The sequence below is a fragment of the Nocardioides salsibiostraticola genome, from assembly GCF_054783655.1.
The window spans coordinates 286,601-344,271 of record NZ_BAAGQD010000027.1 but is presented as its reverse complement, the minus strand read 5'-3'; the positions used below and the strand labels follow the sequence as shown (position 1 = coordinate 344,271).

Below are 57,671 nucleotides of genomic sequence, written 5' to 3'. Positions count from 1 at the left end.
CCCAACGCCTCTTGCAAGGCGGCCTGTCTCTCGGCGACCTCGTCCTGTCCCCCCTGGACGACGGCCAACGCGTTGGCACAGTTCGAGTCGACCTGCGTCGACGGACCGACACCGGAGTCCTCGTCGGGAGAATCGTCGTCCTCGGGGGCATCTCCGTCCTCGGGCGCATCTCCCTCCTCGACGGGACCGTCGTCCACCACACAGGCCGCCGCCTGGGCCTCGAGGGCGGCCTTCGCGGTCGCGATCGACTCGGAGGCCGCTGACTGTGCCGAGGTGACCGAGTCCTGCTGCTCGGCCAACGTCTCTAGTGCTTGGTCCAGCTCGGTCGAGCCTTCCGACTCGCCACCCGAGCCAGCGTTCGTGGTGTCCGGTGCGACCGACGTGGCGGGCGCGGCGCTCGATGCTGCCGCTGTCACCGTCGACGCCGCTGTCACCGTCGACGCCGTCGCCAAGGTCGAGATCGCCGAGGCGACCGTCGACGTCTGAGCGATCTGGTCGGTCTCCAGTTGGGCTCTGGCCCGGGCGAGGCCGGCCCGGGCGCGGGTGACGGCCGCGTCGAGGTCCTCGGGGTCGAGGCGACCGACTACCTGACCGGCCTTCACCTGATCTCCCACGTTGACCGCGACACCCTTGATGGTTCCGCTGACGCCAAAGGACAGGTCGCGACGTGTCGAGGACACGACGGTTCCGGTCAGGGTCAAGGTCTGCTCCACGTCGGCGACGACCACGGCTGCGGTGCGGTAGTTGCCAGCGGTACTACCCGTCGCCCAGGACACACCGCCGGCGATCAGGACGGCCCCAGCGATGACCGCCACGGTGCCCGGCCGGCCCCTCATTCGGTTGCCTGCGGGCGCCGTCCGCCGAAACCGGCGACGCACGCGCCGTCGACCGGATCACTGATGGCGATGGTCTCCGCGGTGATGGAGCCCGTGTCGTCGGCGTCCCCTCCGCTGGTTACGCAACGGCCGACCGTGATGTCGGAGGCTTTGGCGTCGGCGGTGGCGGTGAAGGTCGCGTCCGAGGAGACGCTCACCACGATGTCCGTGGTGCTCCCGTCCTCCGGGTCCTGCCCGGCGACGGTGAAGCCGGTCTCGGAGACCGACACCACCTCACCGAGGACACCGGTTCCCCGACCCTCTCCGCGGCCGCCCGCGGGTGCGCCCTCGGTTGTGCCGTCAGGAAGGTCGGTCGGGCGCGGGCGTGCGGTGTCGGTCCGTTCGCCGTCGACACCGTTCGCGCCGTTCCCACCCCCGCGCGCGCATCCCTCGTCCCCCATCTCGGTGATGCGTACGTCGCCGGCGGCGATCTCCTCCCCCTCACTGTCGTCGTCACTGGTCACCGCGACACACACGCCCACGGCCACGCCGGCCAGATCGGTGTCCACCTGCTGGGTGAACGTCGTCACGTTGGTCCAGGTGACGGCGACCTGACCTGCGTCGTTCTGCACCTGGGCGGTCGACCCGTCGATCTGGACGACTTCACCCGATCCTTCGGGTACGCCGCCACCGCGGCCGCCGGCCGCTGCCACCTGTGCCGGGGCAGCGGCAGTATCGGCTGCGGTGTCGGTGGCGGTCTCGCTGCTACCGCAACCCGCGAGAACGAGCCCTAGTGCGAGGACGGTGAGGACCAGTGGCTTCTTCATGCTTCTCCTGTGGTTCTGGAGCTCGATGCTCCGGGTCGGGGGGGTCACTCGCTGCGCAGTGCGTCGATCGGGGTGAGCCGGGCCGCCCGGTCGGCCGGGTAGACACCGAAGCCGATGCCGAGAGCCAGTGCCGTGAGCAGGGCGCCGAGGGCAGCGGGCACCGATAGCGAGACGGGTTGATCGATCAGGGGCGGCAGGACCTGCCAACCGATGATGCCCAGAACGACACCGGCCACCCCGCCGGCCAGCCCGAGGATCGAGGCCTCCACGAGGAACTGGCGGCGGATCATCCGTGGGGTGGCGCCGAGTGCTTTCCGCAGCCCGATCTCTCGAATCCGTTCGGTCACGGAGACCAGCATGATGTTCATGACCCCGATCCCACCGACCAGCAAGGAGATTGCCGCGACGCCCCCGAGCAGGACGGTCATGGTGCGGTTGGTCGAGTTGGCCGTGTCGAGCAGTGCCTCCTGACTGGTGATGGTGAAGTCGGCGTCGAGGCTCGTGACGTCGTGCAGGTTACTGAGAAGTGCCGTGATCTCCGCGTGGGCGGCGCCGAGCGTCTCCTGGTCTCTGCCTTCGACGTAGATCGAGGACACCGACGTACCGGTGCTCCCGGTCACGGCCGAGGCCGTCGCCAGAGGAGTGACCGCGGTGTCGTCGAGGGAGGCGTCCGCTGAGGACCCTCCCGAGGATTCCAGCACGCCGATGACGGTCAGCGCCGCACCGTTGACCGTGACGATCTGACCGACCGGGGACCGCAGACTGAGCTCATCGACCGTGTCGGCGCCGAGCACTACCACCCGGGCGCCCGAGGCCACCTCGTCGGCGGTGAAGAACCGCCCGGACGACAGGGTGCGGGAGCGTACGTCGAGCCAGGCCACCGAGGTACCGACCAAGGTGGTGGTCCAGTTGTTGCCGTCGCTGACCAGCGCTGTCGACGAGGTGGTCGTCGGTGCGACCGCCGAGACGTCCGGGACCACTTCCGGGTCGGCGATCGCCTGGGCGTCGGCGAGCGTCAGGGTGGACGCCGAGCCGAATCCGCCGCGTACGCCGGCCTCGGACGTCGCACTTCCCGGCGACACGACGAGCAGGTTGCTACCCAGCGAGTCGATCTGTTCGCGCACCTCGTCCTGCGCACCCTGGCCCAGGCCGACGGTCAGGATGACCGAGGAAACCCCGATCACGATGCCGAGCATCGTCAGCATCGAACGCATCCGATGAGCGAGCACCGCTTCGAGACCGGTGCGAACGGTTTCGCCCCAGGTCATCGCACTCTCGGCGACGGCGGCCTTCACGCCACTCCTCCAGCTGTCATGACATGCCCGTCCCGCACCTCGATGGTGCGCCCTGCCCGGGCTGCCACATCGTGCTCGTGGGTGATGAGCACGATGGTGCGACCACGTGCGGCCAATCCGTCGAAGAGACCGAGGATGTCGGCGGTCGACTGCGAGTCGAGGTTGCCGGTCGGTTCGTCGGCGAGCAGCAGAGCCGGGTCCGTCACCAACGCTCGGGCGACCGCGACCCGCTGTTGCTGACCACCGGACAGCTCACCGGGTTTGTGATCGGCCCGCTCCCCGAGACCCACCTGGGTCAGGGCGGCATGGGCTCGGGCCCGACGCTCGGCCGGAGGAACGCCGGCGTAGATCAGGGGGAGTTCGACATTGCGCCAGGCGGACATGCTGCGGAGCAGGTTGAACTGTTGGAAGACGAAACCGATCCGCCGGTTCCGCACTTCGGCCAACTGCGCCTCGCTCATCGTCGAGACGTCTTCCCCGGCGAGCCGATAGGTGCCCGAGGTCGGCACGTCGAGGCATCCGAGGATGTGCATGAGCGTCGACTTTCCCGACCCCGACGGGCCGATGACGGCGACGTACTCCCCCTCATCGATCCGGGCGTCGATACCACGCAACGCCTCGACCTGGACGGCCCCCGTGTCATAGACCTTGCGTACGCCGGAAAGCTCGAGGATGGCGCTCACGGGTTTCCCCCGAGGTCCCCTTGACCGCCACCGGCTCCCCGACCCTGCCGGTCAATGCCGGGGGCCTGGTTCTCCGTCCCACCGTCGACTCCCGTGCGGCCGACCACCGCGGCGACCTCCATCTGGTCGCCCTCGACCAGACCGGCCGTGATCTCGGTGGCGGCGCCGAAGGTCTGGCCCACCTCCACCGTGGTGCGCTCGGTCGTCGAACCGTCGATCTTGTCGACGTACGTCGTGCCGTCCTCGCTGCTCACCGCCGATGTCGGCACGGTGAGAACGTCCGGGATCTGCTTGACGATGATCGACAGATCAGCCGATGTGCCGGCGTAGAGGCCGTCTTGTGTTCCGGTCACCGTCACGGTGACCGGGAAGGTCGCGGCTCCCGAGTCGTCGGCCTCCGCGACGCGGCCCACCTCCGCGACGGTGCCGTAGACGTCTTCTGCGGCCCCGCTGGGCGTGATGGTGACCTGCAGGCCCTCGCTGACCTGATCGATGTCGTCGGCCGCGACGTCGGCAGTGACCACGAAGGTCTTGGGAGTGATGACCGTGACGGCTGCCGTGGACACGGTGGTCGCCGTGGCACCCCCTGACCCGGCGTTCGTGGAGGTCGCCCCGCTGCCGGCCTGATCCCCGACCTCCACCGTGACAGCGGCAACGGTTCCACGGAAGGTGGCGGTCAGCGTGGCCGCGTCGAGGCTCTGTGCGGCCCCCACGACGGTCGCCTCGGCGCTGGCGACCGCCGCGTCGTGGGAGGCGCGTTGCACGCTGGACTCTTCGCCGTCTTCGTCCGCCGTGGTCTCGGCGGCCTCCAACTGGGCACGCGCCGACGCCAGTTCCGCGTCGAGCGCAGCGGTGTCGAGCTGGGCCAGCGTGTCACCGACCTTGACCGTGTCCCCCGGCTCAACGCTCACGTTCGTCACGCGCCCGGTCACGGAGAAGTCCAGGTCCGCCTGTTTGCTCGGCTCGATCGTTCCGGTCGCGGTGACCGTGGTCTGGTAGGTGCCGATCGTGGCTTCCGCGATGGTCGCCTCCACGGTCTCGGCGGCGGGTCGCGTGAGCATCCAGGCGCCTGCGCCGCCCACAGCAATGAGGGCGGCGACGGCAATCAGAACCAGCCGACGAGATGGACGGAGGGACAGTCGCGAAGCCAGATGCCTGGCACGTTGGGGGATCGACACACCGGAACCATGTCGGCGCGACCTGTGCCAGTCATCGGCTGGACATGTGCCTGACCTGTGAATCTCCTACAGGGCCTGGTCTGCGACCCGTGACTCCAGGATGCGGAAGCCCTTGTCGGACCCGATCCGTGTGGTCGGGTAGCCCTGCTCGGTGAGCCAACGCTGAAGCGAGTCGCCGCCGAGGTTCTTGCCCACCACCATGACCGCCCGACCCTGTGGGGTGAGCCGCGCGAACCAGGTCAGCAGCAGCTCGTGCAGAGCAGGCTTCCCGATCCGGATCGGCGGGTTGGCCCAGATCTCGTCGTACGTCGCCTCGATCGGCACCTGCTCGGGGGTGACCGCCTTGAAGCGACCCACCAGACCGAGGGCCTTGGCGTTCTCGTTGGCGAGGAGCACGGCCCGCTCGTTGACCTCGACCCCCGTCACCACAGCATCCCCGGCGGCAGCGATGGCCAGCCCGATGGCGCCGTACCCGCAGCCCAGGTCCAGGATCCGGCCCGCGGTGGGTGGCTCGGTCTCCCGGAACAGCGCGCTCGTGCCGACGTCCACCCGGCCCTTGGCGAAGACCCCGGACCCGGTCACCAAGGTGAGCTCACGCCCCCAGATCGTGGTCCGGATCGGCATCCGTTTGAAGGGGACCGAGGGGTCGGCGGAGAAGTAGTGCTCGGCGTCGTCAGTCTCTTGCTTCACATCGTCTTGGTTCACGTCGTCCTGGTTCACATCGACCTCCGGGCGCGAGTCTGCTCTGCACGGGACAGGAGTTCCGCATCGGGTGGGTAGGCCACCTCTTCCAAGGTCAGCCCCTGCGCGCGCGCCGTCCGCACCGCCGGGTTGCGATCACCCGCGGCGAGGACCTCCATCACCCAGTCGGCGTCACGGTGCCCCTCACCGACCGCCATCAGGCAGCCGACCAGCGACCGGACCATGCTGTGACAGAAGGCGTCCGCCCGCACCGAGGCCACCGCGACCCCGGACTCGTCGCGCGCCCAGGTCAGGTCGAGCAGGGTCCGGATCGTGGTGGCGCCCTCGCGGCGTTTGCAGAAGGCCGCGAAGTCGTGGCGACCCAGGAGTTCCTCGGCGGCGGCGTTCATCGCGTCGAGGTCCAACCGGTGCCCCCAGGTCAGTACGTGCCGTCGTGTCAACGGATCCACCACCTGAGTGGAGTCCGCGATCCGGTAGGCGTAGCGCCGCCACAGGGCGCTGAAGCGGGCGTCGAAACCCGGGGCAGCCTCGACCGCATCTCGCACCCGGATGTCGCGCGGCAGCACCCCGTTGAGGCGGCGTACGAGATTGGGCACCACACCATCGACGTCGACGTGCACCACCTGTCCGCGGGCGTGGACCCCCGCGTCGGTCCGGCCGGCGCACACGACCTCCACCCGCGTGGCCGGTACGACGCGCAGCACCATGGCCAAGGCGGCCGTGACCTCCTCCTGCACCGTCCGCAAACCGGGCTGAGTTGCCCAGCCGTGGAAGTCGGTGCCGTCGTAGGCAAGATCGATCCGCAGGCGCACCCGCGGATTCTGTCACCGCCCCGTCGGAGGCCTCTCGTGGGGCTCAGAGTGCGCTAGAGCGCACGCTGAGGGACACGCGACTAGCGACGCACCTTCGGCGAGCGTCGTGAGCGTGCCTCGACGGGAATCCGGCTCGCTTTGCGGGCGGTCACGCGAACCTGGATCCGGCGCCCGAGCATCCCGCTGGTCACGCGCATGGTCCGTCCCTGCTCACGCTTGATGACCCGCGACCCCAACCGCCACTCGTAGTCGCGCGAGACCCGGCGTGCGTCGTACAGGTCGCGGACCGCGCGCAACCGGTTCCCGACCCGGACCGATCCCCGGATCACCGGGCGGTTCCGCACCCGCAACGGACGCGGGACCACATCGACCCGCGCGTTCACTCCGGTGACGCGCTGACCGGCCCGCAGCCGAATGAGGGTGGCGTCCTGTTCCCGGTAGGCGTTGCGCCAGAACTGCGTACGGCTGCTGCTCGTGGTCCGGTGGACGAACCGGATCCGGTAGAGCCCCGCAGGCAGCCCGACCAGGCTGTAGCTTTCGTCGTAGCCGCCGGCCCGGCTCACCCAGCGTCGCCGCCACCCGTTGCCCTCACGACGCTCTGCGGAGACCTCAACGATGTCGTTGATCTCGCGTCCGAAGACCTCTCCGGAGACCCACGCCGCCTTCGGCACAGCGATGTCGATGCCCTCGACCACCTTGCTGTACCCGACCGTGATCTCGGTGGCGTCCTCCTGGTAGAGCTCGTTGGGCCAGTACATCCCCACGTGGTGGGCCTCCAACAGGTTCGAGGCTCCTTGGACGAGGTAGCGGCCCGGTTCGAGGCCGTCGATGATGTAGTTGCCGTCCACGTCGGAGTGTCCTGAGCCCGCCGCGCCGAAACCCAGTCGGCCGACGCGGTAGGCCGCCACGTCCTTGGACAAGGGTCGGCCGTCCCGGTCGGTGAGCCGACCGACGATGGCGGACTTGGCGGTCAGCCGAGCGTCGATTCCCCCCGCCGTGGATCGCCTCGCCACCACGACCTTCTGCGCCCCCTGCTTCGTCGCCGCTCCCCGCCACCACTGTTCGTAGTGGTTGCGCTCGGTGAAGTGGAGGACGTACTCACCCGGTTGGACGCGTAGTTCGTAGGTCCCGTCCTCCCGAGTGCTCTCCGACTGCTGAAGGAGGCCGAGACTGACGTTGACTCCCGCCACCGGGCCTCCGCCGCGGGACGTGGTGACCCGACCCGTGATGACGCTCAGCGGATCGAGGGTCATGTCGATCCCGTCGGTGGTCACCCCCGACCGCACCTCGACGTCGTCGCCCTGCTGCGGGGTGTCCTGGTCCGGGAAGATCTCCGAGGCGTAGTCGGACTCGCTCACCCCCACCCGGTAGGTGCCCGGGGCCAGACCCCTGATGACGTAGCCGCCTGCGTCGTCGGTCTCCGCACCGTTGACCGAGACGAAGTGTCCGTCCTTCGTTCGCGCGTACGCCCCGACCCTGGCGGACCGTTCGCCGGGACTGTCGTGGGCGTCGATCGTGCCGGAGATGGATCCGCTCACGGGAAGGGACACGTCGATGTCCGAGGTCCCGCCCTCGACCACGTCGATCCGGGTCGCGTCGCCCTCGACGGCGCTCGCGTCCCACCACATCGTGGCGTAGATCCCGTCCGGGTCCTGGACCCTGAGGGCGAAGTCTCCGAAGGTGTCGGTCTGAAGGTTGTAGAAGCCGGCCGAGTCGGTGGTCGTGCGGTTCCCGCCGCCGTAGATGCAGTCGGTCGGGCACCACCTGACGTCCATCCCGCTCAGGGGGGCTCCTGTTCGGTCGGTGACCCGGCCGGAGACAGTAGGCGTCGGCGCCAACGCCGCATCGGCGCGAAACACCGACCGGCTCTGACTCAGCACCACGGGACGAACCGCGTCGTTGCTGTAGGCGTTGTCGTAGAACTCCCGCCTCCACCGGGGGTCATCGCTGTCGAAGCCAACGAGGTAGCGCTTGCCGAAGTCGAGTCCGGTCACGTCGTAGACGCCCTGCGCATCGGTCCGGGCCCGGGTGCCGTAGTAGTCCTGGGTGGTGACGGGATCCATCCAGGTGACCGTGACCGCGACATTGGAGAGGGGGACCCCGGCGGGGTCGACCACCTGCCCGATGATCCGTCCCTCGCCCGCTGAGGCGGGGGCCCCGGCGGCACCCGCGAGAGCAGGAACCAGAAGCCCGCTCATCAGGGCGAGGACCAAGACCCAGGACCGCACATGGCGGCGCCCCGAACCACGTTGCTTCGTCATCGATCTCCCCCGCGCGCCGACTGAACCAGCGAGATCGTGTCACGGATCGGAGGAAATCGATCGCCCAATCGGACAATCGTTGTCGTTCTTGGAGCCGTTCAGTCCAGATCGGCCCGGGTCGGCGGGTCCGCACCGGGACGACCGACCGTGATGGCCGCGGCCCGCACAGCCCACCCCAGGACGTCCGACCAGACCGAGGGTCCAGCGGATGCGAGAGCCTGCCGGCGCTCGGCCCCCAACAGGTCGTGGGCCGCCAGGGCGTCGAGGGTGGCGGCCGAGAAGGTGTCGCCCGCCCCGATGGTGTCGACCGCGTCGACCTTCGCCGCGGCCACCTCGCCGCTGTGCTCGACCGTCCGGTACGACGCCCCCTCGGACCCTCTGGTCACGACCACCGCGGACGCGCCCAACGACAGGATTCGATCCACGGCCCCGTCGGTGCCGAGGTCGGGCCACAGGGTCTCGAAGTCCTCGTCCGAGGCCTTGACGAGGTCGCAGAGGGCGGCCATCTGCTCGACCCGCTGCACGATCTCCGGGCCCGCACCGGTCACGGCGGCTCGGGCGTTGATGTCGTAACTCACCGTGGCCGAATCGCGCAGGTTCTCCACGAGGGCGCGTGCGTCGGAGCAGCCCGGTTCCAGGACCGCGGCCAACGAGGTGACGTGCACCGACAGGGGTGCCGGCGCTCCCGGGGTCATCGGGTTCAGCGCCCATTCGACGTCGAAGGTGTACGTCGCAGCATGGTCGGCCCCGATCTCGGCCAGCGCCGAAGAGGTCCGAGGGATCGCCGCCGGGTCGGTGGCCAGCTCGACACCGTCCGCGCCGAGGTGGCGGGCGAGCAGGTCGCCGTACTCGTCGGGGGCGAAGCTGGTGGCGATCTGCACCGGCCGGCCCAGCCGTGCCAGCGCAATGGCCGTGTTCGCTCCGCTGCCGCCGGGGAAGTCCACTTCGGCCTCATCGCTGCGTCGTACCCGATCGATGAGGGACTCCCCGATCACGAGGATGAGCTTCTCCATGTCCTCACCTCATCACATCCGGGCACCTCCGTAGGCTGGGGCGATGGACATGCATCCGCTCGACCAGTTCGCGGAGGTGCCGCCGTTCGAACAGATCCGCGCCCAGCTGGCCCGCCGCGCAGCAGAGGGGGAGTTGGAAGCGGGTCAGAAGTTGCCGACCGTGCGTGCCCTGGCCACGGAACTGGGTGTGGCCGTCAACACGGTGGCCCGCGCCTATAAGGAACTGGAGGCCGACGGGGTCGTGGTGACGGAGGGTCGTCGCGGCACCTTCATCGCGTCCCACAGTGACACCTCGGCCGAGGTAGCCGCGTCCGCGGCGGCCTTCGCGGCGTCCGCGAGGCACGCCGGTCTGACCCGACACGACGCGACCCGGCTACTGGACGAAGCCTGGGATCAGTCGACCCGGACGTAGGTGACGATCGCCGCCTGGCTGGTCTCGTCATCGCCGGAGCGACGAAGGACGGCCACGGCGCCCGGCCCGCTGAAGAGGCCCAGCCCGATGCTCGCGACATCGCCACCCGCCCCCACTCCGTCCTGCACACCTTGGAAGGTGAACTGGGTGACTCCGGACCGCGCCCGGGCGTATCCGAAGGCCAACGCGGGTTGGTCCGCGTCGCCGAGCAGGAGCCGCGCCCGCTTCGCACCTCGCGGTGCTTCGACGATCTCGTCGCGCTGATAGGTGTGCCCGCGGTACTCCACCAGATCGGGTGCCGCCTGCTGGAACACCCCGGAGTCCGAGGGGTTCGGCACCGTGTAGAGCGCTACGCCGATCTGTACGTCGTCGCCCTCGATGACCGGTCCACTCGGGCCGTCGGTCAGGTAGATCCGCGTCGCCCAGTTCACCCCTGTCCCGGTCTGCGTCGACCGACTCGGCGTGACATCGACCGGGGTGGGACCGTCACAGTCCTGCCGGCTGGTGAGGACCGACTGCGGACTCTCGATGTGCAGCACGGTGCCCCGAGGTGCTCCCGCACAGAAGTACGCGGTGGCCGTGAGTTCCGAGTTCGTCATCGCCTGGACCTCCAGGTCACTGACCCCTGGTGCCCCGACCTCGGCGGCCAGGAGTCGCTGGCCCGCCACCTCGTCGCGGAAGGTGACTCCGCCGTCGCTCAGCCCGGGAGGTCGCGCGTCGAGATCCACCGTGTAGATGGCCACACCGACCTCGGATCCGTCGTCCGACCGCACGTCGATGGTCCCGGACTCTCCCGGACCGACCAGGATGAAGTCGGAGAAATCGCTGCTGCGATAAGTGGCCGCTTCCTCGCCACCGAGTAGGTCATCGGTCACCGCGACGGTGTCGTCGTCCCCCTCCGTCGCCCAGGACAGTAGACGCGGCGCGTTCGAGGCCGCGAGATCGACGGAGATGGAGTCGCCGTCCCCCTCAAGACCTCGGTCGAACGTGTAGGTGTATCCGAGGGAGGAGAGTTCCTCCGGCGGAGTCAGCCCCACGATCGAGGCCACCTCAGGGGTGGGTGACGGAGACTGGTTCGGAAGCAGGGCGACTCCGGCACCGACGGCCAGGATGGCGGCCGCGGAACCCGCGACGGTGACACGCCGACGACGGCGTACGACGCGAACGCGCTCGCGGATCTCCCCCGACCTGGTCGCGACCGCGTGGTCCGACACATCGGCGGCCTGGTCGTTGAGGGCCTGGCGTAGTTCGTTGATTCCGGTCATCACTTCTCCTCACCCTCGCTGGAGGCCAATGCGGGATCGATCCGCAACTTGCTCAGGGCCTTGCTCGTCTGGCTCTTGACGGTGCCGACCGAGCAGTCGAGCATCTCGGCGGTCTGGGCCTCGGTCAGATCCTCGAAGTAGCGCAACACGATGACGGCTCGCTGGCGTCTCGGCAGCGTGTCCATCGCTCGCCACAGGTCCTGGCCGATCGACGCCGTTTCGCTGTGGTCGCTGGCCGGCGCCCGCTCGGGCAGCTCGTCGGTGGCCACCTCACCGTTCCACTTGCGTCGCCACCAGGAGGCGTAGGTGTTGACCAACACCTTGCGCAGGTACGGCTCCGGACGTCCCTCGATCCGGTCCCAGGCGAACCACGCCTTGGTCAACGCCGTCTGGAGGAGGTCCTCGGCCAGGGCGTGATCGTGGGTCAGTAGGTAGGCGGTCCGGAGCAGGGAGGTGGACCTCGCCGTGACGAACTCATCGAAGTCCGACTCGCGTCCCCGCACCGGTCCACCCTTTCCGAGATCGATCTGTTCGCCGAGATGCGAACGCGTGGTGATCATGTCCTGAATGACCAGTTGAACCCGGTGGATGGTTGCCCGCCGCCCCGAACTCTTTCGCCGAGTCGGCGCTTGTTGTTCAAAACGCGCCGGGTCGAGCCCTTTCCTGCGTCAAGTTGCGCCGACTCGGCGAAAACGAAAACCCGCCCCACCTTGGACGGCGGGACGGGCTTGCGAGAGGTGCTTGTGTGGAGCGGGAGAACGATCAGGCGGTCAGACCTTCTCCTCCGAGTCGGACGCGGCCTCGTCGGCGGCGGCCTCGGGGTCGACAGCGACCTCGGACTCTTCGGCGTTCTCGGCCGACTCGGGCGCTTCGGCGTCCATGTCGGCGGCGGGCTCGGCCTCGGTGACCGAGTCACCCTCGACGGCGGGGGTCTCCTCCTCGCCAGTCACCTCGGGTGCGTCCACAGTTTCCTCCGGAGTGCTCTGAGCCGCAGCAGCCGGAGCCGCCTTGGTGCGGGGTGCGCTCGGCGAGTACGCCTCGGTCACGAGCTCGATGACGGCCATGGGGGCGTTGTCGCCCTTGCGGGGTCCGAGCTTGGTGATCCGGGTGTAGCCGCCGGGACGCTCCGCGAAGGTCGGCGCGATCTCGGTGACGAGCTCGTGCACGATCGTGGTGTCGCGGATGAGCTTGCGGATCTCGCGGTACTGGTGAACCGTGTTCTCACCCTTGTGCGCCTTGACGCCCTTGGTGATGAGCTTCTCGGCGTAGGGGCGCAGCATGCGTGCCTTGGCCTCGGTGGTCGTGATCCGACCGTGTTCGAACAGGGCGGTGGCCAGGTTCGCGAGGATCAGTCGCTGGTGTGCTGCGCTACCGCCGAGGCGGTAGCCCTTCTTGGGCTTGGGCATTGCTCTTCTCGTTTCTTCGAAGCCGTGTGAGGTACTCCGAATAGTGGTGGTGGTGAACCGGTCGGCCGGCCGGGATCAGGTGATCCCGGCTGGCTCGATCAGCGGTGGATCAGTACTGCTCGTCCTCGACGAAGGCGTCGTCATCGTCGTCGCCGTACGCCGCGAGGGCGGCGGCCGCGTCGAAGCCGGGCGCGCTGTCCTTGAGGGACAGACCCATCTCGACCAGCTTGGCCTTCACCTCGTCGATCGACTTGGCGCCGAAGTTGCGGATGTCCAGCAGGTCCTGCTCGGAGCGGCCGATGAGTTCACCCACGGTGTGGATGCCCTCGCGCTTGAGGCAGTTGTAGGACCGCACGGTCAGCTGCAGGTCCTCGACCGGGAGGGCGAGGTCAGCGGCGAGCTGCTCGTCGACCGGCGAGGGACCGATGTCGATGCCCTCGGCCTCGACGTTCAGCTCACGGGCCAGACCGAACAGCTCGACCAAGGTCTTTCCGGCCGACGCGATGGCGTCGCGGGGCAGGATGGACGGCTTGGTCTCGACGTCGATGACGAGCTTGTCGAAGTCGGTGCGCTGCTCGACACGAGTGGCCTCGACCTTGTAGGTCACCTTCAGCACGGGGCTGTAGATGGAGTCGACCGGGATGCGGCCGATCTCGTTGTCGGCGCCCTTGTTCTGGACCGCCGAGACGTAGCCGCGGCCACGCTCCACGACGAGCTCCATCTCGAGCTTGCCCTTCTCGGACAGGGTCGCGAGCTTCAGTTCGGGGTTGTGGACCTCGACGCCGGCAGGGGGCGCGATGTCGGCACCGGTGACGTCACCGGCACCGGACTTGCGCAGGTACATCGTGACGGGCTCATCGTGCTCGGAGGAGACGACCAGACCCTTGAGGTTGAGGATCAGCTCGGTCACGTCCTCCTTGACGCCCTCGATGGTGGAGAACTCGTGAAGAACCGAGTCGACCTTGATGCTCGTGACCGAGGCACCGGGGATAGAAGACAGGAGGGTACGGCGAAGGGAGTTGCCGAGCGTGTAGCCGAATCCGGGCTCCAACGGCTCGATGACGAACCGCGAACGGAACTCGTCGACGGTCTCCTCCGACAGGGTGGGGCGCTGTGCAATGAGCACTGGTGTTCTTCCTTCCCGGGCCGACCGCTATTTGAGGGCCCAGACTGCTGAGTGAGTGATGAAGGCGGCGGGGAGAGCGACCAGAGGTCGCTTCCCCCGCCGAAAAGCTGTTCTGTTGTGAAGCCTGGTTCTGCTCCGAGTCGCCCAACCCGCCACGCGTGTGAGGGTCTGGGGGCGAAGCCCCCAGCGGGGTAGTCGGGGCAGAGCCCCGACCGTCTACTTCTTGGAGTAGAACTCGACGATCAACTGTTCCTGGACCGGTAGGTCGATCTGCGCCCGCACGGGAACCTGGTGGATCAGGATCCGCATCCGCGAGGGCAGCGATTCCATCCAGGCGGGGACGATCCGCTCGCCGTGGGTCTCGCGAGCCACGATGAAGGGGGTCATCTCCAGGGACTTCTCACGCACGTCGATGACGTCGTAGGCAGAGACCTGGAAGGAGGGGATGTTGACCTTCTTGCCGTTGACCTTGAAGTGGCCGTGGACGACGAGCTGGCGGGCGTGGCGACGCGTACGGGCGAACCCGGCGCGGTAGACCACGTTGTCGAGGCGGCACTCGAGGAGCTGGATCAGGTTTTCACCCGTCTTGCCCTGACGACGCGAGGCCTCGGTGTAGTAGTTGTGGAACTGCTTCTCCAGCACGCCGTAGGTCAGGCGAGCCTTCTGCTTCTCCTGCAACTGGGAGCGGTACTCGCTCTCCTTGATGCGGGCCCGGCCGTGCTGGCCGGGGGGGTAGGGGCGACGCTCGAATGCGGCGTCTCCTCCGACGAGGTCAACACCGAGACGGCGCGACTTCTTGGTCATGGGACCGGTGTAACGGGCCATTTCTGATCAGTCTCCTTTTCTGTCTCGGTGTCAGACGCGCCGGCGCTTGGGCGGGCGGCATCCGTTGTGCGGGGTGGGGGTCACGTCTTGGATGGTGCCGACCTCGAGGCCGATGGCACCCAAGGAACGGATGGCGGTCTCGCGACCGGAACCGGGACCCTTGACGAAGACGTCGATCTTCTTCATGCCGTGCTCCATGGCGCGACGGCCAGCGGCCTCGGCAGCCATCTGAGCGGCGTACGGCGTGGACTTGCGCGAACCCTTGAAGCCGACGGTTCCGGCGGAGGCCCAGGCAATGACCGCACCGGTGGGGTCGGTCAGCGTGACGATGGTGTTGTTGAACGTGCTCTTGATGTGAGCCTCGCCCTGAACAATGTTCTTCTTCTCTTTACGGCGGACCTTCTTGGCGCCCGCGCGAGCCTTGGGAGGCATGCAGTATCTCCTGAACTAACTGGTCTGATGAGGTGAGAGGTGAAGATCGAGTCGTGAGATCCCCGCAGGGATCACTTGACCTTCTTCTTGCCGGCGACCGTGCGCTTGGGACCCTTGCGGGTGCGAGCGTTGGTCTTGGTGCGCTGACCGCGGACCGGAAGGCCCTGACGGTGGCGGCGACCCTGGTAGCTGCCGATCTCGATCTTGCGACGGATGTCGGCCTGGACCTCGCGGCGGAGGTCACCCTCCACCTTGATCTCCTGCTTCTCGATCTCGTCGCGGAGCCTGACCAGCTCGTCGTCTCCCAGGTCCTGGGTCCGCATGTTCGGATCCACACCGGTGCTCGCGAGGAGCTCCTGGGAGCGGGTACGGCCAATGCCGTAGATGTAGGTGAGTGCGATCTCAACGCGCTTGTCGCGCGGAAGGTCGACTCCCATGAGGCGTGCCATGTCGTGCCTTTCTGGGGGGCCTTACGGCCCCGGGAAGCTGCATCTGTTTCGTTCGTGTCGCGCCCGGGTCAGACGATGGTGCGTGTCCTGGCCCGGCTCCGGCAGATGCTCCGGAGGTGGTTCGGTCCGCAGATGCGGACCTAAGCGATCACGTTGAGGTGAATCCCGAGATGAGTCTCGAGATCAGTATTCAGTTAGCCCTGGCGCTGTTTGTGGCGCGGGTTGGAGCAGATCACCATGACGCGACCGTGGCGACGAATCACCTGGCACTTGTCACAGATCTTCTTGACGCTGGGGGCGACCTTCATGTCAGCCCTTTCTTGTTCGGAGTTCGGCTGGCTCCCCTAGAACAACGGGGGTGCTACTTGTAGCGGTAGACGATGCGACCTCGCGTGAGGTCGTACGGCGAGAGCTCCACGACGACCCGGTCCTCAGGGAGGATCCGAATGTAGTGCTGACGCATCTTGCCGCTGATGTGCGCAAGAACCTTGTGACCGTTGCTCAACTCGACGCGGAACATCGCGTTGGGTAGGGCCTCGGCGACGGTGCCCTCGATCTCGATCACGCCTTCTTTCTTCGGCATGCTCCTCCACCATCTTATTCGTTGCGTACGTATGTATCCCTCATCTACCGTCGACCCGCGAACCTCGAGCAGTTCCCCACTCGTGGACCTCGTGCAGCCGCAGGTGACACCTCAATCCCCCGGGCGCACTGCAGATCTACTCCGATTGGAGTGATCCCCAGCGATCCGGGCAGCCGCGAGGCGCCGCCAACAGACCCACGTTGGGCCGACACGCCAGCATAGAGCCAGGACGCCTGAATACCCAATTCACCCGGGGAACACGGCGGTCGGCTCGGCCACCGTCAGTCGCAGACCCACTCCAGGGTGTCCTCACGGGCCGGCGAGCGGGTCGGATCGGTGCCCAGGTAGGCCCCGCCGACCGGGTGGATCATCACCTCGTCGATGTCGTGGGTCACAGCGAAGTCGCTGATCCGCCGGCGGGCCTCGTCGGGGGTGTCGATGATCCAACGTTGAGTCATCGCCTCAACGAGGTCGCGGTGCGAGGCGGGCAGCGTCTCGAGGGACTTCTCAGCCTCTTCGACCGCCGGCTGCGCGGTCAGCGGTGCACCGGTACGCAGCGAGACCATCTGCAGCATCTGCGGAAGGGCCAACCGGGCCGCCTCCTCGCGGGTCTCGGCCACTGACACGTTGAGGGTCAAGAAGGTCCGCGGCGCACTCGGGGCACCGTCCTGACCCGAGGGGCGGAAGGACGAGCGGTAGAGCGCCAACGCCTCGGCGGTCCCCTGCCCGGAGAAGTGGTGAGCGAACACGTAGGGCAACCCCTTCTCCCCCGCCAGTCGTGCGGAGTAGTCGGAGGAGCCCAACAGCCAGACCGTCGGCGCAGACCGTGCGTCGGGGGTGGCCTTCAGGGTGTGGGTGCGTCCCTGCACCGAGACGCCTACCCCGTCGGGCGACATCATGGCCACCACGTTGTCGACGTACTCCGGGAAGTGGTTGACCGCGTCCTCGCTCACCCCGCCTCCACCGTGGCGAAGGGCCCAACTCGTCACCGGGTCGGTGCCCGGCGCCCGCCCGATGCCGAGGTCGATGCGATCGGGATAGGCCGCTTCCAGAAGGGCGAACTGCTCGGCCACGACCAGGGGCGCGTGATTGGGCAGCATCACCCCGCCGGAGCCGACCCTGATCCGCGAGGTCGCCGCAGCCAGGATGCCGATCAGAACCGGCGGGTTGGTCGCCGCGACCGCTGGCATGTTGTGGTGCTCGGCGACCCAGTACCGCTCGTAGCCCAGGCCGTCGGCCTGCTGGGCAAGGGAGCGAGCTGCGTTGACCGCGTCGGCGCTGCTCTGGTCGGCGCGAACGGGTGCGAGGTCGAGGACGGAGAGGGTGGGGTTGGCAGTCATCAGGGGTCTAACGGGCCCGACGCCGAAGGCATTCCCGCAAGCGCGCCGGCGCTGAGTTCGCGTGGACGGAACCAGGTTTCGAGGCTCCTCGCCTAGCGGCTCGTCACACCTCAACCATCGTCAGCGGGCTCGACCGCGCCGCAGACTGCGCAGGCTCACCGCGGCCCGGATTCGTTGCCGGCGGTTGACCGAGCGCGACATCTCCCGGCGTTCGGAGTCGACCTCCGACCAGTAGGCCGTGGCCACGACGTCGGCTGGCTCCACCGGCCCGAAAACGTGCCCGTCGGCCACCCGGGCCAGTTCGGGGCCGCGCCCCGCGGAGACCAGTTCCGCTTGTTCGCGTCGGGTCTGCCCCGCTCCGACCGGTACGGCGCGGCCCAGGTCCCGGGCGTGGTCGACCAGGTCGTTCCACCCGCCCACGACCCGGGCCGAGACCTTGGCGGCCCGGCGACGGCGTCGACGGCGCGCGACCTTGAGACCCACGATGCTGCCGATGATCAGTCCGGCCAGGAGCAGCGGGCCCCCGACGGCGATCGCCAGGTAGCGCACCCACGCCGGAAACAACGGCCCAGATGCGTCCTGCTCGCCGTCACCCTTGCGGGCCTGGAGTTCGGTGTCGTTCTGTTCGGCCAGCGTCGAGGGGGGCGGGATCGGGGCCGGCGGCGGGACCGTCGTCCCGCTCTGCTCCTGTTGGGTGACCGGCGGCTGTTCAGCGGGCTTCTCATCCCCCATGAACTCCTCGGTGGGCAGCGTCCGCCACGAACCGTCGGCGACCTGCAACTCGACCCAGGCCTTGATGTCCTGGCCCTGCACCACCCCGTCGGCGGGCACCTCGGCGCCCATGACGACCCGGGCGGGAACGCCGAGGCTGTTGGCCATCAGCGCCATGATCGCGGCGTACTGCTCGTCGTTGCCGGCCATGATCGGGGCGTTGGCGAACTCCTCGCCGAGCCGTCGCACGTTGTGCCCGGCACGGTAGGCCCGCTCGGCCTCGATCACGCCGTCGGAGTAGCGGCCCTGGGTGCGAAGGTAGTTCGCGACCGCGAACACCCGGGCCATCGGTTCGTTCTCGCCGCCGCTCCATTCCCGGCGTTGGGTCTCGAGGAAGGACGCCGCGAAGGCGGCGTCGGTGGTCAGCCCCGAGGGGGCGTCGGTGGCCTTCACCTCGTCGGGGGTCACCACCGTCTCGAAGCGGTAGACGTCGCCGGGCCGGACCCCACTGGGAACGACTGCGGTCTCCGTGGCCAGGTTGTAGCGGAAGCTCTCGCCCTTCGCCTCGGGGTCGCCCTGCTCGAAGTCCATGGATTGAAGGGCCCCGATGGTGGGCAGCCAGACGTCGTCGTACCCCTCCCCGACGGTCACTTCGATCTGTGCGGATTCACCGTCGACGGGGTTGTCGATCACCGAGGAGACCCGTTGGAAGGAGTCGGTGCTGCTGCCGGGGATGGTGTCGTTCGCGGCCCCCCACACGATCCCGTCGTAGTAGTCGAGCGCGGCGATCCGGATCCGGGAACCGGCCGGGGCGCCCTGGACCGTCATCAGGATGCTGTCGTAGCGGTTCACCGTGGGGTCCGGGTTGGGGGTCTCCACGTAGCGGCGGAACGACGCCAGCGGCGAGGGGTACTGCCCCACGTCGAAGGGAGGCGTCACGTAGGTCCGTAGCACCACCCGTTGGTCGTCGGGACCGGTGAGCCACGAGGTGATGGGTAGCGCCACGACCCCGGCGATCAGCACCAGTGCGGTGGCCATCAGAACGCGACTGCGCGCGCCGACACCTCCGGTGACCGGAGCGGTATGACGCCGGGTGCGCACCACCAGCCACCCCAGGGCCAGGATGGCGAAGACAACTCCCTGCAGCCACAGGGACTGGGGGCGACGGACCCCGAGCAGGATCACCAGAACCAACACGGACGCCGGGCCGATCAGCGGTAGTCCCGCCGCGACGGGGCGATCCCAGCGGGCCAGACCGGCCCCCAGGAGACCGGCCGCGAGGCCGAGGGCCCAGGGCAGGACGAGTAGCGGCCCGGCGCCGTCGACCGGGGGCAGCGTGGTGAGCAGGTCCTTCCACCCGAACAGCACCTGGTCGCTCAACGCTCCCAGCGTCCCGGGCCCGGGAAGGAAGGCCGAGGGCCCGGAGTCACGCAGACACAGGGGTCCACCGAGGAGCAGGAAGGCCGCGAGACCCAGGACCACGGCGGCTACACCCGGCCAGCCCAGCACCCTGGTCAGGTGGACGATGGCGATCCCCACCACGACTCCGACGGCACCCACGATGACGACCTGTATCCCGGTGAAGGTCGTGGTCAGACCGGCCAACGCGACGATCACCAGAGCGCTCAGGAATGCGGCGTCGACGGCCTGGCTCCGGGTCAACCGCCAGGTCCGTCGCGCCCGACGGGTCGTGCTGCGCGCACCACTCGTCCGGGTGCTCATGTGGTGCTCCAGTGCAACAGCCCGGGAAGGTCGTTCCGACTGGGCAGGCGCAGGACCGTGACTCCTCCGGCCTCGGTGACCCCTGCGGTCGCGGCGGGATCGATGATCACGGCGATGCGGCGTACCTCGGGAGAGAACACCGCACCCGCCCGGAGGACGTCCTCGAAGGAGCAGTCGGCACCGGTGACCAGGAACAGCAGACTGGTGTCGGCGGCGGTCCGCGCAGCACGTTGGGCCGCCCGGACCAGACCCTCGTCCCCGGGCGTCGCGCGACACACGGCGTCCAACGCGAGGTTTCCGTCGCTGCCGGTCGAGGCGTGGGACCCGCACAGGAAGGACGCCTCGAAGTCGTCGAGCACCGCTCGAACGATGATCGAGGCGGTCACCGACATGGCGGTCTCGAAAGTCTCCGGCCCCTGCTCGACGTCTTCACCGGCGGTCCTGGTCCAGCTGGCCGGCCGGTCGTCGACCACGATCGTGGCGTGGCTGCGACGCGTGTCGAGGTACTGGCGCACCAACAACTGGTTACTCCCGGCCCCCATCACCTTCGCCGAGGAACGCCAGTGGACGTGGCGCAGATCGTCGCCCGGGGCGTACTCGCGCAGCGCGTGGAAGGCCAGGTCCGAGGAGGAGATGGCGTCGGTGCTGACCCCCTCGAGGTCGCGCAGGAGGCCCGCACCCAGAGCGTCCAGCGGCACCATGGCGGGGCGCACCAGCACCTCGTGGACCTGTGTCCACAGCGAGTCGCGTGAGAACAGCCCGAGCGGATCGCCCCGTCGGGTGGTGGCCGGCCCGACCGCGATCACCCCGCGACGATCCGTGCGGATCGTGAAGGCCTCCTGATGCGTCGCCCCAGCAGCCAGAGCGGGTACGCCGTAGCGGTGCGCCGCCGACCCGACCGGGAGTTCCAGGGTGGTCGGCAACATCCGCGACGTCGAGTCGTTGGTGACCTCGACCGCGGCCGAGACCGTGCCGCCCGCCGCGATCCGGGACGGCTCCAGCAGCAGGGCGACCCGCACCCGGGTGCGGCCGAAGAGGAAGGGTAGGGCGAAAAGGCACACCAGCACGCAGGCCACCCCCACGACGGTCAACTCGCGCCAACCGAACCACGCCGCGACACCGAGCGTGACGACACCGATCCCCAGCACCGTCCAGCCGAGCGGGCGCACCACCCGGGCACCCTCGAAGAGCCTGTCCATGTCGTCGCTCAGGCCACCCGGTCGGTGGGCGGCGCGACCGACTCGAGGAGACGGGCGATCACCGACTCGACGGTGACGCCACTGAACTGGGCCTCGGCGTCGAGCAGCAGCCGGTGACACAACACGGGGGTGGCGAGCTGCTTGACGTCGTCGGGGATCACGTGGTCGCGTCCGTCGGCGGCTGCCCAGGTCTTGGCGACCCGGACGAAAGCCAGGCAGCCCCGGGCGGAGAGTCCCAGCTTCACGTGGGGCTGGCGTCGCGATTCCTCGGCCAACTCGGCGATGTAGCCGATGACCGCGGGGTCGACGTACACCTCGTCGGCGAGGTCGCTCATCTGGGCGATGGTGGCGGAGGTGATCACCGGGGTGACCAGAGCCGCGCGGTCGCGCACCTTGGCGTTGACCAGCAGTTCGATCGTGGCCGCCTTGTCGGGATAGCCGACCGAGGTCTTCATCAGGAACCGGTCCAGTTGCGCCTCGGGCAACCGGTAGGTGCCGGCCTGTTCGATCGGGTTCTGCGTCGCGATCACCATGAACGGTTCGCCGACCTCCCGGGCCACCCCATCGACGGTGACCCGTCCCTCCTCCATGACCTCGAGCAGGGCCGACTGCGTCTTCGGCGAGGCTCGGTTGATCTCGTCGGCAAGCACGATCGTGTGGAAGATCGGACCCTGGTGGAAGTCGAAGGTGCCCTTGTGCTGGTCATAGACGGTCACCCCGGTCACGTCGGAGGGCAGCAGGTCCGGGGTGAACTGGATCCGGGCATGACTGCCCTGGACGGTGTTCGCCAGGGCGCGGGCCAACATCGTCTTGCCGGTCCCGGGGAAGTCCTCGAGCAGCAGGTGGCCCTCAGCGAGCAGGCAGGTCAGGGTCAGCCGGACCACGTGTCGCTTGCCCAGCACGGCCTTCTCCATGTTGTCGGCCAACTGGTCGAAGGTCTCCTTGAACCAGGCGGCTTGTTCGGTCGAGAGAGTCACGATGGGGTTCCTTGGTGGGGGTGGGTGGCGGATTGGTTCGGGTTGCTGGGGCTGGTCGGGTTGTCCGGGCTGTGCGGGTGGAGGTCAGGGCTTCTTCCCGGTGGATGTGCTCTTCTCACGCACGAAGGGACCCCGCTTCGGATTCGGATCACGCAAGGTCACCCGGATGGTCTGCTTGTGCTCGTAGCCGATCTTCATCGATCCGACGTTGAACGTGTTGATATCGACGCCCTGGAGGGTCCGCGTGTTGGACGTGACCTCACATTTGCCAGGACCCGAAGGACAGGTGGTCCGACGAAGGTCGACCACCGCGGGGTCTCCGTTGTTGTCGATCTTGATCGACCAGTCCACCCTCGGCCCGTTCTTGATGATCCTGACCGCGAGGATCGAGTTCTTCAGACCACCGTAGGTCTGCAGCGGCTTCGCGACCGAGGAGGAGCAGTTGCCCACTTCGTTGCAAACCTCGAGGGTGATGTCGTAGTCCGTGTCGTTGCTCGGCACAGCGAACTTCTTCTCGAAGGTGCCCTGCTTGGTGAAACGGTTCACCTCCACTCCGTCGGCCAGCACCCGTCCGATCGTCTTGGCCCCTCGCGAGGGTGGCACGGTGAAGTTCACCACCCCTCGGTTGTTCCTGCCGGTGGGCCCGACCGACCAGGCGCCCCAGCCCCCGGGTTGTCCCACCGCCCGCCACGCCCGGGTGGCGCCGACGGCGGAGCGGCCCTTGCCGTTGGCGTTCCCGACCCGGACCTTGTACTGGTAGGTGGAGCCGTCGTAGGTCATGCCGGAGTTGTCGCAGGTCGTCTTGGTGATGTTGCTGCACGCCCCGAGCGGTTTCCCGTCCCGCAGCACCGTGTAGCGCAGGGGGGTGGGCCCGTTGGGGTTGACCGAGGGCCAGCGCAGCGTGATCGCGCCCCGGTTCCCGGCCGTCTTCTTGTCGTCGATGAACGGCGCCACGGGGGTGCCGGGCGTACCGATCGACTGGAGCGGCGCCGAGGAACGCACCGGCCCCTCGAGGTCGCTGGCGTTGATCGCCCGCACCGAGATCGGGTAGGCGCGGTTGTTGTTCAGGCCCGTGATCAGGGCCTTGGTCCCGGCGACGTTGAGCCGACCGCCGGACCAGATGACCTGGTACCGCACCCGTGAGGTCTTGGTGGTCGGTGGGCTCCACCGCACGAGCAGTTGACGGTCCCCCGCCTTCACCAGCCGGATCGGACCCACCTCGCCGGGTCGCGCATCGGGCACGACCGGCCGGGACAACCCACTCCAGGGGGAGGCACCCACGGCGTTGCGTGCCCGCACCTGGAAGCGGTACGAGCGACCGTTGGTCAGCCCGCCGATCTCGCAGGTGCTCGCTCCGCAGCGACGCGTCACGCCACCACCTCGGACGTCGTACCCGGTGATCGGTGATCCGTTGCTCTGCGGGACCTTCCAGGAAAGGACGACCTCACCGTCGCGCCGGGTGATCCCCGGAACCGGGGTGGTGGGCGCCTCCGGTCGACCCTGGACCTGGCCGGTCACGGTCCCGACCGCCTGCCGCCCGCGACCCCCGGCGGGCGAGACGTCGCTGACGACAAGACGCAGTCGGAAGGGCCCGCCACCTGCATCCCCGACACGCAGGGTCATCCGGCGTCCGGAGAATCGACTGACGACCCTCGGCCCCGACAACTGGTCGAGCGAGACCACCTGGGGTTCCGCCCGCGGAACACCGGGCTGGAGGTATCGCGAGACGTCGACGACCCGTTCCTCGCCGGGCTCGAGCCCACCGATCTGGATCGGGGAGAGGCGAGGCGGCGGCGCGGCCGTGACCACGATCGGGATCCTCCCCGGCTCGCTGCCCTCGGAGGTCACCAGCAGGGTGGAGTCCTCACCGGTCACGGCGTCCGTGTCGGCAGCCACGCTGATCCGTGGGCCGCTGGGCTCGATGATGGCCAGTCCCTCGCTGCGGTTCGCCCAGTCGGCGTCGAAGCTCAGGCGCTGGGTGTCGGCGGGGTCGGGGGTGAACGGGTGACAGATCGAGGCGATGTCGAGTTCGACGCGCTGACCCTGGGCGACCTCGACCGGTTTCCCGCCGCACTGCAGGATCGGGACGGTGCGGCCCACCTGCACCGGGATGCTCACCAGGGCGGTGGAGCCCTCGACATCGTCGACCGAGGTCCCGGTGGTGACCTCGAGATTCACCGTCGCCGGGCCGTCGTACAGGTCAAAGGCCTTGAGATCGACCCGGGTGGGGCTACGGATCGTTGCGGACAGGGCCGATGCCGGCGAGCTGGAGACCCGGTCGGTCAGGGTCAACGACACCGGACCTCCCGCAGGGTCGACGACGTAGTCGGGCAGATCGAGCGTGGCGGTGCTGCCGACCTCGATCTCGATCAAGGCGTCGGGTCGCACCCGCGGCTCGGGGGTCCGCAGGGCCGGTACGAAGAGATTGGCCGTCGCCGCACCCCCGTCGACGTCCTCGACCCGGAACGGCACCACGACCGGGTCCGGACCGCGGCGTACCCGGATGGAGGAACCGACCGAAGTGGCTTCCACTCCGGGTGGTGCTAGGACGTCAGCCAGGACGAGGTCCTCGCTCGCCCCGTCCCGGTCGTAGGCCGACTCCAGCACATCGATGGTCGATACCTCCTGCGGACCGGTCTCGGCGTAGGAGTCGAAGACGACGGGGGGCAGGTTGTGGGGCCGGGCGGCCCGCAGGGTCACCGTCGCCCGCGACGTCGCCACCCCGTTGTCCACCTCGTAGACCACCTCGACGTTGCGACCTCCTACTTCGGAGGGAGCCGGGGCGAGGATCGGTCCGGTGGGGCTCGCGAGACTCACCCCTGCCGGAGGGTCGACCAGTCTCAGGGAGACCCGGTCGCCCTCGGCGACCAGGTCGTTGGCCATCGCGTCCACGCGCGCCACGCGGCCCGGCTCCAACGTCACCGCATCGTCGATCGCCACCGGTGCCGTCGAGGTCGCCGGAGTGACCACCGCGACGCGCATCGTGCCCGACGCGGTGGCACCGCGTGTGTCGGTGACGGAGTAGGCGAACTCATCGGTGCCCACACTGGTCGGGTAGGGCTGATACTTCACGCTGCTCGCTCCGAACGACACCACCCGCCCCAATTCGGGGGCGGAGGTGATCGCAGACAGGGTCACGCTGTCGCCGTCGGGATCGACCCCGACGCCGGGCAGTCGCAGGGTGAGAACGTCGCCGGCCACCACCCGGCCCTCGACGGCGGGCGGTTCGGGGTCCCGGTTGGGCCGGGTCGACGGGATGACCGTCACCACCAACCGGCCCGGCGAGGCCCGGCCCTGACTGTCCGTGGCGATATAGCGGGTGGTGAATGTGGAGGCGTCATCGATGCCGCGCGGGGCGACGTAGCGGACGAACCGGCCCGAGACGTAGGCCTGGCCCGCGGGGCCGTCGTCGTCACCGGGGCGGCGTACGGTCAGCTGACCTGCCACCTCCTCGTCGTCCACGGTGTCGAGCAGGGAGAGTTCGTCACCCAACGGACTGAAGTCGTTGTCGAGCACCGGCACGGACACGCTGGCGCCCTCACGCACCGCAACCCGATCGACCTGGGTGACCGGGGTCGCCTCGTCGGGGTCCTCGGGAACCTCTCGCGCGGTAACCAGGACCTCCCCCTGAACTCCACTGGTCGCGCCGTTGCTGATCGCGTAGCGCACCACCTGGGGGTTCGGTCGCAATCCCTCACCCGTGGCCGCGATGCGTAGCCAGCGACCCTGTACGACGGCCACGTCGAGTTGGCGTTCGTCGTCGGCCTCGCCGCCCTCCACCACCAGGATCCCTCCGGCGGGGTCCACGTCGTTGGCCAACACGTCGACCAGCACCGGGGCCTGGCCGAAGACGTTGACCGTGTCGGGCACCGCCACCGGTCCCGGTGCCGGGCTCTGGACGGCCCGGATGTCCACGCGGATCAGTCCTGTGTCGAAGGCGGCGTTGCCGTACTTCGTGTCGTAGTCGAGGAAGTAGGTGCCGGGTCTGGTGCTCCGGAAGGTCACGGTGCCCTCGACCAGATCGGTGGTCACCCTGGCGTCCGCCACGTCGTTGATCGGCCCGGCCAGCTCCACGATCGCGTCGGGGGTGACCGGATCGGATCCCGGAAGGTCGTTGGCCAGGGGTCGGATGATCAGCGGACGACCCGCCTGCCCCGATGCCACGTCTGGTTGGGCGGTGGCCGGCTTGGTGGCGGAGTCCTGCAGCGACTGGACCTCGACCTCGATGCTGCCGCGCGCGGGTTCACCGACCCCGTCGGCGACGGTGTAGTCGATCGTCGCGGTGCCCGCGGAGGTGGGCGCCGAGAGTCGGATCCGACCTCCGGCGGTGGTCCTGGCCACGGCGCCCGGGACGTCCACGGTGGCCGACTCCAGGCTGAGCAGGTCGCCGTCGATGTCGTCACGCCAGTCGGGCAGGACCGGCAGATCGATGATCCCGCCGGCGGGCACCTTCCAGCTCTCCGGTTCATACCCCTGGCGCAGGGTGGGTACGGCGTTGACCCGATCCGCTCGCGGAGTGATCGTGACCGTCGCTCGAGCCGAGGAGTCAGGGCGTCCGTCGTCGACGTCGTAGTCAAAGGTCGTCTTCCCTGCTCCCTGCGGCAGTCGGATCTGGACCGTCTGCCCGTCGGGGCTGACCTCCAGGTCGGCGTCGGACCCCTGGAGGTTCCGGACCCCGGTGATGGCGAGCAGGCGACCCGGTTGGGCGGTGTCGTTGTCCAACGGGTGCAGGACTGTTGCCCGGTTGATACGCGCGCCGAAGGCGTCGGGTTGAGCCCGCGGGGGGCTGCGGTCGCCCTGACTCTGCTCGTCGTCCCGGTCCCGCTTCTTCTCGACGATCACGGACTCGGCCTGGAAGGCCTCCCAGTCGTCGAGTCGCGTGGGGAGGTCCTGGTCCAGGCTCCACACGGCCCCACTGGTTCGGTCGTTCAACACGATCTGGTTGCGGTTGACCCGGAAGGTGAGGTCCCCGGCGTCCGGTCCGAGCTCGGAGACGACCGCCTCATCGGTCCCGCAGCGGCTGGCCACCACGGCCTGCTCCCCCGACCAGGCGGCGTACACGCACTGGCCCAACCGGACCGGAGGGATGGGGGTCCCGCTGTCGGTCTGCGCCGCGATCACCCGGGTTTCTGCCCGGTCGAGATCGACGGCCCACAACTCATCAGGGGTGGCTACGAGCACGTCCTCGCTGGTTGCGCCTGCGCGTTGGATCGTCGATCCGAGGGGCACCTGGACCTCACCGTCGAGGTCCTCGGACTGGATCGTCCCGGTGGCGGCGTCCAGGACGACCGGGGTTTCCCCCACGGTGGTCAGGATCGGGGACTGGACGGGATCGTCGAGTCTCACCGCCTCGCCCGGCGTCACAACATCCTCGCCACGGACGAACCGATCGATCTCTTGCGCCCCCGCAGCCAGGGTGAAGACGGCGCCGGTGGCCGACACCGCCATGCTGCTACGCGGTCCCAACTCTGCCATCGGATCGACCTCGACATCGAGACCCGACACCTGCACCTGCTGGTCGCGCCCACCGCCGACCACCTGCGTCCAGACGCGCCCGCGTTCGGGATCGAGAACCGCCAGAGTGCCTCCACTCAGCTGCACCTGCGCCTGAGCAGGGATCCGCGCACTGTTGCCGGGCGGGTTCGAGATCGTGGCGGGGTCGATGGGAAGGAGTCGACCACCGGCGGTGTCCACACCGACGACGACCGACCCCTCTTGGACGATGTCCAGGGCACCTTTCTTCTCGGCGAACAGGACTCCGTCGAGTTGCCCGATGGGCTTGTTCAACCGGCCGTACGAACCGTCGCTGCTGCTGGTGACCCAGATCCCGCCGTCGTTCAGGTCCGCGTCGTAGGAGGCGTAGCCGTCGGAGCGGACCGCCACCACGACGATCGCCGTCGCGACCATGAGCAACGTCGTGGTCGACACCAGGGCCCACCTGGATCGGGTCGTGATCAACTGTTCGGCCAGTCGTAGCGCACCGGAGAGCCACCCGGACCGCCGGAGCAGATCGCCCAGACCTGACGGTTCGGAAAGCCGAAGTATGCCGAGGTCTGCACCGACCGGTTCGTCTGAACCGACTTGGTGACCCATCGGCCATCCACGTTGTCGTAGATGTCGCACGTGGTGCTGTCACGGGTGAAGTTGGCGGTGGTGATCACGATGCGACCGCACGACGAGTGCAGGCACAGGGTCCCGTTGGAGGAGGATCCCCCGCAGGGATTGTCGGTGCCGTCGCGACACTTGGAACCCCGGGAGACCCGGACGGTGGGCTCGGGTGCGTTCTCGGTGCGCACGCTCACCGTCTTGCTCACCGGAGCCCGGTTCGGGGAGCTGTCGCTGAGGGTGACGGTGATGGTTTCCTCGGTGGAGTAGCCGACGTCCACGGTGCGGGTGGAGAACGAGTAGGTGTCGGGCACGTTCGCGGTGAAGGTCTCGTCCCGGTAGCTGCTGCGCACCCGGACGGTCGCCGGATCTCCGTTGGTGTCGACGGTGATGTTCCACGTCACCTTGCTGCGGTCCACGTCAGGGGTGACGCGCACGATGTAGTTCGCCGTGAACGGTCCGTAGGTCTGAACCGTCCGTTCGTCGGAGCGCGAGCACTCGTTGGCCTCGTTGCAGACTTCGAGGAACCCGGTGTGGGGGCCGTCGTTGTCGGGGACGTTGACGGTGACGCTCTGCGCACCTCTCGCCTCCTGCTGGAACTGCACGGCCCCATCGATGTAGATCTTCACCGTCGAGCGGGCTCCGCGTGAGTCGGGGACGGTGAACTGAGCTCGTGCCTGGTTGTTGGCTCCGGTGGGCGTGAGGTCCCAGGACGGCCAAGCGGCAGGCTTGCCGACCGCGGAGTACGACCCGCCGGCTCCGGTGCTGGTGCGTCCCTCGCCGTTCTTGTTCGTCGCCCGCACCTTGTAGGTGTAGGTCGTGCCGTCATAGACGATGCCTTCGTTGTCGCAGGTGGTGGCCGTCTGGTTGGTGCAACCCGGAAGCGGGTCGCCGTTGCGGAGCACCGTGTAGCGCACCGGTGCGGGCCCGTTGGGGTCCACCGCGGCCCACGTCAACGTGACCGCTCCGCTGCTGCCGGCGGTCACCTCCGGTGTGATGTCCGGTGCCGCGGGAGTGCCGGGGTCCCCGATGGACTGCCAGGTGTCGGAGGTGCGGTACTCACCGATGTCGAGGTCGTTCTCGGCCGCCACCTGGAAGTCGTAGGCCCGGTTGTTGTCGAGGTCGGTGACCCGGATCCTGGTCTGCTTCGTGGTCAATCGTCGCTCGCGGCCGGCGACGCTGACGTGGTACTGGACGATCTTCGACGACTGCGTGGTCGGCGGGGTCCACGAGAACGTGATCTCCCCGTCGCCCTCCTTGATCAGGGTGAGCGGTCCGACCAGACCTGGGACGACGTCGGGTGTCACCTGGGTCGATGGGGGGCTCCACTGCGACCAGCCGATGGCGTTGCGGGCGCGGACCTCGAACCGGTACGACTGGCCGTTGGTGAGCCCGCGGACCTCGCAGGCGGTCGTCGGGCAGGGGGTGACCGCACCCCCGCCGACCGGACGCAGTTCGTACCGGTCGATGGGGGCACCATTGGATTCGGGAGCCCGCCAGGTCACGGCGGCTTCGGCATCTCGCACGGCGGTGCCCGGGACGGGGGCGGTGGGCGCGTCGGGCACGTCCAGGATCTCCAGAGCGATGGTGCCCGTCACCTGACGTTCCGGACCCGCGTCGCCGGCGACGTCGCTGACCACCACGTCGAACTGTGCCTGGCCGTCGACCTGAGGGCCGGCGGTGATCGTCGCCTCGGAACCCGAGGTCGTGATCGTCGCATCGAGCGAGGTCGCCTGCGTGGCGGAGACGACGGTCGGTTCTGGGTTGGGAACCCCGGGGCGCAGATAGTCGGCCAGATCGATGGTCCGGGACTCTCCGGCCCGGAGGTCCTCGATCCGGATCGGGCTCAGGGAGGGGGACGGGGCTTCCACCACTTCGATCTCCAGCAGATCGGGCTCGCTGCCCTGCGAAGTCAGCTGGAGTACGGCGTTCGCCCCGGTGGCCGCGACGCCGTCGGCTGCGACCTCGATGACCTCTCCCCTGGGCTCGATGATGTTCAACCCGTCCGCAGAGGTCGACCAGTCGGCCTCGTAGACGAGGGAGAGTGCGTCGTCCGGGTTCGGGGTGAGGACATGGCACAGCGCCGTCACGTCCAGGGAGATGGTCTGTCCCTGGGCTATCTCGATCCCATCGTCGGGGCACCGCAGGATGGGTCGCTCGACCCCGACCTGCACGGGCACCGAGACGATCGCGCTGATCCCCTCCGGGTCATCGACGGTGGTTCCGGTGGTGACCTCGAAGGCGATGGCGGCGGGACCGGCGTACTGGCGGTCGGCAGTGAGGGTGAACCGGGCGGTGTCGGCGATGGAACCGTTCAGGCCCGCGACCGGGGAGGGGAAGATCCGGTTCTTCAAAGTGAACTGGACCGGACCGCCGGACGGGTCGACGACGTAGTCGCCCAGATCGAGGTCCCGGGTCTCCCCGGGGTCCAGGGTGATGGCAACCCCTGGTCGAGCGAAGGGTGCGCCCTGGTCCGTGGGAGGTACGAACACCGAGGCGCTGGCCATGCCGCCGTCGGCGTCGGTCACCCGGAACGGGACGACCTGGGGTTCCGGCCCGCGTTGGACGGTGATCCGTCCCCCGTCGATGCTCGCGGTCAGGTCGGCCGGACCGAAGACGTCGGTGACGCGCAACTGGTTGCTGGGGCCGTCGGGGTCCAGGGCTTCTTCCAACACGTCCACGGTGACGGTGTCCCCCTCGTCGGCCTCGCCGAAGGCGTCGAAGACGATCGGGGGGTTGTTGTAGGGCTCGCGCACCCGCACCGTGATGGGTGCCCGGGACTCGTCGAGCCCGTTGGTGATCGTGTAGAGGACCTCGACGTTGCGTCGCCCCTCGTCCGGAGCGTCGATCAGCACCGGTCCCTGCGGCGAGGCGAGCGTGATGCCCTGCGCCGGGTCGACCAGCTCGACCTCCACCCGGTCGCCGTCGGCCACGAAGTCGTTGCCCAGCACGTCCACCCTGGCCTGGCGACCGGGTTCGACGGTCAGGGCGTCGGCAACAGCGAGTGGGGGCTGCGGCGCCCCGGGCGAGACGACGGCGATGCGAACGCTCCCGCTGGCGGTGCCACCCTGTGGGTCAGTGACCGAGTAGCTGAACTCGTCGGTGCCGACCGATCCCGGATAGGCCTGGTAGCGCAGGCTGGTGGCGCCGAACCGGACGATCCGACCCAGAGCAGGTGCGCTGTCGATGGCGGTCAGGGTCACCGGGTCCCCGTCGGGGTCCACCCCGGAGCCCGGCACGTTCAGTTTGATGATGTCTCCCGCCACAGCCCGCCCCTCCAGGGCGGGGGGTTGCGGGGGTGAGTTGCGACGGCGCTCGGGAACGACCTTGATCTCGAGGCGGCCCGGGGACGACTGGCCGGCACGGGTCGTCGCCACGTAGCGCACGACGTAGGACTGGGCGTCCTGGATCGAGGCGGGAGGGACGTACCGGACGAACGACCCCGTCACGAAGGCGCGCCCCAGATCGCCCTGGTCGTCGCCTGCGGAGCTCACGCGCAGTTCACCAGCGGCGTCCTGGTCCGCGACATCGCGGACCAGTTCCAACTCGTCGCCGGTGGGGCTGAAGTCGTTGTCGAGCACCGGCACGGTGGCCACCCCACCGGCCCGCACCACGATCCGGTCCACCGCCGTGACCGGCGTGGTGTCCTCCGGGGCCAGCCGCTGGGTCACGATGACCTCCCCCTGGACCCCGGATCGGGCGCCGTTGGAGATCGTGTAGCGCACCACGACCGGGTTGGGCCGCAGTTGGGCGCCCCGCACGGAGATCCGCAGCCAGCGGCCGTCGACCACCGCCACGTCGAGCTGACCCGGGACGTCGGCTCGCGCCCGCTGGACGACCAAGATGCCGCCGGTGGGGTCGATGTCGTTGGCCAGCACGTCGACCAACGTCGGCGACTGACCGTAGAGGGTGACACTGTCGGGGAGCGCGACCGGCGGTTTGGGTGGTTTGTCGGAGGCGCGTACGTCGACGCGGATCCGGCCCGGATCGAAGGCGGCGTTGCCGAACTTCGCCTCGTAGTCGACGAAGAAGGTCTTCGCCTCGGAGGAACGGAAGGTGATGGTGCCCTCGACGAGGTCTGTGCTCACCTCGGCGCCGGCCACCTCGGCCACCCGACCCGCGAGTTCGACCACCGCGTCGGGGTTGACCGGATCCGACCCGGGCAGGTCGTTCGCGAGTGGTCTGATGGTGATCGCCTTGCCGGTCTCACCGGCCACCACATCGGGTTCGGCGACGGCCGACACGGACCGCTGTTCCTTGCGGCCCTGCACCTCGAACTCGAGGGTGTCCTCGACCGGTTCCCCGACTCCGTCGCTCACGGAGTAGGCGACCGTGACCGATCCGGCCTGGGCGGGGGCGGTGAGACGGATCCGACCGTTGGCGGTGGTTCGCGCGACCGCTCCACTGCGCACTCCCCCGCGTGCGGTCGCCGAAGCCAGGGACAAGGGATCCCCGTCCGCACGATCACGCCAGTCCGGGAGAACCGGGACGTCGAGGGTGCCCCCCGAAGGCACGGTCCAGATCCGTGGCTCGAGGCCCTCCATCCGGGCGGGCGGTTCGTTGACGCTCTCCCCGCGGGGAGTCACCGTGACGGTGGCTGAGTCACCGGTCTCGCGGCCGTCGTCGATGAAGTAGGTGAAGGTCGTCGTACGGGCGCCGGGCGGCAGCCGGATCTGGACGGTCTGTCCGTCGGGACTGATGGTCAAGGTGGCGTCGGAACCGACCGGATCCTTGACCCCCACGATGGCCAACAACCGCCCCACCGGTGCGGTGTCGTTGTCGAGTGGATGCAGCACCGTGGTCCGACCGGTCCGGGCACCGAACTCGTCGGGCATCGCCTGCGGCGGGCGCCGGTCCCCCAGGTCCTCCTGCTCGTTGTCCTCCTCGTCCTCGGAGTCGAGGGGGTCGAACCGGAAGGCCTCCCAGTTGTCGACCCGGGTGGGAACCTCGCTGTCCACGTTCCACACCGCACCGGTCAGCCGGTCGTTGAGCAGGATCTGGCCCCGGTTCACGCGGAACACGAGATCGCCGGCATCGGTCCCCAAGTCGGCCACGGTGGCCGGATCGGTGCCGCACCGGGTGGCGACCTGGGCCCGGTCTCCGGACCAGGCCCCGAACACGCACCCGCCCAACCTCACCGGAGCGGTGGGTCGTCCGGTCCCGGCGTCACTCACGGTCTCGGCTTCCCCTGTGGTCAGGTCGACGCCGATGAGACGATCTGCGGTGCCGATCAGCACTCGCTCGCTGGCCGCGCCTGATTGCTGGAGGACGGCCCCGGCGGCGACGTCCGTGACCGGGCCGTCGACCACCTCCAGGACACCGGTGGTCCGATCCAGGACGACCAACCGACCCCCTACCGCGGTGATCTCGAGGTCCTCACCCATGTCGGATTCCAGTTTCGCGGCGGCTTCGGCCCCCGAGGAGTCCACCCGCCAGACGGTGTCGTCCTCGGCGCTCACGACCCAGACGGCGCCCGAGTCGGAGACCGTCAGGGCGGCGGAACCGCCCACCTCGGCCGCCGGGTCGGCCGTGCTGTCGAGGGGTCGCACGCTCGGCACCCCGCTCGACGGGTCGGCCTCGGCGAGCCAGAGTCGGCCGGTGGCGCCGTCGAGGACCGCCAGGACGCCGCCGTTCGACTGGACCTGCGCACTCGAGGAGACCTGGGCGCGTTCACCCTCGGGGTGGGCCATCTCGGCCGGATCGATCGGCGCCAGCAGACCAGAAGAGACATTGACCCCCACCACGGCGGCCCCGTCCTGGACGATGTCGAGTTGGTTCTCCGCCTCCGCGAAGACCGCTCCGTCCACCTGACCGATGGGCTTGTTGACCCGCCCGTAAGCGCCGTCCCGGTTGTTGGTGACCCATACGCCCCCGTCGTTCAGTTCGGTTTCGAAGGTCCGATAGCCCTCGGCGGACACGGCGGCCACCACGACACCGGTGAGAGCCACCAGGAGCGCGAGGCTGGAGGCGAGGACGACCCGTGGGCGGGCCGGGGCCACCGAGTGTCGCGCCATCATCAACCTTCATCCGTGTCTTCATCCGAGGCGCGTGTGGCGGGCTTCCCCACCGCGACGCACGCGCACACTGTACGAGTCTTCCCCGACATTGCCGGTTCAAGCCTGATGTCACCGACAATCTTCGCGTTGGTGACAATGTCCTGTGGGAGTCCACCGAGCCCCCACCGAGTACCCAGCCCCACCCCACGCCGTCACCGTCACCGTCACCGTCACCAAGGAGGTCCGATGCCGATCGAGGTCAGCTACCACCTCGGAGACCATGCTCTCCTCGGTGCGGGACATCGCTGGTTGCTGCTCGATGTGCCCCTCAGCGAGGCCGCACTGCTCGGAGAACTCTGGGATCTCATCACCTCCCCCGGTCCGGTCCAGGATCAGATCCTCGGGACGGTCGCGAAGAACCTCGGGACCGACACCTCCTTGGTCTGGGTCGACACCACGCCCGGGGCGCAGAGCCTCGTCTGCTGGGGTGCAGGTCGCTGTTCGGGCGAGCCGCCCCGCCGGACCCTCTGGCTCGGTGGATCCGCGCCGCCGTCGATCGGGGCACCGGGCCTGCGCGTCGCTTCCGGCATCGTCCCCGCGACGGTGGCCGTCATCGGGACCACTTCACCTGCGGACCCGGGTCTGACCGGTCGCCCTGTGCCTATCCCCCTGTCTGTCCCCGCTCCTACCCCCCATATCCCGGGCCTGATCGACGGTATCCCTCCCGAGGTGCTGGCCAGCGTCAATCCGAATCCGACCCCCACCCGGGAGCCGGCGTACGACGCCCCCGAACCAGATACCGGGCCGCCCGATCGCGACCCCGATCACGACGGCAACACCACTCTGCGTGCCGACCCGCCAGCCGACCCACCCTCTGCACTGGACTCCGACCACGACGGTCACACCAGCCTCCGGGACGCGACACCACCTCCTCCTCCCAGCGGCCCGCCCAACACCCCTCCTCCCAGCACCCCTCCTCCCAGCGGTCCCCCTCCCAGTAGCCCACCCCCACCGTCGGCGCACCTGAGTAACCCCACCCACGAAACGGTGCTCGCCGTGCACTGCCCGGCCGGCCACTCCACTCCGGCCGCGGCCTCGCTGTGCCGGGTCTGTCAGGCAGCAGTTCCGGACCAGGAGCCGCACCTGGTCCCCCGCCCACGGTTGGGACACCTGCGCCTCCCAGACGGACAGCTGATCCCTCTGGACCGAGCGGTCCTGTTCGGACGCAGCCCGAGTGCCCCGGACGTTCCCGGGTTGGGAGAGGCCTGGCCGCACCTGGTGCGCCTCCCCTCGGAGACGTCGTTCGTGTCTCGCACCCACCTACTGGTCGAGCTGAAGGGCTGGCTCGTGCTCGTCACCGACCTGGGGTCACGCGGAGGCACCACCCTGCGTGCTGCGGGTCGCGCACCGGAGCGGATCCGGGCCCGCGAGCACTACGTCTGGGAACCCGGGCAGGTCTTCGACCTCGCCGACAGCTACGAGATCGTCTACGAGGTGACCCGATGAGCTGTGCCGAATTGCCCCCTCGACGCACCCCCCTCCGGGCCTCGCTGCGCTCGTGTCCTCAGGGGGTGGCCTCGTGAGCGGACCACCCATCCCCGGCTACACCTACCTCCAGCATCTGGGGAGCGGAGGCTTCGCCGACGTCTACCTCTACGAGCAGCAGTGGCCCCAGCAACGGGTGGCGGTGAAGGTCGTCCGCCCCGATGTGCCCCTGACGGAGCGGGAGAAGGGCCTGTTCACCGCGGAGGCCAACGCCATGGCCAAACTCTCCGACCACCCCAACATCGTCTCGGTGATCACCGCCGGGGTCACCGAGGACCGGCCCTTCCTCGTCATGCGGTACTGCCCTCCCCCCGACCTGGGGGTTCGGGTCCGGTCGGCCCCGATGTCGACCGCCGACGCGATCGCCACCGGGATCAAGATCGCCAGTGCCGTCGAGACCGCCCACCGGGCCGGGATCGTTCACCGCGACATCAAGCCGAGCAACGTCCTGGTCACCTCCTACTCCGAGCCCGCGCTGACCGACTTCGGTATCGCCGGGCATCTGCACGAGGTGGACCGTGACACCGACGTACGGATCTCCTACCCCTGGTCACCCCCCGAGCTTCTCGACGGACGCTCCAACGGGTCGGTCCAGTCCGACGTGTACTCGCTGGGCGCCACCATCTGGAACCTGCTGACCGGGAGGTCACCCTTCGCCGTGCCCCACGGCGACAACTCCCCGCAGGCGCTGACGACCCGGATCCTGCACTCCGCACCCACCCCCACCCACCGGCGCGACGTACCCCCAGGGCTGGAGCGCCTGCTGGCCCAGTGCCTGGCCAAGGCACCGGAGCACCGACCGACCAGCGCCCTGGAGCTGGCTCGCGAGCTCCAGCGGATCGAGGCCGAGGCCGGCTTCGCCCGCACCCAGATCGCGGTGGAGGGCGACGCGGTCCGCACCGCGTACGCGCCGACCGGTGAGGACCCCGACGAGACCCAGGTCAAACCCATCACGGTCATCCCGGCCTCCGGCCCGCGAGCCGCCCGGATCGAGACGGATCGATCAGGTCCGAACCCCAGACCCACACCAGCGCGCGCGACCCGCGGCTCCCTGGTGTGGTCCGCCGTCGGCATCGTCGTGGCACTCGTCGTGGCCGCGGTGGTCGTCCTCCAGGTCTCCGGTGGCGACCCCGCCGATCCGACCCCCGTCCAGACCGACCCCTCCTTCACCCCGGGACCCATCGAACCGGGGGCACCCAACACCCCTCCCGAGCTGACCGGGACCAGGGACGGCAGGCTCGTCCGGTTCCGGTGGGCCGCCCCCGACGGGGGTGAGCCGCAGGATTCCTGGGAGGTACGCCGCACCGACAGCGGCACCGGTGAGACCCAGCGCGGGTCCAAGACGACCACGACCTTCCGGGACGCAGCGCAAGTCTGCGTTCAGGTGCGGTTGATCCGGAACGGGACGACCTCCCCGGTGGCCGATCTCTGCAAGTAGGTCCACGTCTCACGGTGAGTCGGCGCGTGTTGACGCTGGAAAGGGCCCGAGTCGGCGCTTGTTGAACAAGTTGCGCCGACTCACCGCTAGCCGGGGTCGACCAGACGGCGGACGGCCGCCCGCAACTCCTGCTCGGGGTCGAGACCGGCGTGGTGTCCCTCGACGACCAACGCGAGCAGCCGGTCGCCCAGATCACTGTCGGCGGCGGGGTCGGACCTCGGCACCGCCGAGCCCGCACGCGTCAGTCGCTCGACCACCTTGTCGGCGTACAACAACGCGGGCAGGGTGGGTGCGATGCCCTCGGTGACCGAGGACCGCTGTTTCTCGGTCGCCTTGACCGATTCCCACACATCGTTGACATCCTCGGCGCTCAGCGGGGCTGCGGTGTCCGAGCCCGCACCGAACACGTGCGGGTTGCGGCGAAGCAGTTTCTCCCTCAGCCCGGCCGCGACATCGTCGATCGTGAACTCGCCGGACTCTTCGGCGATCGCAGCGTGGAAGTAGACCTGCAACAAGAGATCCCCGATTTCCTCACGCAGATCTGTGGCGTCGCCGGACTCGATGGCGTCGACGACCTCGTGGGTCTCCTCCAGCAGGTAGCGCACCAACGAACGATGGGTCTGCTCCTGCTTCCAGGCGCAGTCGGCCCGCAACCGGCGCATGACCGCGATCAGTTCGATCAGCGGGTCCCCACCGGCCTGCTCCACAGGGAGGCTGCGTCAGCCGCAGCGCTGCGACTCGGGCAGGCTCGCGACGTACGCCGGGTCGGGCTGCTCGAGTCCACCGCTCAGGGCACGATCCCCGACAGGCACGGAGACATCCGCGCCCCCGGGCTCGGGCTGTCCCAGGTCGGTGATGGTGATGTCGTAGACGGGGTTGATCTCGCCCTGGGTGCGCAGCACCTCGAAGAGCGCCTCCTGGCCACGCAGGAAAGCCGCCTCTGGATCGTCGGTGGGCTGACCCTCGTCGGCCAGGAGTCGGGCGCCGACCCCGGCCTGGATGCTGGTGACGTAGACGTCGCCGCCCTGGAACTCCAGGACCGCCGCCTGCTGGTCCTCGGTCAGGTCGCTGGTCGCGTCCGTGAGCTCGGACAACGCCTGTTGGTACTCCGGACCTGCCTCGATGCCGAAGTCCTCCGCCAACTGCTCGGCAGCGGCCTTCAGGACCAGTTGAGTGGCGATCGAGCGGCGGACGAGCCCGAGCGGGAACTGCTGCCCCTCGGTCTGGCCCGAGGCGACGAAGGCCGCACAGAAGTCGGTCGTCACGGTGTTGACGTTCTCGGTGGTGACGGTGCGGTCGCCCACCTCACCGGCCACGCCGGGCTGGAAGTTCGTCCCGGTGACCGCGCAGCCCGAGAGGCCGAGGGTCACGGTCAGGGCGGCCACGACTACGGACGTACGTCGGATGCTGGTCACTCGGACTCCTGCTCATCGGTGCTCATCGGGTGGGGCTCATCGGGTCTACTGGTTGGATCTAATTGCTGGGCGGATCGATGATGCTGTCGATCACACCGCGGGCCCATTCAAGCAGGGCGATCCCCTGCAGTGGGGTACCGGTCTTGCCGGGGGTGCCGGGGCGGGGCACCAGGATGGTCTCCGCCTGGGCCTTGACGATCGACTTCGGGTAGAGCCGCTGCAGCCGGATGGTGCGCGACTCGGGCAACGAGACCGGAGCGAAGCGGACGTTCCTCCCAGCGATCGTCACCTCCCCGATCCCGGCGGCCCGAGCGCGGGCGCGGAATCGGGCCACGAGCATCAGGGAGAACACCTCGACCGGTGGTTCGCCGTACCGGTCGGCGAGTTCCTCGGCGATCGCGTCGACGTCGGCATCGGCACGGACCTCCGCGAAGCGTTTGTACATCTCCAGACGCAGGCGCTCGCTGCCGATGTAGTCGTGCGGCAGGTGGGCGTCGATGGGCAACTCGATGCGGACCTCGTTGAGTTCCACCTCGTCGGGGCCGCCCTTGAACTCCGCCACAGCCTCCCCGACCAGTCGGACGTAGAGGTCGAAGCCGACGTCGGCGATGTGACCCGATTGTTCGCCGCCCAGCAGGTTTCCGGCCCCGCGGATCTCCAAGTCCTTCATCGCGATGGCCATGCCGCCACCGAGGTCGGAGTGCTGGGCCAGGGTGGCGAGCCGCTCGTGAGCGGTCTCGGTCAGCGGCTTCTCCGCGGGGTAGAGGAAGTAGGCGTAGGCCCGTTCTCGGCTACGCCCCACCCGTCCTCTTAACTGGTGCAGCTGGGACAGACCCATGGAGTCGGCCCGCTCGATGAGCATGGTGTTGGCGTTGGACACGTCGAGTCCGGACTCGACGATCGTGGTGCACACCAGGACGTCGAAACGGCGCTCCCAGAAGTCGAGCATCACCTGCTCGAGCCGCTGCTCCCCCATCTGACCGTGGGCGGTGGCGACCCGCGCCTCGGGCACGAGCTCACGGATCCGGGCGGCCGCCTTCTCGATCGACTGCACGCGGTTGTGGATGTAGAAGACCTGTCCCTCACGAAGCAGCTCGCGGCGTACGGCGGCGGTGACCTGACGGTCTTCGTAGGCCCCGACGTAGGTCAGGACCGGGTGCCGCTCCTCGGGTGGGGTGGTGATGGTCGACATCTCCCGGATGCCGGTGATGGCCATCTCCAGGGTCCGCGGGATCGGGGTCGCACTCATCGACAGGACGTCGACCGAGGTCCGCATCCGCTTCATCTGTTCCTTGTGCTCGACCCCGAAGCGTTGTTCCTCATCGACGATGATCAGCCCGAGGTCCTTCATCTTGATGTCGGGGTTGAGCAGTCGGTGGGTGCCCACGACGATGTCGATGGTGCCCTCGGCGAGCTGGGCGAGGACCTCGCGCGCCTCGGCGGCGGTCTGGAAGCGGCTCAGCCCCTTCACCACCACGGGGAACCCGGACATCCGCTCGCTGAACGTGCTCAGGTGCTGGGTCACCAACAGCGTCGTCGGGACGAGTACGGCGACCTGCTTGCCGTCCTGGACGGCCTTGAAGGCGGCGCGTACGGCGATCTCGGTCTTGCCGTAACCCACGTCTCCGCAGACCAGGCGGTCCATCGGCACGACCTGGCGCATGTCGGCCTTGACCTCGTCGACGGTGCTCAGTTGGTCGGGGGTCTCGGTGAACGGGAAGGCGTCCTCGAGCTCGCGCTGCCAGGGGGTGTCCGGACCAAAGGCATGACCCTTGGTGGCTTGACGGGCGGCGTACAGCTTGATGAGCTCGGCTGCGATCTCGCGGACCGCCTTCTTCGCGCGGCTCTTGCGCTTGGTCCAGTCGCCGCCGCCCAGCTTGTCGAGGCTCGGCTGCTCACCGCCGACGTACCGGCTGACCTGGTCCAGGGCGTCGGCGGGCACGTAGAGCCGGTCCGGTGGAGCGCCGCGCTTCGTGGAGCCGTACTCCAGCACCAGGTATTCACGCGTCGCGCCCTGGACGGCCCGCTGCTTCATCTCCACGAAGCGGCCCACCCCGTGCTGTTCGTGGACCACGAAGTCGCCCGCGGCGAGTTCCAGTGGGTCGATCTGCCGTTTGCGTCGTGCGGGCATGGAGCGCATGTCGCGAGTCGAGGACTTCTGCCCGGAGATGTCCTCGCCGGTGAGCAGGGCCACCCGGAGGGTCTCGTCGACGAAACCGTGGGCCAACGGTCCACAGGTGACGCTGACCACCGCCGCGTCGAGATCGTCGAGGGTCTCGACCATCCGCGCCGGCACGTCGCGCTCGCCGAGAGCCTCGACGGTGCGCTGGGCGGGGCCGTGACCGGGGTGCATGACCACGACCCGGTAGCCCTCGTCGCGCCACCGGGCCACATCGCCCAACGCGTGCTCGACGTCGCCGCGATAGGTCTCGGCGGGCTTCATCAGCACCGATCGGGTCGGCACGCCTGCGTCGGAGCCGTAGATGTCGGCGGAGGCACCGTCCTGCCCCGGCCCCTGCTCGGCGATTCCGAACGGGCTGACCGACCACCAGGCCTTGCCCTGACCCAGCGTGCGCTCACGGACGTCACCCAGGGAGTGGTAGGACGCGGAGGTGATGTCGAGCGGCGCGGTCCCGCCGCTGGCGGCCGCTGCCCAGCTCGCGCCGAGGAACTCCTCGCTGGTGGCGACCAGGTCGTGGGCGCGTCGACGGGCCCGTTCGGGATCGAGGACCAGCACGTGGGTGTCGGTCGGCAGCAGGTCGACCAGCATCTCCATCTCGTCGACCAGCACCGGCGCCAGCGACTCCATGCCCTCGGTAGCGATTCCGGCCGCGATCTTGTCAGTGAGTTCGAGCAGCTGAGGGTGCTGTTGCCCCAGAAGGCGAGCCCGTTCCCGGACCTCCTCGGTGAGGAGCAGCTCCCGGCACGGCGGTGCCCAGAGGTGGTCGACCTCCTCGTGGGTGCGCTGGTCGGCGACGGAGAAGTTACGGATCTCCTCGACCTCGTCGCCGAAGAATTCGACCCTCAGGGGGTGCTCCTCGGTGGGTGGGAAGACATCGACGATGCCGCCGCGGACGGCGAACTCACCGCGCTTCTCGACCAGATCCACTCGGGTGTAGGCGGCGTCGGCCAGGCGGCGTACGACGGCATCGAGTTCTGCGCTGTCGCCCTTGGCCAGCTCGACCGGGGCCAGGTCGCCGAGACCCTTGACCTGTGGTTGCAACATCGAGCGGACCGGGGCGACGACCACGCGCAGGGGCCCGTTGTCGGTTCCGGTTCCCGGGTGGGCCAGGCGCCGCAGCACCGCGAGACGGCGACCGACGGTGTCGCTGCGGGGGCTGAGTCGCTCGTGGGGCAGGGTCTCCCAGCTGGGGTAGTAGGCGATGGTGGACGGGTCGACCAGCGCACCGAGTCCCTCGACGAGGTCCTCGGCCTCCCTGGACGTCGCGGTGACGGCCAGGACCGTGCGGCCGGCGCGCAGCAGACCCTCGACGACGAAGGGGCGCACCGCTTCGGGTCCGGTCAGGTCGAGGCTGGCCAGAGTGCCCGCCCGGGCGTCGTCGATCGCCGCAGCCAGCGTGGGGTCGGCGAGAACGGCATCGGCAAGACCGGCGAGGGTCACGGGATCTCCAGGGGTAGGAGCAACACAACGAGCCCCCATCCGAGACGCAAAGGGGGCGGAACCGCAGTCTACGGAACCCTCACCGGGCGCCACCTACCGTGGGGGCCATGCGACGCGTCCGACCGACCCGGCTTCTCGCGGGCCCCTGCCTGTTGCTTCTGGTGGCCACCGGGTGTTCCAGCGAGGATGAGCGGCCCGACATCGATCCCGCTCCCCAGGTGTCCGTCTCCCCGCCGCTCGACGACGGTCGGGCCTCCGCCGGACAGCTCCTTCAGGCGGCCCCGGTGCGAGCGACCTCGGCCCGCGAGGTGATCAAGCAGATCAAGGCCGCGGAGAGCGCCATCGACGACCCGGCGACCTCTGCCGAGGTGCTGGCTCGGGCCGGGCATCTCCAGCAGCTCGCCTACCGGGTGCTGGGCAACCGCCCCGAGTGGGACGCGAAGGTGCTGAAGGCCATGCCCGCCAGGTGGAAGCCGGTGGTGCGCGGGAATGTCGCTTCCCGTCGCGAGTTCCGGTCGATGTTCACCTCGTTCAGCGACACCCTGCCGGCCTGGCGGATCGTCGAGCCCGAACCGGCGGCCGCTCTCGAGCGCTACTACCGCGCGGCCGAACGACGCTTCGACGTCGATTGGGAGTACCTCGCCGCCATCAACCTCGTCGAGACCGGGATGGGTCGCATCCAGGGACTCTCCGTGGCCGGCGCGCAGGGTCCGATGCAGTTCATCCCCACCACCTGGGCGGCGTACGGCAAAGGTGACATCAACGACCCGCGCGACGCCATCATGGGAGCCGGTCGCTACCTGGCGGCCAACGACTTCGCCGAGCCCGGAGGGAAACCCGGGGCGCTGTTCCGCTACAACAACTCCTCGGCCTACGTGCGCGGGGTCACCGCCATCGCCGAGCAGATCAAGCTCCGACCTCGGGCCTACCTCGGCTACCACGCGTGGCGGATCTACTACCTCTCCTCACGCGGCGACGTGTTGCTCCCCGAGGGGTTCGAGTCACGCGAGCGCATCAGCGTCAAGCGCTACCTCGCCCAGAATCCGCAGCAGTAGGCGCCAGCGCTTCGAAACGCACCGGAAGAGCGCTCAGGATCGGCATCCGACTGACTCGGTCGACGCTGGTCTCGGTGCTCACGAGGCGGGACACGGTGGCGAAGTCGCTGCCTGACTCCCCCGAGACCTGACTCCCGAAGCCGTGCGAGACCGAGACGACGCCGGGTCGCAGGGTCACGTCCTTCGCCACCTGCACCTCGATGGCGCCGTGAGCGGAGACCAGCCGCACCACGTCTCCGTCCTGCACCCCCAACGCGGCGAGGTCGTCGGGATGGAGGTGGGCCGGGTTGGCCGTCGCCGTCCGGGGGAGCTCGTGGCACATGCTGTTGTAGACGAGCCCGTTGCGGCGGCTGGTCAGGAGATGGGTGAACTCCCCCTCTGCCCCGAGTCGCCCGTCGATGGTCGTGTCGTAGTCCAAGAACACCTGGATCTCTTCGGCCACGCCCTCGGCGTGGAGCTGGAAGCGATCGTCCATACCCTCGAACTTGGCGACGACCTCCGCATTCGCGAACTCCTCGAACACCCGCCCACCGTCGTGGCTGAGGATCTCCTCGATAGGCACCCTGGTGCTGCCCTCGGGGTAGAGGAGCGTGAAGAAGTCCCGCGGCGTGGGCAACTGCTCGAGGTCAAGCTCTCCACCCGGCAGGCTGATGCTCGTTCCCAACCGTCGGGCCAGTTCAGCCAGGTAGATCCACTCCTCGCGGGCGTCCCCGGGGGGTGCCACGACGGCATCAGCGAACTGGACGAACGGCGCGTTGTAGAGGAAGTCGTTGTACGCCGTGAGTTCCGCCCGCTCGAGGCCGTAACTGGCCGGCAGGAAGTAGTCGGCGAGCGCGACGGTGTCGGTCTCCCGCACGTCGATGCAGACCAGCAGGTCCAGCGACTCCAGCGCCCGGCGCGTCTTGGCCTGATCGGGCCACGACGTCATCGGGTTGCCTCCGATGACCACCAGGGCGCGGATCTGGCCCTCGCCCGGGGTCAGGATCTCGTCGGCCAGGGTGCTGGTCGGCATCTCCTGGAAGGCCTGTCGAGCGCCGTGCAGTCGTGAGCGGTGGGTGTTGGCGTCCGGATTCAGGGTATCCGGCAGGAAGTCCCGCGGGACGACGGCGGCTACCGAAGGCAGATCGGGCAGCAACATCGGCGCACTCTCGTGCACCTCACCGGCACGGTTGAACCGACCACAGATGATGTTGAGACACGCGATGAGGTGCTCGACCAGATTGCCGTGCGGGCCCATGTCGGGTCCGGTCCCACTGCTGGCGGTCCCCCGCGTTCCGGCAGCGAAGATCGATGCAGCCTCCTCGATGTCGGCAGCCGCCAGCCCGGTGCGCTCGGCCACGAAGTCGAGGGTGAACGGCTTCAACGCCGCCCTCAACTCAACCAGACCGTCCACGAACTCCTCGCAGAACGACGCATCGAACTGTTCCCGTTCGATGATCAGGTTGATCATCCCCGCCAGCAACGCCGCGTCCTCGCCCGGACGGATCTGCAGATGCAGATCGGCCAGGTTCGCCGTCTGGGTGCGCCGCGGATCGACCACGATCAACTTCAACCCCCGATCCTTCGCCTCCCGAATGGCACGGGGACGCCACCCCGGCGCAGCGCCTGGGACGTTGAGACCCGAGACAACGACGTTGTTGCCGATCATCATCGCCACGTCCGAGGACTCGAAGTCATGGGTGCCTCCGGCCCACACCCCGATCCGTCCGGTGGCGATGACCTTCGAAATCTGGTCCAAGGTCAGAGATGAGTAGAACTGGTGGGAGTCGAGGCCCTTCAACCAAGCGTGCGCGGCGGGCAGCAGCGTGGTCTTGAAGGTCGCCCCGTTGCCGGCGTACACCGCGATCGACTCCGATCCGTGCTCGGCCCGGATCGCTTCGATCCGGGCAGCGATCTCGTCGAGTGCCGTGTCCGGTGTCGTGGCCGACAGGTTCCCTTCAACCCGCTTCTGGGCCGTGAACCGTCGGCTCTCCGCGGTGAGCAGCTGATGGAACTGGCGGCCCTTGGTGCAACTGAAACCCTGGCTCATCGGATGATCGGGATCAGGCAGGAACTCCACGATCCGGTCCCCCTCCACCCGGCCCTCGAAGCCGCAGAAGGCGGTGCAGATCGAGCAGAAGGTCTTCGTGGTGCGGGTCATCGCCGGCTCCTTGGTCACGCGGAGGAACCCGCGCATCGGGTCACCGGACGCTAACAGGAGCTCCCCCGGAAGCGGGGCGACTCAGAAGAAGTAACCCAACTCGGCCACGAGGGGCGCGAAGGCCTCACCGACGATGGCCGCGGTCTCGGCGTCGTACATCTCACGGGCGGTGGACCCGGCGGGTCGGCTGTGGGCCTTGGTCACCGGCAGATCTGGCTGCCCAGGAAGCCCCAGGCTCCCCCACACGGCGGTCAGGTCCTCGGCCAGAGACTCGTATCGCATCAGGTGCTCGACGATCACCTCGCCGCGCAATCGGTAGATCTTGGCGTTGGCCTCGGCGAGGGAGCGCACCCGCGGGGAACGGACGAACGCATCGAAGGTCGGCGGCTCGGGCTCGTCGCGGGTGGCCCAGAAATAGAGCGACACGATGGCGTCCCAGGGGCTGCGCTCGATGGAGATCTTGGTGTAGTCCCGCCACACCTGCTGCCCCACGATGGTCCGCACCTGGGCCGCCGGCGCGTGGGCGAAGGCCTTCTTCGCCAGCGGCGGGGACTCGAAGTTCATCGGACCCCGGCCGCCGCGTTCCCTGCGGATGACCTCGTCGGTCTCGCTCAACGGGGAAACGATGTCCTGCGGACCGCACACGGTCGACAGGGCGATCTCCACGCTCGTGCCGGCCGTCTTCCGGGTCTTGAGGAAGATGAACCTATGTTCATGAGAGACGATCACGACGCAGGATCAGGAGATGTCGTGAGCGCGCACGTAGGACAGGATCTGGTCGGCCAGTTCGGGTCGGCACACGATCAGGTCGGGCAGGTAGACGTCGTCCTGGTTGTAGACCAAGGGGCTGCCGTCGATCCGGCTGGTGAATAGGCCCGCGGCACGGGCGACCGCGACGGGTGCGGCCGAGTCCCATTCGTACTGGCCCCCGGCGTGGACGTAGGCGTCGGTCACATCGCGAGCCACCGAGATCACCTTCACCCCCGCCGAACCCATGGCGACCAGCTCGGCGTCTAGCTCCTCGGCCAGACCGTGGACGAACTCCGGTGGACGGCTGCGCGACACCGCGATGCGGGGACGCGTGGAGGACCGAGGGGGTACGACGGGAGGCTGGCCGGTCCAGAACGTCTCACCCAGAGCGGGCTGGGCCACCGCGCCGGCGGTCAGTTCGCCGCGCTCCCACAGGGCCACGTGCACGGCCCAGTCCTCACGGGGTGGCTCGGAGAACTCGCGGGTCCCGTCGACGGGGTCGATGATCCAGACCCGATCGTTGGTCAACCGGGCCTTGTCGTCCTTGCCCTCCTCGCTGAGGACGGCGTCGTCGGGACGGTGCTGCGCGAGCAGTTCCATCAGCAGGACGTGGGCGGCGCGATCTCCGGCATCCTTGAGTTCGCGTCCCTCCAGCCCCTCGCCGCGGACCTCGAGCAGCCGGTCGCCGGCCCGGTCGGCCAGCCAGGCGGCCATGGCGTGGTCATCGGTGGTCGGCGGCACCGGCACCGACCCCTGCTCAGCGCTCACGACGACGCGCCAATGAGGCCAGGAGGATGAATCCGGCGGCGATCAGGGCGGCGGCCAGGCCGGCGGCCAGACCCCGGCGCAGCGGCAGGGCGTTGGTCAGCCCCGCCTGCGTGTCGCCTTCGAAGTTCAGCTCGAGGGCGGAGGGCCCACCCCAGATGTTGTTCTTCGAGGAGGCGCTGATCGCGTTCAGGTCGGAGTTGGCCTGGTCGACCTTGCGCGAGACCTTGTCGAAGTTCCGCGCCTTCTTGATGGCCCGGGGCAGTTGCTTGAGCAGCGCCGCGCGCAGGACCTTGTTCTTGTCGTTCTCCGCGACCAGCAGACGGTCCTGGAGGCGCTTCAACGTGTCCCGGGGGGTGAGCCCACCGTTCTTCTCGATGGCGTCGTAGTAGGCGTCGATCGCCTTGGACTGTCCGTCCAGGGCCAGCGAGAGAGCCGGGGGCGGGCTCGGTGGGGTCAGGTAGCCCTTGCCGCTGGTCAGCAGTTGCTGGATCAGGGACTCCCGGAAGTCGGCGCCCTTGTCGCTGGTCACGGTGATCCGTGCCAGGGAACTGGACTGGACCTGCTCGACGCTGGCGCTCTCGCGCAGTTCCTGCACCGTCATGTCGTTGGCGTCCGCCACGGGCTCGAGCACCGGGGACAGGTTCATCACCGCAGCCAGGTCCTTGACCAGATCGATCCGCTCGTTGGGCAACTGGGAGGCCGCGCGGGTGTTCACGATGGCCGTGCTGGTGCTGCTGGTCACCGCGCGGGTCGAGGCGCCGACACCGACCGCCACCAAGGCTCCGATCAACAACGGCACCCACCACAGGCGTACCAACGACGACGCGGCTCCAGCCGTGCGCTGTCGTACATCAACCGGATCGAGTCCAGTCGTCGGATCACTCATGTGCGGTTTGTCCCGTCCGTCGATGCCGAGAGACTCATGCTTCGCTCGGGCCAATGCCGTAGAATAGCAACCCTGTATGGCCAATTGTGGGGAAGGCAGGACGGTTGTGACGCAGCACCGGCGTAACAACGCGTCCGGAACCACCCGCCCCACCCGTGTCATCTACATCTCCGGCACCGGCCGCAGCGGCTCCACACTGGTCGGGAACGCCGTCGGCTCACTGCCCGGCGCCCTGTCGGTCGGCGAGGTCAAACTCGGTTTCCGGCGTGGTCTGGTCGACGGTGGCTTCTGCGGATGCCGTGAACTGGTCCGGGAGTGCCCGGTCTGGGTTCCCGCACTCGAGGCGACCTTCGGCTCGGTTCCCGATCCGGCCCGGGCGGCCCTGCTCGATGAGCGTTTGGCGGCCGCCGTACGCACGCGCACCACGCCTTGGTGGCTCGCCCGGCGCACCTCCTCCGAGGTCGAGGAACTGACCGACACCCTGGGAAGCCTCCTGGTGAACCTCGCCGTCCACAGCGGGTCGGAGACGGTGGTCGACTCCTCGAAGTTGCCGGCCTACGGCGCCCTGATCGACCGCAGTCCCGATCTGGATGTCTACGTCGTCCACGTCGTCCGCGACCCCCGGGCCGTCGCCTGGTCCTGGCAGCGTCACGCCGCGTCCAGCCAGGTCAGCGGTTATGAGGAGGAGCTCGAGCGGTTCGGTCCGAGCAAGTCCAGCCTGATGTGGCTGGAGTCCTCCTCCAGCACCGCCGCCCTGACCCGCAGGTCCGGTCGTCCGGCCCACGTCGTGCGCTACGAGGACTTCGTCCAGCGCCCCCGCGACGTCCTGTCCGGGATCGCGGCCTTCGCCGGTCTCCCAGGTCACATCGATCTGTCCAAGCTCGTCGACGACGAGGGCCTGCACCTTCGGCCCTCCCACGCGGTGGCCGGCAATCCCAACCGGGTGCGTTCGGGTCCGGTCACCCTGCGCCTGGACGACGAGTGGGAACACGCACTTCCCCGCAACCAACGGCGCCTGGTCTCGGCGATCACCGCCCCCAGGAGACGCAGCCATGGCTACTGACATCCCCACCTCCCCCTCCACCCGGAAGCCCTCCGAGCCGCTGTCGGTCACCACCGTGCTCCTCGGCTCGGCCATCCTCGGGTTGATCGTCGGAGTCGCCAGCGTCACCGACCAGCTGAGCCTGGTGCTGGCTGTGTTGGTGGTCGGTGGTTGTGCCACCGCTGCCCTGATGCGCGGCATCGAGCCGATCCTCGTGTTCTTCTGCACCGCCGTGGTGGTGCGCCCTCTGGTCGACATCACCGCCACCCAGCGCGGGTCGGCGATCTCGATCACCGAGGCGTTCGGTGGCGCTGTGCTGGTGGCGATGGTCTTCTGGCTCCTGGTGCACCGGCATGAACTCGCTCCCCGCCTGGTGCGACCGATTCCTCTCGCGCTGATCTCGATGGTGGCGGTCAGCCTGCTGGCCACCCTGGGCAGCACCGACCTGAACCAGGGCTTTGCCGCCACCAGTCGCGTGGCCGCCGGTCTGGCGCTCTTCTTGGTGACCGATCTCCTGCTGCACCTCAAACGGATCACGTTGCGCCAGTTGATGCTGTTGATCCTGGCCACGAGCGTCATCCCGTTGGTCTACCCGATCCTCGGTGTTGCCGGCGTCGAGGTCTTCCACCAGAAGGACGGCGTCACCGCCCTGAAGTCGGTGTTCTTCCTGTCCAACAACTTCGCCTACTTCCTGATGCCGATGTTGGTGCTGGGCGTCGCCTGGGTTCTGCGCAGCACCGGCTGGCAGCGCATCGTGGGCCTGGGGTACGTCGGGGTCGTAGGCATGGAGTTGCTGCTCGCCGAGACGCGTGGTGCCTGGTTGGGCACAGCCGTGGCGGTCCTCATCGTCACCTGGATCCTGGACCGGCGCGTGGCGATCCTGTCCATGGTGGGGGTCGTCCTCATGGTCGTCTTCGTGCCATCGGTCAACGCCCGCCTGACCTCCCTGGCCGACAACCCCTACGAACCCCGATCCGAGAGTTCACTGGACTGGCGGTTCGGCCAGTGGGACCGGTTGCTGCCCGAGGTGTTGCACTCACCCGTCCTGGGTGGGGGCCCGGGCGAGGCCGTGCGGCTGACCACCAAGGAGGCCCACAACGACTATCTCCGTGCCGCGGTGGAGACCGGTCTGATCGGCTTCGCGGCCTACCTGTTCTTCCTCGGCGCCGCCATCTACACGGCGTGGCGCGCGGTGCAACGGGTCAGATCGCTCCCGCCCCGAGCCGGTCAGAGCCAACGCTCCTACCACCTGTTGATCGCCGTGTTCACCGCTCTGGCCGCCCACATGATCGCGGTGGCCATCGGGTCGGCGGGTGAGAATCTGATCGACAACGTGACCTTCCTGTGGAGCACTCTGCCGTTGTTGGCCATCGTCCAGTGGTCGTTGACCGCGGACCCCGAAGAGATCCAGTTCTCGTGAGGGCGGCGACCAGCCGCTCCCCCCGCGCGACCTCACTGCTCCCCCCGGTCTCCCGACGCGCCGGCCATGCGCTGCGTCGCCGCGTCAACGCCCTGCGGCCCGGCGAACGCGAGCAGCCGACGTACTTCATCGTCGGTGCCAAGCGAGCCGGGACGACGTCGCTGGACGAGTACGTCGTGGACCACCCCTTCGTCCTGCGCGGCATGGTCGAGAAGGGGTGCCGCTACTACGACGTCAACTACGAGCGCGGACCCCGGTGGTATCGCGGCCATCTTCCCTTGCGCAGCGATATCGACCGCCTCGAGCGTCGGCTCGGCGGCCGCCCCATCTTCGGGGAGTCCAGCCCCTACTACTGCTACCACCCGCAGGCCCCGGCCCGGATCGCGGCCGACGTCCCGAACGCGAGGCTGCTGTTCGCGCTGCGAGACCCGGTCGAACGCGCCTGGTCGCACGTGCGGTACGAGATCGCCCGCGGTTTCGAGACCCTGTCGCCGGTGGCGGCTCTGGACGCCGAGGTGGGCCGGTTGGCCCAGGTCGACGACGAGGCCCGGTGGTATGCCCACCGCCACTACAGCTACGTCGGGCGCAGCCGCTACCACGATCAGGTGACGCGTCTGCTCGAGCACTTCCCGGTCGAGCAGCTCCTGGTCGTCCAGAGCGAACGCATCTTCAGTGAGCCGCAGTCCGTGATGGCCGACGTCTTCGACCACCTCGGCCTGCCCGCCCACGTGCAGGCCGAGTACCACGCGCACAAGGTCCTGGCCGCCGAGGAGATCCCCGCAGAGTTCCGCGAGCGGATCCTTGGCGGGGTCGCTGACGACCTCGCCCAGTTGAGGGATCGAACCGATGTGCTCCGCGCTCCCCTGGAGTGGCCCGACCTCTAGTCGCGCCGAACGAATCGGTCAGCGGCTCGATTCGGTGGTCGGAGAGCTGAGCTCGGACCACTGGGACATCGACTGCCGATCCGCGGGGTCCACGAAGGACAGCAGGTCCTCCCACGTCTCCACCTTGTCCCGGTCCGCGGGATGAACCAGCCCCAGGGCGAGGAACGACACCGCGTCCTGCGGGGCGAGCCGACCGGACTCGATCATCCGCGCAGTGTTGTTGGGCGGCAACACCCCCTCCAGCACGACGTACGCCTTGGACGGCAGAACCTCACGTCCGCCCAGCATCGACAATGACACCCGGTGCCCCCCGTCGAGGAGGACGTACCGATCCCGGCCCAGACTCCAGCCGTCCATGTCGGTCCCCGCTCGGACCCGGGTCACGGTGACAGGCCCGAAACTGTCGGGGCCCAGGGCGTCGTACCGGTCCAGGAGCTGCAGGCTGGCACTGACGATGGCCCGGAAGATGCTCCGCTGGCTACTGGCGCTGGCCCCACCGACGCCGTTGCGGTGCACGAGGATCTCCTCGAACCAATCCCCGTAGGCACCGGCGTAGGCCAGATCGAGGAAACTCTCGAAGTCCTCGATCCTCTGGTCAGGGAATTCACGGGCGAGTCGGAAGAGTTCCATGCGCGCCAGGATGTCGCTGCGGAAGGGACTGACCAGGGTGGCGATGTCCAGGTCGTCGTCGCCGGTCTGGGAGCCCCGAAGCCGCCACCTGGTCAACGCCCAGCGCAGACCCGGGACCCGCAACGTCAGGGCACGCACAGCCTGGTCGCGTTCCACCCGGGTCAGCCCGAACTTCCACACCACCGCGAGATAGACCAGGACGATCAGGAAGCCGGCCACGAACAGCTCGGCCACGGCGTTGAGCGGCAACACTTCGACCGCCGCCCTGGCCACTGCCAAAGCCGCGAGCGCGGCGGCGCAGGCGGCGAAGAACTCACGGCTGAAGGGCCAGTGAGCGGTGGCCACCTGGTGGACGGCGATGATCCGCACCGCTCCACCCAGAAGGAGGGTGACGCCCCAGGCCACGGCCGCTCCCTCGATCCCCATGATCGGCACGAGGAGGATGTTCAGACCGATGTTCAACACCAACGCCGCCACGTTGAAGGTCATGTTCAGTCGGTTGCGCCCGATCTGGTTGAGCAGCACCGACGACGGGGCCCCGATGGCCTCGGCGACGGCTCCCACGGCCAGGATCAACACCACGGTCCGCCCGTCGACGAACTCGCCGCCGAACACTCCGAGAACCGCGTCGGGGACCGCGATCACCCCGGCGAGGATGGGGAACGAGAGCCGGGAGCACCACAGCACGACCGAGAGGTAGCGGTCGCTGACCCCCTCGCGGTCGCCGAGCTCCCAGTGCGAGGCCACCCGCGCGGCCATCGATGCCGTCAGCGGTGTGATGCAGAACGTCGCGATCAGAACCACCCGTGCCGCGACCTGATAGACACCCACGTCCACCGACGACACCAACACCCCCAGGACGAGGATGTCGGCCCAGAGAAGGCCCTGGGTCGCCATCGAGGCCACCCAGCTCAGCGACGCGAACGAGGCGAGCTCACGCCACGGCAGTGTCATCGACTTGGAGGGCTGATGGGCGGTGAGGCCTTTCAGCGCTACCACTGCGAGAACGGCGGCCACGCCGCTTGCCACGGGCAGCGCGATCGACGCCGCGACAACTCCCCCGCCGGTGATCAGGAAGCCGGCGGTCAGCACGATCCGCAGGCCGGGGTCGAGGATCTGACCGATCAAGGTGTACGGACGCATGGTCAAGAAGCCCTGGGTGGCCGCGAGGGCGTTGTCCAGCAGGACGGCGAACGGCAGGCTCAGCGCGAACAGTTGCATCGGGACGGCCAGTTCGGGGTCCTTGAAGACGGACTCGGCCAGGGTTCCCGCAGCCAGGAACCAGACCGTCGCCACCAGCGTGGACAGCGCCAACGGGGTCGCCAGTCCCAGCACGATGGACCCACGAACCACTGCGGCGTCGCCTCGCGCGATGTACGCCGCCACGAAGCGCGTCATGGCCGCGCGCATACCGAGACCGCACACCAGGACCAGGATGGCCCGGAACGCGAAGGCGACGGTGTACTGGCCGACCGCCTCGCCACCCAGGAACCGTGCCAGGAGGATGACGATCAGGACATTGCTGATGTTGCTGACGACCGAACCGGCCAACGCCCAACTGCTGTCCTGGGCGAGGCTCGGCCTGATGGGCGCGCTGACGGATCGGGCCACGCGGTCGGTCTCCTAGGTCCTTGACTGCTTGGTGGCCTCGAAGGCTACCTCGCGGAGAACCGCACCTTGGCCGGGCTGCGGTCCTTGTTCCCATTGGCGTCCACGGCGCGAGCCCGCACGATGTATTGGGTCTTGCTCGATTTCTTGGGCAGGCTCATCTTGAGCACCCACCCGGTCCGGGTCGCCAGATCGTTGAACACATTGACGTCGACGAAGCGAGCCTTGCTCCCCCACTTGCCGTTGGCCCGCAGGAAGCGCTTGACGAACTTCTTCTTCACCTTGCCCTGGCGAATCACCCGCTTGACGACCTTCTGAACCACCTTGACCTCGACCCGGCGTACCGCTTGGTCGTCGGTCGCGAAGCCCTTGATCTTCACCCGTCGAGCGCGCGTGGTGCCCGAGGGTGCGGACTTCACCGCGGTCTGCGGGGCCACGTTGTCGGCGACCCGCACGGTGAAGGACACGTTCTCGGCGGCGCTTTCCTTCCCGGCGGAGTCCTTCGCGCGAACATCGAGGCCGTAGGAACCACTCGGAAGATCGATAGGAAGCGACCAGGTCGTGGCGGCCGCTCCGGGAGTCCCCAGCGTCGCGCTCAGCCCCCGGCGGGTCCTGCCCCAGGCTCCGTTGGGTTGGAGCCAGCGCCGCTTCGATTGGATCTGGTTGTAGACCGCCACCTGCACGGTGCTGACGGCCTGATCGTCGGTGGCCGTCCCGGACACCGTGACCGGCCTGCTGGTCTGCCTACTCTTCTGCGCCGGGGAGGCGACCTCCACACCGGGCTTCTCGGTGTCGGCGTTGGACACCTTGACGGTGAACGGTCGGTACGCCGAGGACGGGTCGGCGTTCCCGGTCCCGTCCACCGCGACCGCGTCGACGGCGTAGGAGCCGTCCGGCAGGGTGAGGTCGAGCGACCAGGTGGTCGACGAGGCCTCCGCGGACGCCAGCACCGCGCGACGGGTGGCGTAGTCGGGCCCGAAGGTTCCGTCAGCCTGTAGCCATCGGTTGGTCGTGTCCGCGCGGTTGAAGATTCCCACTCGGACCTTCGAAACATTGCGATCATCGGTCGCTCCCCCGAGGATCCGGACGTCGGATGAGGCAAGAGTCTGGTTCTGGCTGGGCGCGCTGACGGTGGTCTCGGCCGGGGTGGTGTCCGGACCGGTGTAGACCGGCAGCGGATCCACCAGGCGATAGTCCGTCTCGACGTAGGCGCCGTCGAGTTCTTCGTAGAACTCCACCCGGAGCGTGTGCGTTCCCGCCGCGAGTGCCTTCGAAGTGCCGGTCCGAGGACTGTCCCGCACCGCGTCGACCCAGTTGTCGATGATCCGCTCTCCGTCGACGAAGACCCGCACACCGTCGTCCGCGGTCGCGGTGAACTCGACGGACTTCGACTCGGCCAACGTGATCTGACGGGTCCACCGGACCGAGAAGTTGTCCGGTCCCACAGTTGTGCCCGACGGGCTGTTCAGCTGGTAGGCCGCACCTGCGTCGGCTTCACACCGTCGGTTGTCCGGGGCTCCTTGGAGGTCGGTGTTGGACCAGAACTCCGCGGTCCACGGGGTGCCCCCGCTGCACGACAGGACCGGAGTGGTCGGGGGAACCGCTGCGCCGGTGCCGGGCGTGGAGAACATGCCACCGACCTGAGCCCAGTTGATGCCGTTCTGGCCGCTGTCGACCAGTTGCTGGTTGTCGTACTGCACCCGACCGTTCGGGGCTGGGAAGCGGTAGAGCCGCCCGTCCGACCAGGCGGCGTAGAGGAACCCGCCGATGAAGTCCAGGGCTCGGGCGTTGCCGAAGTCGCGACCGGAGGCGACCTCCTCGCGGGAGTCGATGATTCCGCTCTCGAGGGAGTAGCCACGCGAGTAGAGCTTTCCGTCGCCGGTCTTCACCGCGTAGATGCGCCCGTTGTCGTACGTCGCCACGTCGGTCTCGGCCACGCCGTAGGGCTGACCGTAGGGAGTGAGGCCGGAGTTGAGGTCGATGTACCCGACGCTGGTCGACAGGTTGGTCTCTGCACCGATGGCGGTGTTGGAGAAGGGTCGTGAGTAGAAGGCGTTGGCGCCTCCGAAGTAGTGGACCTTGCCGTTCTGGACGAAGCCGTCCCTCAGACTGCTCCAGTTGATTCCATCGGCACCTGGACCGCTGACGGTCTGGACGGCACCGAGGTTCTGCCCGTCGAAGGGCACCCGACGCAGGTTGCCGTTGGCCAGGGTGATGTTGAGGTTCACCGGCAGTCTGACTTCGACCGGTTGCGGATTAGGCTTGCCGCCGGCCACCCCGAGCACCGCCAGGCGCTGGCGGATCTCGTTGTTGAAGAAGTCGGTGTCGCTGCCGATGAACAGGTTCGTGTCGGTGGCGTGCAGCGCTTCGGCGCCGCGTCCCCGGTCCCGGCTCGGGTTCCACGACAGCGGCACACCGCTCGCCGGGTCGAGGGCCACGATGCCGAAACGCTCCACCGCGCCCGGACCGTCGAAGTCACCGCGAGGGGCCGGGTAGGCGTTGTTGACCCAGCGCTGGTGTCCACCCACGTAGACCGCGGAGTCGGTGATCTCGCTGGCCCAGAAGGTGTCTCCACCGGTCAGGGTCCGCCACGTGGGTCGTTGACCGTCGCCGGTCGAGGTCGGCGGGAGTTCCCAGCGGGCGGCGGAGTCGCACAACGAATCGGCGTTCTGGTGCGCCCCGGTGGTGCTGACCACCAGGTAGGAGCTGTCGTCAGAGATGTCGACTCCGCGAATCCACGAGTCGTCGTAGACCGGGTTGCAGTCGGCGGCGTAGGCATCGGTGGACCAGTTCGCCACCGATGGGGTGCCCTGCAGGTTGATCAGGGCCAGTTGGTTGCGGTTGACGGCGCCGACCCTCTCGAAGTTTCCAGCGACCACGAGCCACTTGCCGTCCTCGGAGGCGTCGATCTCCTGGACGTAGGTCGCGAACTCATAGCGCGACTCGGTGATGGGGAGGTTGAAGTCCGCCTGGTTGGCACCGGTGACCGGGTCCAGGGAGGCCAGGCGGGTCTCGGATCGGTCATTTACCTGGCCGAACCGACCGGCCACGATCAACCGGTTGCCCACCAGCGCCAGGTCGTTGACGACCCCGTTGGCGGAGGCGTTGAAAGAGCTGATGATCGACCCGTCCAACGCGAGCCGCACGATGCGCTTGCGCGAGGCCCCGTTGACCTCGGTGAAGTCACCGGCAACGTAGACCGACTGACCGTCGGCGGCGAACTGCACCGACTGGACTCCGGGGCGGTCCCCCACCAATCCGGAGGTGTCGGGGTCGGGTCCCCGCAGTTGGGGGGCGAAGCTCGAGACGATCTGTCCGGTGGTGGAGTTGAACATGAACAACCACTGCTGGGTCTGGTCCGGAGCACCGGCCGCGCCGTTGCGGATGGAGGTGAACGAACCACCGACCACGACCAGCGGGCCGGAGGAGTCGATGCCATAGACCCGACCGTTGAGGATGCGGGGTTGCTTCTGGTCCGGCTTCGGGTTGACGACAACGTCCTGCCCCGCCTGCACCGGGGCCGGGGTGACAGCGAGCCCTGCCAACGCCATGAAGGCGGCGGTCAGGAGAGCCACCGGCAATCGGCGGTTGCGTGCGCGTGAACCAGTTTCGGCCCCGCAAGTGGTCCTCGTCATCGTGGAAGCATCCCCATCTGTTCCTTCAGGACAGCCACCCATGACCACCTGTCTAGACCAGCCTCAGGTCGGACCGGTCACACGTCAAGTCCTATGGGAACACGAGATGTTGACGGTGACTACTTCCCTCGGGTGACGAACTTGGCCTTGGCCGGCGTCCGGTCGTTGTTCGCGTTGGCGTCGATGGCACGCACCTTGACGATGTAGCGGGTCTTCGCGGCCTTCTTCGGCAGCTTCATCTTCACCGCCCACTCCGTCTTCGTCGACAGGTCCTGCGCGATCACGGTGTCGATGAAGGCGGCCTTGCGACCCCAGCGGCCGTTGGCCTTGAGGTAGCGCTTGACGACCTTCTTCTTGACGGCACCGTTGCGCTTGGTGGTTTTCTTGACGACCTTCTGCAGCACCTGCACCTGCACCTTGCGCACGGCCTGGTTGTCGGTGGCCACACCCTGCACCTTCACCGTCCGGGCGGCGGTGGTGCCGCTCGGAGCCGACTTGACCGCGGTGCGCGGCGCGGCGGTGTCAGCAATCTGCACCGTGAAGGGCCGGTAGTCGCTGGGGCTCAGGTTGCCCTTGGCGTCCTGCGCCTTCACGTCCACGGCGTAACTGCCGGTGGGCAGGGTGAGCGGGATGCTCCACTCGGTCGTGGTGGCGCCCGGAGTGGCCAGGGTGGCTTCGTAGAAGTTGTACGACGGCCCC

The 57,671-nt window shown here is 68.6% G+C and carries 41 protein-coding genes (2 of these 41 running past the window's edge); 7 read left to right on the top strand and 34 right to left on the bottom strand.

Features of this window, described 5'->3' with window-relative positions; translation table 11 throughout:
• The 9 genes from ACYVLV_RS19305 to ACYVLV_RS19265 form a co-directional block, all read right to left on the bottom strand.
• A protein-coding gene (locus tag ACYVLV_RS19305; RefSeq protein WP_460812990.1) for an efflux RND transporter periplasmic adaptor subunit crosses the window boundary here: on the bottom strand, positions 1–836 show its start. The gene continues 1,018 nt to the left of window position 1, outside the view; 836 of the gene's 1,854 nt are visible here — the first part of the coding sequence; the start codon lies at positions 834–836; its stop codon lies beyond the left edge, outside the window.
• Entirely contained in the window at positions 833–1,642 is an 810-nt protein-coding gene (locus tag ACYVLV_RS19300) for a hypothetical protein (RefSeq protein ID WP_460812987.1), read from the bottom strand. Before ACYVLV_RS19300 ends, ACYVLV_RS19305 begins: the two co-directional genes overlap by 4 nt.
• Before the next feature lie 44 nt (positions 1,643–1,686).
• Positions 1,687–2,937: an ABC transporter permease gene (locus tag ACYVLV_RS19295; protein ID WP_460812984.1), complete on the bottom strand. Its 1,251-nt coding sequence runs from the start codon at positions 2,935–2,937 to the stop codon at positions 1,687–1,689.
• Positions 2,934–3,620 (bottom strand): ABC transporter ATP-binding protein, encoded by a 687-nt coding sequence (locus ACYVLV_RS19290; protein WP_460812982.1) that lies wholly within the window; start codon positions 3,618–3,620, stop codon positions 2,934–2,936. The genes ACYVLV_RS19295 and ACYVLV_RS19290 overlap by 4 nt, the downstream gene beginning before the upstream one ends.
• Positions 3,617–4,681 (bottom strand): efflux RND transporter periplasmic adaptor subunit, encoded by a 1,065-nt coding sequence (locus ACYVLV_RS19285; RefSeq protein ID WP_460812980.1) that lies wholly within the window; start codon positions 4,679–4,681, stop codon positions 3,617–3,619. The genes ACYVLV_RS19290 and ACYVLV_RS19285 overlap by 4 nt, the downstream gene beginning before the upstream one ends.
• A 183-nt stretch (positions 4,682–4,864) precedes the next feature.
• Positions 4,865–5,422, bottom strand: a complete 558-nt coding sequence (locus ACYVLV_RS19280; RefSeq protein ID WP_460813094.1) for a class I SAM-dependent methyltransferase — start codon at positions 5,420–5,422, stop codon at positions 4,865–4,867.
• A gap of 92 nt (positions 5,423–5,514) precedes the next feature.
• Positions 5,515–6,312: a tRNA pseudouridine(38-40) synthase TruA gene (gene truA, locus ACYVLV_RS19275; protein ID WP_460812977.1), complete on the bottom strand. Its 798-nt coding sequence runs from the start codon at positions 6,310–6,312 to the stop codon at positions 5,515–5,517.
• 80 nt (positions 6,313–6,392) lie between these two features.
• Positions 6,393–8,573, bottom strand: a complete 2,181-nt coding sequence (locus tag ACYVLV_RS19270; RefSeq protein WP_460812974.1) for an MSCRAMM family protein — start codon at positions 8,571–8,573, stop codon at positions 6,393–6,395.
• Between the two features lie 98 nt (positions 8,574–8,671).
• Positions 8,672–9,586 (bottom strand): PfkB family carbohydrate kinase, encoded by a 915-nt coding sequence (locus ACYVLV_RS19265; protein WP_460812971.1) that lies wholly within the window; start codon positions 9,584–9,586, stop codon positions 8,672–8,674.
• A 43-nt stretch (positions 9,587–9,629) separates the two neighbouring features.
• Here ACYVLV_RS19265 and ACYVLV_RS19260 point away from each other — a divergent pair, with 43 nt between their 5' ends.
• Entirely contained in the window at positions 9,630–9,998 is a 369-nt protein-coding gene (locus ACYVLV_RS19260; RefSeq protein WP_460812968.1) for a GntR family transcriptional regulator, read from the top strand.
• Here ACYVLV_RS19260 and ACYVLV_RS19255 read toward each other — a convergent pair.
• The 15 genes from ACYVLV_RS19255 to ACYVLV_RS19185 all read right to left on the bottom strand — a co-directional run bounded on the left by ACYVLV_RS19255 (position 9,980) and on the right by ACYVLV_RS19185 (position 34,152).
• Positions 9,980–11,263, bottom strand: a complete 1,284-nt coding sequence (locus tag ACYVLV_RS19255) for a hypothetical protein (protein ID WP_460812966.1) — start codon at positions 11,261–11,263, stop codon at positions 9,980–9,982. The two genes, ACYVLV_RS19260 and ACYVLV_RS19255, sit on opposite strands and share 19 nt — an antisense overlap.
• Positions 11,263–11,823 carry a SigE family RNA polymerase sigma factor gene (locus tag ACYVLV_RS19250; RefSeq protein ID WP_460812964.1) on the bottom strand — a complete coding sequence of 187 codons (561 nt, stop codon included), beginning with the start codon at positions 11,821–11,823 and terminating at the stop codon, positions 11,263–11,265. The genes ACYVLV_RS19255 and ACYVLV_RS19250 overlap by 1 nt, the downstream gene beginning before the upstream one ends.
• A 210-nt stretch (positions 11,824–12,033) precedes the next feature.
• Complete coding sequence (gene rplQ / locus ACYVLV_RS19245; RefSeq protein ID WP_460812962.1) at positions 12,034–12,669, bottom strand: 50S ribosomal protein L17; 636 nt, start codon at positions 12,667–12,669, stop codon at positions 12,034–12,036.
• Between the two features lie 109 nt (positions 12,670–12,778).
• Entirely contained in the window at positions 12,779–13,795 is a 1,017-nt protein-coding gene (locus ACYVLV_RS19240; protein ID WP_460812960.1) for a DNA-directed RNA polymerase subunit alpha, read from the bottom strand.
• A gap of 216 nt (positions 13,796–14,011) precedes the next feature.
• Positions 14,012–14,620, bottom strand: coding sequence for a 30S ribosomal protein S4 (rpsD, locus tag ACYVLV_RS19235; RefSeq protein WP_460812958.1), 609 nt, complete (start codon positions 14,618–14,620; stop codon positions 14,012–14,014).
• A gap of 30 nt (positions 14,621–14,650) precedes the next feature.
• A complete protein-coding gene (gene rpsK, locus ACYVLV_RS19230; RefSeq protein ID WP_460812956.1) occupies positions 14,651–15,052 on the bottom strand; it encodes a 30S ribosomal protein S11 in 402 nt (133 codons plus the stop codon).
• Positions 15,053–15,123: 71 nt separating this feature from the next.
• Positions 15,124–15,501 (bottom strand): 30S ribosomal protein S13, encoded by a 378-nt coding sequence (rpsM, locus tag ACYVLV_RS19225; protein WP_460812953.1) that lies wholly within the window; start codon positions 15,499–15,501, stop codon positions 15,124–15,126.
• 194 nt (positions 15,502–15,695) lie between these two features.
• Positions 15,696–15,809: a 50S ribosomal protein L36 gene (gene rpmJ / locus ACYVLV_RS19220; RefSeq protein ID WP_135079087.1), complete on the bottom strand. Its 114-nt coding sequence runs from the start codon at positions 15,807–15,809 to the stop codon at positions 15,696–15,698.
• Positions 15,810–15,862: 53 nt separating this feature from the next.
• Entirely contained in the window at positions 15,863–16,084 is a 222-nt protein-coding gene (gene infA / locus ACYVLV_RS19215; protein ID WP_460812950.1) for a translation initiation factor IF-1, read from the bottom strand.
• A 281-nt stretch (positions 16,085–16,365) separates the two neighbouring features.
• The gene (locus ACYVLV_RS19210; protein ID WP_460812947.1) at positions 16,366–17,424 is read right to left on the bottom strand and encodes an LLM class flavin-dependent oxidoreductase; all 1,059 of its coding nucleotides are present in this window, start codon (positions 17,422–17,424) and stop codon (positions 16,366–16,368) included.
• A gap of 120 nt (positions 17,425–17,544) precedes the next feature.
• Positions 17,545–19,857 (bottom strand): DUF3488 and transglutaminase-like domain-containing protein, encoded by a 2,313-nt coding sequence (locus tag ACYVLV_RS19205; protein WP_460812944.1) that lies wholly within the window; start codon positions 19,855–19,857, stop codon positions 17,545–17,547.
• Positions 19,854–21,056, bottom strand: coding sequence for a DUF58 domain-containing protein (locus ACYVLV_RS19200; protein ID WP_460812941.1), 1,203 nt, complete (start codon positions 21,054–21,056; stop codon positions 19,854–19,856). Before ACYVLV_RS19200 ends, ACYVLV_RS19205 begins: the two co-directional genes overlap by 4 nt.
• Positions 21,057–21,064: 8 nt before the next feature.
• The gene (locus tag ACYVLV_RS19195; protein WP_460812938.1) at positions 21,065–22,033 is read right to left on the bottom strand and encodes an AAA family ATPase; all 969 of its coding nucleotides are present in this window, start codon (positions 22,031–22,033) and stop codon (positions 21,065–21,067) included.
• Between the two features lie 84 nt (positions 22,034–22,117).
• On the bottom strand, positions 22,118–27,961 hold the full coding sequence (locus ACYVLV_RS19190) for an Ig-like domain-containing protein (RefSeq protein WP_460812935.1): 5,844 nt from the start codon (positions 27,959–27,961) through the stop codon (positions 22,118–22,120).
• 26 nt (positions 27,962–27,987) lie between these two features.
• Complete coding sequence (locus ACYVLV_RS19185; protein WP_460812932.1) at positions 27,988–34,152, bottom strand: Ig-like domain-containing protein; 6,165 nt, start codon at positions 34,150–34,152, stop codon at positions 27,988–27,990.
• A 228-nt stretch (positions 34,153–34,380) separates the two neighbouring features.
• On the opposite strand from ACYVLV_RS19185, the gene ACYVLV_RS19180 reads away from it, so the two are divergent.
• Positions 34,381–35,640: an FHA domain-containing protein gene (locus tag ACYVLV_RS19180; RefSeq protein WP_460812929.1), complete on the top strand. Its 1,260-nt coding sequence runs from the start codon at positions 34,381–34,383 to the stop codon at positions 35,638–35,640.
• Positions 35,641–35,713: 73 nt separating this feature from the next.
• Complete coding sequence (locus ACYVLV_RS19175; protein ID WP_460812927.1) at positions 35,714–37,117, top strand: serine/threonine-protein kinase; 1,404 nt, start codon at positions 35,714–35,716, stop codon at positions 37,115–37,117.
• A gap of 86 nt (positions 37,118–37,203) precedes the next feature.
• On the opposite strand, the gene ACYVLV_RS19170 is transcribed toward ACYVLV_RS19175, so the two are convergent.
• Genes ACYVLV_RS19170 through mfd form a run of 3 tightly spaced genes read right to left on the bottom strand, consistent with a single transcriptional unit; the run spans position 37,204 to position 42,154 of the window.
• Positions 37,204–37,824: a nucleoside triphosphate pyrophosphohydrolase gene (locus ACYVLV_RS19170; RefSeq protein WP_460812925.1), complete on the bottom strand. Its 621-nt coding sequence runs from the start codon at positions 37,822–37,824 to the stop codon at positions 37,204–37,206.
• Between the two features lie 12 nt (positions 37,825–37,836).
• Positions 37,837–38,532: a hypothetical protein gene (locus ACYVLV_RS19165; protein WP_460812923.1), complete on the bottom strand. Its 696-nt coding sequence runs from the start codon at positions 38,530–38,532 to the stop codon at positions 37,837–37,839.
• A 58-nt stretch (positions 38,533–38,590) separates the two neighbouring features.
• Positions 38,591–42,154 carry a transcription-repair coupling factor gene (gene mfd / locus ACYVLV_RS19160; RefSeq protein ID WP_460812921.1) on the bottom strand — a complete coding sequence of 1,188 codons (3,564 nt, stop codon included), beginning with the start codon at positions 42,152–42,154 and terminating at the stop codon, positions 38,591–38,593.
• 107 nt (positions 42,155–42,261) lie between these two features.
• Between mfd and ACYVLV_RS19155 the strand changes: the two genes are divergently transcribed.
• A complete protein-coding gene (locus tag ACYVLV_RS19155; protein ID WP_460812919.1) occupies positions 42,262–43,209 on the top strand; it encodes a lytic transglycosylase domain-containing protein in 948 nt (315 codons plus the stop codon).
• On the opposite strand, the gene ACYVLV_RS19150 is transcribed toward ACYVLV_RS19155, so the two are convergent.
• From ACYVLV_RS19150 to ACYVLV_RS19135, 4 genes are all read right to left on the bottom strand, one after another.
• Positions 43,175–45,349: a molybdopterin-containing oxidoreductase family protein gene (locus ACYVLV_RS19150; RefSeq protein WP_460812917.1), complete on the bottom strand. Its 2,175-nt coding sequence runs from the start codon at positions 45,347–45,349 to the stop codon at positions 43,175–43,177. The two genes, ACYVLV_RS19155 and ACYVLV_RS19150, sit on opposite strands and share 35 nt — an antisense overlap.
• Positions 45,350–45,430: 81 nt before the next feature.
• Positions 45,431–46,078 (bottom strand): hypothetical protein, encoded by a 648-nt coding sequence (locus ACYVLV_RS19145; protein WP_460812914.1) that lies wholly within the window; start codon positions 46,076–46,078, stop codon positions 45,431–45,433.
• A gap of 9 nt (positions 46,079–46,087) precedes the next feature.
• On the bottom strand, positions 46,088–46,867 hold the full coding sequence (locus ACYVLV_RS19140) for a 3'(2'),5'-bisphosphate nucleotidase CysQ (RefSeq protein WP_460812910.1): 780 nt from the start codon (positions 46,865–46,867) through the stop codon (positions 46,088–46,090).
• Positions 46,857–47,753, bottom strand: a complete 897-nt coding sequence (locus ACYVLV_RS19135) for a hypothetical protein (RefSeq protein WP_460812906.1) — start codon at positions 47,751–47,753, stop codon at positions 46,857–46,859. Before ACYVLV_RS19135 ends, ACYVLV_RS19140 begins: the two co-directional genes overlap by 11 nt.
• 106 nt (positions 47,754–47,859) lie before the next feature.
• Here ACYVLV_RS19135 and ACYVLV_RS19130 point away from each other — a divergent pair, with 106 nt between their 5' ends.
• Genes ACYVLV_RS19130 through ACYVLV_RS19120 form a run of 3 tightly spaced genes read left to right on the top strand, consistent with a single transcriptional unit; the run spans position 47,860 to position 51,099 of the window.
• The gene (locus tag ACYVLV_RS19130; RefSeq protein ID WP_460812904.1) at positions 47,860–48,816 is read left to right on the top strand and encodes a sulfotransferase; all 957 of its coding nucleotides are present in this window, start codon (positions 47,860–47,862) and stop codon (positions 48,814–48,816) included.
• A complete protein-coding gene (locus tag ACYVLV_RS19125; protein ID WP_460812902.1) occupies positions 48,806–50,215 on the top strand; it encodes an O-antigen ligase family protein in 1,410 nt (469 codons plus the stop codon). The genes ACYVLV_RS19130 and ACYVLV_RS19125 overlap by 11 nt, the downstream gene beginning before the upstream one ends.
• Positions 50,212–51,099: a sulfotransferase family protein gene (locus tag ACYVLV_RS19120; RefSeq protein WP_460812900.1), complete on the top strand. Its 888-nt coding sequence runs from the start codon at positions 50,212–50,214 to the stop codon at positions 51,097–51,099. The genes ACYVLV_RS19125 and ACYVLV_RS19120 overlap by 4 nt, the downstream gene beginning before the upstream one ends.
• Positions 51,100–51,117: 18 nt before the next feature.
• On the opposite strand, the gene ACYVLV_RS19115 is transcribed toward ACYVLV_RS19120, so the two are convergent.
• The 3 genes from ACYVLV_RS19115 to ACYVLV_RS19105 all read right to left on the bottom strand — a co-directional run.
• Positions 51,118–53,340 carry a flippase gene (locus ACYVLV_RS19115; protein ID WP_460812898.1) on the bottom strand — a complete coding sequence of 741 codons (2,223 nt, stop codon included), beginning with the start codon at positions 53,338–53,340 and terminating at the stop codon, positions 51,118–51,120.
• Positions 53,341–53,384: 44 nt separating this feature from the next.
• Positions 53,385–56,912, bottom strand: coding sequence for a PA14 domain-containing protein (locus ACYVLV_RS19110; RefSeq protein WP_460812895.1), 3,528 nt, complete (start codon positions 56,910–56,912; stop codon positions 53,385–53,387).
• Between the two features lie 179 nt (positions 56,913–57,091).
• Positions 57,092–57,671: the 3' end of a PA14 domain-containing protein gene (locus ACYVLV_RS19105; RefSeq protein ID WP_460812892.1), read on the bottom strand. The gene runs 3,386 nt beyond the window's last position; 580 of the gene's 3,966 nt are visible here — the last part of the coding sequence; its start codon lies beyond the right edge, outside the window — the gene reads right to left on this strand; its stop codon occupies positions 57,092–57,094.

Bases quoted from the DNA above. Each gene is read 5' to 3' on its own strand.
- ACYVLV_RS19300 (WP_460812987.1), bottom strand. From the start codon at position 1,642: ATGAAGAAGCCACTGGTCCTCACCGTCCTCGCACTAGGGCTCGTTCTC.
- ACYVLV_RS19285 (WP_460812980.1), bottom strand. From the start codon at position 4,681: ATGCTCACGCGACCCGCCGCCGAGACCGTGGAGGCGACCATCGCGGAA.
- ACYVLV_RS19280 (WP_460813094.1), bottom strand. From the start codon at position 5,422: ATGCCGATCCGGACCACGATCTGGGGGCGTGAGCTCACCTTGGTGACC.
- ACYVLV_RS19270 (WP_460812974.1), bottom strand. From the start codon at position 8,573: ATGACGAAGCAACGTGGTTCGGGGCGCCGCCATGTGCGGTCCTGGGTC.
- ACYVLV_RS19265 (WP_460812971.1), bottom strand. From the start codon at position 9,586: ATGGAGAAGCTCATCCTCGTGATCGGGGAGTCCCTCATCGATCGGGTA.
- ACYVLV_RS19260 (WP_460812968.1), top strand. From the start codon at position 9,630: ATGGACATGCATCCGCTCGACCAGTTCGCGGAGGTGCCGCCGTTCGAA.
- ACYVLV_RS19255 (WP_460812966.1), bottom strand. From the start codon at position 11,263: ATGACCGGAATCAACGAACTACGCCAGGCCCTCAACGACCAGGCCGCC.
- ACYVLV_RS19250 (WP_460812964.1), bottom strand. From the start codon at position 11,823: ATGATCACCACGCGTTCGCATCTCGGCGAACAGATCGATCTCGGAAAG.
- rplQ (WP_460812962.1), bottom strand. From the start codon at position 12,669: ATGCCCAAGCCCAAGAAGGGCTACCGCCTCGGCGGTAGCGCAGCACAC.
- rpsD (WP_460812958.1), bottom strand. From the start codon at position 14,620: ATGGCCCGTTACACCGGTCCCATGACCAAGAAGTCGCGCCGTCTCGGT.
- rpsK (WP_460812956.1), bottom strand. From the start codon at position 15,052: ATGCCTCCCAAGGCTCGCGCGGGCGCCAAGAAGGTCCGCCGTAAAGAG.
- rpsM (WP_460812953.1), bottom strand. From the start codon at position 15,501: ATGGCACGCCTCATGGGAGTCGACCTTCCGCGCGACAAGCGCGTTGAG.
- rpmJ (WP_135079087.1), bottom strand. From the start codon at position 15,809: ATGAAGGTCGCCCCCAGCGTCAAGAAGATCTGTGACAAGTGCCAGGTG.
- infA (WP_460812950.1), bottom strand. From the start codon at position 16,084: ATGCCGAAGAAAGAAGGCGTGATCGAGATCGAGGGCACCGTCGCCGAG.
- ACYVLV_RS19210 (WP_460812947.1), bottom strand. From the start codon at position 17,424: ATGACTGCCAACCCCACCCTCTCCGTCCTCGACCTCGCACCCGTTCGC.
- ACYVLV_RS19205 (WP_460812944.1), bottom strand. From the start codon at position 19,857: ATGAGCACCCGGACGAGTGGTGCGCGCAGCACGACCCGTCGGGCGCGA.
- ACYVLV_RS19200 (WP_460812941.1), bottom strand. From the start codon at position 21,056: ATGGACAGGCTCTTCGAGGGTGCCCGGGTGGTGCGCCCGCTCGGCTGG.
- ACYVLV_RS19185 (WP_460812932.1), bottom strand. From the start codon at position 34,152: ATGGCGCGACACTCGGTGGCCCCGGCCCGCCCACGGGTCGTCCTCGCC.
- ACYVLV_RS19180 (WP_460812929.1), top strand. From the start codon at position 34,381: ATGCCGATCGAGGTCAGCTACCACCTCGGAGACCATGCTCTCCTCGGT.
- ACYVLV_RS19155 (WP_460812919.1), top strand. From the start codon at position 42,262: ATGCGACGCGTCCGACCGACCCGGCTTCTCGCGGGCCCCTGCCTGTTG.
- ACYVLV_RS19150 (WP_460812917.1), bottom strand. From the start codon at position 45,349: ATGACCCGCACCACGAAGACCTTCTGCTCGATCTGCACCGCCTTCTGC.
- ACYVLV_RS19135 (WP_460812906.1), bottom strand. From the start codon at position 47,753: ATGAGTGATCCGACGACTGGACTCGATCCGGTTGATGTACGACAGCGC.
- ACYVLV_RS19125 (WP_460812902.1), top strand. From the start codon at position 48,806: ATGGCTACTGACATCCCCACCTCCCCCTCCACCCGGAAGCCCTCCGAG.